Below are 54,115 nucleotides of genomic sequence, written 5' to 3'. Positions count from 1 at the left end.
CACCCTCTCGGGCTTTCCTCCGGGCGCTTCCCTTCGGTCTTGCGTTTCCGACTCTATCAGATCTTTCCGACCCGATTTCCTCGGTGCTTTCCAGGGTTCCGCTTCCGCGTTTCCCTTTCCGGCGGTTCCGACTTTATCAGAAGTTTTGGACCGGACTGACCGGCCGCTCATTTCCGATTCATCGGGAGAGGCTTCAATGAAATCAGTGTTCCAAGAAGCAGATAGATGTTCACTGTGGCTGGTCAGGAGCTAGAGCTCATCTCCAGGCAACTGTTCGAATCTACCTCCCCGCACTCGCCGTGTCAACGGCTCCTGTGGGGCGAAGAGGAGACTAGCAGCTGAACAGAGGTGGTCGCACATCCGGCGGTGGGCGGGACGATCAGGCTGCCGTGGGGACGGTCGCGCTGCGTTCCGCCCCCTCGACGTCACCTGTCTCTCCGGCACGGGCTGCACGGCCGCCCACGACGTAGACGTAGGCCAGGAAGGCCACTTCGGCGGCGATCCCGATGGCGATGCGAGCCCAGGTGGGGAGGCCGGACGGGGTGACGAAGCCTTCGATGGCGCCCGAGACGAAGAGGACCAGGGCCAGACCGATGGCCATGCCTATGGCGGCTCGGCCTTCTTCCGCGAGCGCCGTCCGCCGCGTCCGGGGGCCGGGGTCGATGAGGGTCCAGCCCAGACGCAGGCCGGTGCCGGCCGCGACGAAGACCGCGGTCAGTTCGAGGAGGCCGTGCGGGAGGACCAGGCCCAGGAACGTGTCGAGGCGGCCGGCCGAGGACATCAGGCCGACGCCGATGCCGAGGTTGAGCATGTTCTGGAAGAGGATCCAGAGGACCGGGAGTCCCAGGAAGACCCCGAGGATGAGGCACAGGGCGGCGGCCCAGGCGTTGTTCGTCCAGACCTGGGCGGCGAAGCTCGCGGCCGGATGGCTGGAGTAGTACGTCTCGTACTGACCTCCTGGGCGGGTCAGCTCCCGGAGTTCGCTGGGGGCCGCGATGGAGGCCTGCACTTCGGGGTGGGTACCGATCCACCAGCCCAGGAGAGCCGCGACGGCCGTGGACAGGAGCGCGGTGGGCACCCACCAGTGGCGCGACTTGTAGACGGCGGCCGGGAAACCGTGGGCCAGGAAGCGTGTGACATCGCGCCAGGAGGCGCGGCGGGTGCCTGTCACGGCATTACGCGCGCGTGCCACCAGCTGGCTGAGCCGACCGGTCAGCTGAGGATCGGGGGCGCTGGACTGGATCAGGGAGAGGTGCGTCGCCGTGCGCTGGTAGAGGGTGACGAGTTCGTCGGCTTCCGCGCCGTTGAGGCGGCGCTGGCGGCGGAGCAAGGCTTCGAGTCGGTCCCACTCCGCTCGGTGGGCGGAGACGAAGACGTCGAGGTCCATCGGGGTGCCTGCTCCTCGGCTGGTCGTCGGAGGCTCGTCGTGGATCAGCTTGTCGTACTACGGTGCGATGCGCCCTCAGCTTGGCAGACTGGCCCTGTCGGGGGCAGGGCAGGGGAAGGACGGCAGGCGTGAGTGAGCTGGTGACGGGCGAGGCTGTGGCGTTGGAGCTGCGCCCCGCGAGGCTGCCCAGCAGGGCGCTGGCCGTACTGCTCGACCTGGTGGCGGTCATGGCGGTCTACGTGGCGGTGACCATCGCGCTGGTCGTTTCCACGGCGTCGCTCGACGAGGCGGCGCAGACGGCGCTGTCGATCGCCACGTTCGTTCTCGTGCTGGTGGGCGGGCCGATCGCGGTGGAGACGCTCAGTCACGGGCGGTCGCTCGGGAAGATGGCGTGCGGGCTGCGGGTGGTGCGGGACGACGGCGGGCCGATCCGGTTCCGGCATGCGCTGGTGAGGGGCTTGATCGGCGTGGTCGAGATCCTCATGACCTTTGGGATCGTCGCCTGCATCGCCTCGTTCGTGTCGGCGCGCGGGCGGCGGCTGGGGGATGTGTTCGCCGGGACGCTCGTCGTGCGGGAACGGCTTCCGGTCACGCGGACCGGCTTTGTGCCGCCTCCTCCGCCCTGGCTGGCGGGGCGGTTCTCGGGGCTCGATCTGTCCGCGGTGCCCGACGGGCTGTGGCTCGCCGTCCGGCAGTACCTGACGCGCATGCAGCAGCTGGATCCGCAGGTGGGCTGGTCGATGGCGGAGCGGCTCGCGTCGGATCTCGCCGAGCGGACGGGTGCTCCCGTGCCGCGGGATGTGCCGCCGGCGGCGTATCTGGCCGCGGTCGTGCAGGAACGGCAGGCGCGGGAGGCCCGGCGGGCCTTCGGGAACGACGCGGCCCAGGCGACCGCATCCGCATCCGCATCCGCTGCGCCTCCGGCTCCTGCTCCTGCTCCTGCTCCTGCTCCGGCGACTGGCGGCCCGGTGGGTACGGGCGGGACACCGGCAGCGGGCAACGCCCGGACTGCGGGCTCGACACCGGCTGCCTCTGCGCCGCCGGTCCGGGCGCCCGAGGTGGGGTCCGAGCCGTCCGGCGGGGAGCGGCGGTCCGCGGAGTCTCCGGCTGCCTCAGCCGGAGAGCGGCCCGGCACCGGGTTCGTGCCGCCGGCGTAGGGGAGGGTGGCGCCGGCCGGCCGGGGCCGGCGGCCTGCTCAGGTGAACACCGACGGCGGTGACTCCAGGTCTTCGAGCTCGATGCCGGGGGCTGCGAGCACCACGTCGCCGGCGATGTGCACGGTGTGCTGCTCGCCCGTGTCCAGGGCTGTGACCTGGTATTCGTCCACGGTCAGGGGGCCGTTGTCAGTGGCGTGTGCTTCGCTCTTCACCAAGGCCCAGGACTGGTCCACGGTGCGCGGGGCGAGGACCGGGTCCGTGAAGGCGACGAGGCGTACGCGGGTGGCGGTCGGGGAGGGGGTGAGGCGCAGGAGGCGGGCGGTGGCGACGAGGAACGCCGGGGACGTGCCGGTGAAGGCGTGGGCGCGCACATTGCCTTCGGTGGCCTCGGTACCGGTGGGATCGGTGCGGACCCAGGTCACGCCGTCGAGAGCGGCGCCGCGGACCTGCCAGGAGGCGGCGTGCAGTTCGAGGCGGAGGGGGCGGCCCAGTTCGTCGAGGGTGAGGTCGACGGAGCCGTGGTGGTCGCCTGCGGGGGTGGTCAGCTGGGAGACGTAGCGCCAGCCGGAGGGGCCGGGGGCGCACTGGAAGTGCTCTTCTGCGAGGGGGGTGTGATCGTGCGGATCATGGAGCGAATATCGGCCGCGGGGCATGGGGGTCCTGGGTCTTGACGGGCTGGGCCGGTCGCCGGTCCGTCAAACGGGGCAGGCCCCCGGCACGGGGGTGCGGGGGCCTGCCTCGGAGATCTGAACCGGGTGCCGGCTGACCGGCAGCGGTGCTGCTCGGCTCAGTAGCGGTAGTGGTCCGGCTTGAACGGGCCCTCGACCTTCACACCGATGTATTCGGCCTGCTCGGGGCGGAGCGTCGTGAGCTTCACGCCGAGCGCGTCGAGGTGGAGGCGGGCGACCTTCTCGTCGAGGTGCTTGGGCAGCACGTAGACGCCGGTCGGGTACTCGTCGGGCTTGGTGAACAGCTCGATCTGGGCCAGGGTCTGGTCCGCGAAGGAGTTGGACATCACGAACGACGGGTGGCCGGTGGCGTTGCCCAGGTTCAGCAGGCGGCCCTCGGACAGGACGATGATCACCTTGCCGTCGGGGAAGGTCCAGGTGTGGACCTGCGGCTTGACCTCGTCCTTGACGATGCCGGGGATCTTGGCGAGGCCGGCCATGTCGATCTCGTTGTCGAAGTGGCCGATGTTGCCGACGATGGCCTGGTGCTTCATCTTGGCCATGTCCGCGGCCATGATGATGTCCTTGTTGCCGGTCGTGGTGATGAAGATGTCGGCCTTGTCGACGACGTCCTCGAGGGTCGCGACCTGGTAGCCGTCCATCGCGGCCTGGAGGGCGCAGATCGGGTCGATCTCGGTGACGATCACGCGGGCGCCCTGCCCGCGCAGGGACTCCGCGCAGCCCTTGCCCACGTCGCCGTAGCCGAAGACGACCGCGGTCTTGCCGCCGATGAGGACGTCGGTGGCGCGGTTGATGCCGTCGATGAGGGAGTGGCGGCAGCCGTACTTGTTGTCGAACTTCGACTTGGTGACGGCGTCGTTGACGTTGATCGCCGGGAACAGGAGGGTGCCGTCGCGCTGCATCTCGTACAGGCGGTGGACGCCGGTCGTGGTCTCCTCGGTGACACCGCGGATCTCGGAGGACAGCTGGGTCCACTTCTGGGGGTTCTCGCCCAGGGTGCGGGTGAGCAGTTCGAGGATGACGCGGTGCTCGTCGGACTCGGCGGTGTCGGGCGAGGGGACCTTGCCGTCCTTCTCGTACTCGACGCCCTTGTGGACGAGGAGGGTGGCGTCGCCGCCGTCGTCCAGGATCATGTTGGGGCCGCCGGTGGGGCTGTCCGGCCAGGTCAGCGCCTGCTCGGTGCACCACCAGTACTCGTCCAGGGTCTCGCCCTTCCAGGCGAAGACCGGGACGCCCTGGGGGTTGTCCGCGGTGCCGTTCGGGCCGACGGCGATGGCCGCGGCCGCGTGGTCCTGGGTGGAGAAGATGTTGCAGGAGGCCCAGCGGACCTGCGCGCCGAGGGCGACCAGGGTCTCGATGAGCACGGCGGTCTGCACGGTCATGTGCAGGGAGCCGGTGACGCGGGCGCCGGCCAGGGGCTGCGCCTCGGCGTACTCCTTGCGGATCGCCATCAGGCCCGGCATCTCGTGCTCGGCGAGGGTGATCTCCTTGCGGCCGAACTCGGCCAGGGAGAGGTCGGCGACCTTGAAGTCCTGTCGGTTCTCGACAGTCGTCATTGCGAGCTGCTCCTCGGGGTTGGGTCGAGGGTGGGTACGGCTGGTCTGCACGGCGGCGGACACAGGAGTGCCCGAAAGAGGACACAGGCATGCCCGCGTACGCGCAGCGCAGTCCGTCGGAGGCCCTCTCTCCCTCGGCCGGTCCGCATCGGACCACCCGACCGCCATCAGCAGCGACGTCTGGCTCCGTCCCAAGCTACACCGGGGGCGGGGGCGAACCCCAGCCCGCCCGTGAATCCCCCGAGCGATCAGCGGCGGGTCCGGGGACGGCGACGGGGCCCGCCGGTTGGTCCGGCGGGCCCCGTGGGCGCAGGCGGGAGAGGTCAGTGGGCCGCGGGGGCCGGGCCTCCGGGGGAGGCCTCGGGGTCGGGGCCCTTGGCCGCCTCGGCCTCGCTGTAGACGTCCGGTTCGAGGTAGATGACGCGGGCGATCGGGACGGCGTCGCGGATGCGGGACTCGGCGGCGTCGATGGCGGAGGCGATCTCGGTCGCCGTGTCGTCGTGCTGGACGGCGATCTTGGCGGCGACGAGGAGCTCGTCGGGGCCGAGGTGGAGCGTGCGCATGTGGATGATGCGGGTGACCGTCTCCCCGTCCACGAGGGCGGCCTCGATCTTCTGGGTCTCCTCGGCGCCCGCGGACTCGCCGAGCAGCAGCGACTTGGTCTCGGCGGCGAGGACCAGGGCGATCAGGATGAGCAGGACGCCGATGCAGAGGGTGCCGATGCCGTCCCAGACGGCGTCGCCGGTGAGCAGGGCGAGGCCGACGCCGCCGAGGGCGAGGATGAGGCCGACCAGGGCGCCGAGGTCCTCCAGGAGGACGACCGGGAGCTCAGGGGCCTTGGCGTGGCGGACGAAGTCCTTCCAGGAGCGCTGGCCGCGCAGGGCGTTGGACTCCTTGATGGCCGTGCGGAAGGAGAAGGTCTCGGCGATGATCGCGAAGACCAGGACGCCGACGGGCCAGTACCAGTGCGTCAGCTCGTGCGGGTGCTTGATCTTCTCGTAGCCCTCGTACAGGGCGAACATGCCGCCGACCGAGAAGAGGACGATGGAGACGAGGAAGGCGTAGATGTAGCGCTCGCGGCCGTAGCCGAAGGGGTGTTGCGGGGTGGCCTCGCGCTTGGCCTTCTTGCCGCCGACCAGGAGCAGCGCCTGGTTGCCGGAGTCGGCGAGTGAGTGGACGGACTCGGCGAGCATCGACGACGAGTTGCTGAAGATGAACGCCACGAACTTCGCTACCGCGATCGCGAGGTTGGCGGCCAGTGCCGCCACGATCGCCTTGGTGCCGCCTGACGCGCTCATATGTTCGCGATGTCCCTTCGTACGCCGTTTTTCAGGGCCGGGACGCCGCCGTGTGCGGCGTCCGTGGCTTTGCCCGTGCTTGACGGTGGGCCATTGTTGCAGCCCGTTCCGGCCGCGGTGTCTCAGGTCACCGGCACGGGGGGCGTCGAAACGGTCAGGCGATGACGGTGGCCCGGAAAAGCGTTCCCGTTCCGGACACTTCGGCCTTTTCGTCGGCCGGGACGAAGACGGACGCGCCGGGGGTCAGCTCGTGCTCGCCGACGCGGACCGTACCGGCCGTGCAGAGCAGGATCTGGGGGGCCGGGCGCGTGAGGTCGTGGGCGGTACCGGCTTCGGGCAGGACGTAGCGGGAGAGGCGGAACTCGTCGATGGGGGTCTCGTAGACCTCCTCGCCGTCCGGGGCGGCCTCGGGGCGCAGGACGCCGGGGTCGCCGGGGAGGAAGCGGACGATGCGCAGGAGTTCGGGGACGTCGACGTGCTTGGGAGTCAGGCCGCAGCGCAGGACGTTGTCGGAGTTGGCCATGATCTCCACGCCGAGGCCGTTCAGGTAGGCGTGCGGGATGCCCGCGCCGAGGTAGAGGGCCTCGCCGGGCTGGAGCCGGACGTGGTTCAGCAGCATCGCGGCGATGACGCCGGGGTCGCCCGGGTAGTGGTGGGCGATGTCGGCGTAGGGGGCGTAGGCGCCGCCGAGGCGGTCGCAGGCGGCGGCTGCTTCCGCGACGGTCCGGGACATCTCGTCGGGGTCGGCGGTGAGGATCGCCGTGAGGACCTCGCGCAGGGCGGCGTCCTCGGGGTGGGCGTGCAGCAGGTCGACGTAGGGCTTGAGGGAGTCGACTGCGAGGTCGTCGAGGAGGGCCGCGGCCTCCAGCGGGGCGCGGAAGCCGCACAGGCCGTCGAACTCGGTGAGGGCGCAGATCAGTTCGGGTTTGTGGTTGGCGTCCTTGTAGTTGCGGTGCGGGACGTCCACGGGGATGCCGCGGCGTTCCTCGTCCGCGTAGCCCTCCTTCGCCTGGGCGAGGTCGGGGTGGACCTGGAGGGAGAGCGGGGCGCCCGCGGCGAGGAGCTTGAGCAGGAAGGGCAGCCGGGGGCCGAACTTGGCGACGGCGGCGGGTCCGAGTTCCTTCTCGGCGTCGGCGCCGACGATCTCGACGAGTGTGCCCCGGTCGGTGCGCGAGGGCGCGCCGGGATGGGCACCCATCCACATCTCCGCCTGCGGTTCGCCGGTCGGTTCGACGCCGAGCAGCTGCGGGATGGCGGTCGGGGAACCCCAGGCGTAGGGGCGGATGGTGTTGTCGAGGCGGTCCATGGCGTTCTCTCTGGGTGTGCGGGGGTGCGGGCGCTTCAGGGTGTCCCGGGCAAGATCAGGCCCTCGAAGCGAGCGCCAGGTAAACCGCGGCGAAATCCGTGATGGCGATCAGTTCCGCGAGGGTCTCCAGTTCGTCGCCGGCCTCCGGTTCCAGCTCGCTGATCGGTGTGTCGTGGCTGAGTGCGAGGTCCCGGGCGCCGGGGGCGGCGGTGAGGCCGCCGATGGGGCGGTCGCGGAGCAGGACCACGCGCGCGTGCAGGGCGGGTGGTTCCTCGACGCGGTCGCGGAAGAAGTCGTCGGGGTCGGCGCTGGCGGCCAGTGGTCCGGCGAGCAGGGCGCCGTGGGCGGCTAGTGCCTCGGGGAGTTCGGCGACGACCGCGGGGGTTCCGGACAGTTCGGCCAGGGCGGCGGCGAAGCGGCGGCCGGCCGGGCCGGCCGAGATGCCCTCGGTCCAGACGACCGGGAGTGCGTCGGCCAGTTCGGCCGCGAGGGTCTTGGCGGCGTTGCTGTACGTGGCGATGGCCGGGCCGCAGCGTTCGGCGACGCGGTCGAGGCGGTCGGCGACCTTGCCGAGGGCGTCCGGCGGGGCGGCGAGCACGCCGGTGCGGTCCAGGAGCGCCAGCAGCGGGGTGAGCAGGGCCCACAGGACGCCGGGGGCGGACGCGGCGAGGGGCTCGTCCTGGTCGTACGGGGCGGTGGCCATGGGGACGAACAGGCCGTGCACGCCGGCGACGGCATCGGCGAGCGGGGTGCGGGCGGGTGCCACGGCGACGACGGTGCAGCCCCGGCGGTAGGCCTGCTCGGCGAGGAGGGAGAGGCCGGGTTCGGTGCCGTCGGGGGTGGTGATCAGCAGGAGGTCCACGGAGCCGACCCAGCCGGGCAGTTCCCACCGCAGGGCGCCCGCGGCGGGGGCGACGCCGGTGGGGGCGAGGCGGGTGACCGGGCTGCCGGCGCCGGCGAGCGTGCCGATGAGGTCGGCGGCGTGGGTGGCGGCGGCACCCGGGCCGGCGATGAGGACCGCGCGGGGGCGGCCGTCCGGCTTGAGGTCCCCCACGCCCGCCTCGGCGGCGTGGCGGGCGGCGGTGCGGACGCGGGCGCCGGCTTCTGCGGCGCCGCGGAGCAGTCCGCGGTGGTCGGCCTCGGCGAGGCCCTCCGGGGAGTCGAGCAGCGATTCGTCGAGCATGGGCGGCAGCTTCCCATCGCCGGGGTCCGTTGTCGGGTGTCCTGGATCGTGCCCGCTGTGCCGGGGGCTATGTGCACCGTGGTTTCGCGGGGGTGCGTGCGCCCCCGCCGGTCACGCGGGGCGGCGGGCCTCGTCGACGAGCAGGACGGGGATGCCGTCGCGGACGGGGTAGGCCAGGCCGCAGCTGCTGTCGGTGCAGATCAGTTCGGCTTCCTGCTCCTTGAGGGGGGCGTGGCAGGCCGGGCAGGCGAGGATGTCGAGGAGGCCGGATTCGAGGGGCATGAGGGGTTCCTCCGAGGTGCGGGCGCGTGGGGTCGTGCCTGGTCAGGTTACCGCCGGTGGGGGTGGGGCCTCAGCTCCTGATGATCCCGAGCACCTCGTCGCGCACCCGGGCCATCGTCGCGGCGTCCCTCGCCTCCGCGTTCAGGCGCAGGAGCGGTTCCGTGTTGGACGGGCGGACGTTGAACCACCAGTCGGCGGAGGAGACCGTGAGGCCGTCGAGCTCGTCGAGGGTGATGCCCTCGCGGGTGCCGTACGCGGAGCGGATCGCGGCGAGGCTGGCCTGCTGGTCGGCGACGGTGGAGTTGATCTCGCCGGAGCCGGCGTAGCGGTCGTACTGGGCCACGAGGGCGGACAGGGGGCCGTCCTGGCCGCCGAGGGCCGCCAGGACGTGGAGGGCGGCCAGCATGCCCGTGTCGGCGTTCCAGAAGTCGCGGAAGTAGTAGTGCGCGGAGTGTTCGCCGCCGAAGATCGCGCCGGTGCGGGCCATCTCGGCCTTGATGAAGGAGTGGCCGACGCGGGTGCGGACCGGGCTGCCGCCGTTCTCCTCGACGACCTCGGGGACCGACCAGGACGTGATCAGGTTGTGGATGATCGTGCCCTTGCCGCCGTGGCGGGCCAGTTCGCGGGAGGCGACGAGGGCGGTGATCGCCGACGGGGAGACCGGTTCGCCGCGTTCGTCGACGACGAAGCAGCGGTCGGCGTCGCCGTCGAAGGCGAGGCCCAGGTCGGCGCCTTCCTCGCGGACCCGCTTCTGCAGGTCGACGAGGTTGGCCGGGTCGAGGGGGTTGGCCTCGTGGTTGGGGAAGGTGCCGTCGAGCTCGAAGTACATCGGGACCAGTGCCAGCGGCAGGCCGGCGAAGACCTCGGGGACGGTGTGCCCGCCCATGCCGTTGCCCGCGTCGACGACGACCTTCAGGGGGCGGATGGAGGTCAGGTCGACCAGGGAGCGCAGATGGGCCGCGTAGTCCGACAACGTGTCACGGCCGGTGATCGTGCCCGCCTTCGCGGCCGGCGCCGGGGCGCCCGACTCGCTCCAGCCCTCGACCAGTTCGCGGATCTGCGCGAGGCCGGTGTCCTGGCCGACCGGGGCGGCGCCCGAGCGGCACATCTTGATGCCGTTGTACTGGGCCGGGTTGTGGGAGGCGGTGAACATGGCGCCGGGCAGGTTCAGCGCGCCCGACGCGTAGTACAGCTGGTCGGTCGAGCAGAGGCCGATCTCCGTCACGTCGGCGCCCAGGGCGGCCGCCCCGCGTGCGAAGGCACGCGACAGGCCGGGTGAGGAGGGCCGCATGTCGTGCCCGGTCGTGATGGCGCTCGCGCCGGTGACCCGTACGAAGGCCGCTCCGAAGAGCTCGGCCAGGGACTCGTCCCACTGGTCGGGGACGACTCCGCGTACGTCGTACGCCTTCACGACCTGCGACAGATCAGCAGCCACGGCCAACCTTCCTGAAAAAGTACTGTCGGTCCGCCCAAACTACCCTCGCCCCCCGGCAGCGCGCCGGGCGGATGCCAAGAGGACCCCCAGCCGTAACCTCAGGTCAGGGCAGCACCTTGCGCAGCAGGTCGCCCTCGCGACCGGCGAGGACGGAATGGTCATGGCCGCGCCAAGCTCGGTCAATGGGCGCGTGTGTGGGGACCCGAGGTGGGGTCAGTTCTCGGGCGACCGCAGGACCCGCAGATGGCCGCGTCGCGCGACCTCCCTCGGGTCCGCCCCACGCCCTCCGCCGCCGGCCTCGGCCGCCCGCTCCTGGGGACGGGCCGCTTCGCGCACGGCGTTCGCGAGGGCTTCCAGGTCGTCGCCGCTGGGGCGGGCCGGGGCCGAACCGTCGAGGAGCCGGACGACCTCCCAGCCGCGCGGGGCGGTGAGGCGCTCGGAGTGCTCGGCGCACAGGTCGTAGCAGTGGGGTTCGGCGTAGGTGGCGAGCGGGCCGAGGACCGCGGTCGAGTCGGCGTAGACGTACGTCAGCGTCGCGACGGCGGGACGGCCGCAGGCGGTGCGCGAACAGCGACGTACAGGGCTCACGACGTTGGACGGTACCGCACTCTTGAGCGGGCCGCGACGACTCTCCACCAGGTCACCCCACCGTGTCGGGCTGTGAAACGCCCCACACACCCCTCTGGGCACACCGCGCTGACCTGCCGGGACGTAGCTGCCCGGAGTCCCGAACGGTGCCGCAAGCGGTCGACAGTCATCACAAAACCCTCAATTGCCGTGAGGTCGCCGGTCTCGGCGGGATACGGATTTGAGCCCAACCTTGGCTTGAATGGTCATGTAACGACATGCCGTGCGGCGCGGCCGGAAGCAGCCCGTGCCGCCGTGCGGTGCCGGGCGCGGGGGCTCGGCGGGGACTACCCTTCACCAGTGATGGACAAGCCCGTACCGCCCCGTGCCGCCGCCCCCGGGCCCCGCCGCCGTGATCGACACGGACGGGGCATGCGCGGCCCCATCGCACCGCCGCAGGTGCCACTCGCCGCGAGCCGCGCGGAGGCGTTCGCCGATCTGGTGCAGGACTCCGTGGAGCGCCTGGAGCGCCGGTGGCCCCAGCTCGCCGACATCGACTTCCTGGTCCTGGAGGTGCCGCGGCTCGACGGGTCCGGCCAGGCCTGGAACGACGAGGCGGTTCCGCTCGGCGGCACGATCAGCGCGCGCGAGGGCCGCCCCGCGCGCGTGGTCGTCTACCGGCGGCCGGTGGAGATCCGCACCAAGGGCCGCGACGAGCGGGCGGCGCTGGTGCACGAGGTCGTCGTCGAGCAGGTCGCCGAGCTCCTCGGACTGACGCCGGAGACGGTGGATCCGCGCTACGGCGAGGACCAGGGCTGAGCCGGCTTCCCGCGCGGCCGACCTACTTCTGGAGCACCGACAGGTCCTCGTCCGCCTCCGGGACGGCCACCGTGCCGCGGTCGTCCGGCAGTGTCTGCACGGTGAAGGCGGGGACGCCGCCCTCGCTCGCCGCCAGGGTGCGGGCCCCGTAGACCGGGCCGCCGGAGACCGGCTCGACCGTGAGCGCGTAGGTGCCCTTCAGGCCGCCGGGGACCGGGGGCTCGATGTCCTGGGTGGTGCCGGCCTTGATCGTGTACGTCTTCGACACCGGGGTCCCGCCCTCGCTGCCGGCCGAGGCGGTGACCTTGACCGTGGCGGCGGCGTTGGGGGCCGTCAGGGACAGGGTGCTGCCCTTGCCGCTGTTGTCCGCGGACGTCGCGCGCGTGCCCACGGGGCGGCTGGCGGGGATGAACGCCGTCTCCTGCTTGTCGCCCTTGCCGCGTACGACCCGCAGGGCCGCCACGACCGGCACGGACCGGTCCGTCGGCGTCAGGACCAGGGAGCCCGCCTCACCGCGGGTGACGTCGCCCAGGTCGACGGCGGTCGTCATGCCGCCCTTGACGTGCACGGTCTCGTGACCGGCCGGGGTGATCAGCCCGGAGGGGGAGGCCAGGCGCACCTTCAGGTCCGCGTCGGCGTCGGCGGGGGTGAAGGCGACCAGGCGCACGGAGGTGGCGTCCTTGGGGATGCCGGGCAGGACCAGGCTGCCCGAGGGGTCCGCGGACGCGGGCAGCCAGTCGCCGCCGAGCTTGTCGTCCAGGGCCTGCACGGCGGCGCCCACGCGTCCGCTGCGGACGTTGACGTGCACGGTGAGGTCGGTCTGCCGCTCGTCGGTGAGGGTGGACAGCAGGACCGGCTCGCTGGAGCGCGGCGGGACCGTGATGCCCTCCCCCACCGCGGACTTCAGCGCGCCGTCCTTGCCGTAGAGCTCGATGTCGACCACGGCGGCCGAGTCGTCGGGGTTGGTCAGGTGGACGTAGTCGGTTCGGTCGGCGTCCGTGCTGACCCCGGGGAACCAGAAGTCGGTGTCCGGAGCGGTGCAGTTGACGCCCTGGAGGCCCCGGCCCGTCCCCGCCGCGACCTCGGTCGTCTCCTGGACGGTCCAGCCGGGCGCGAACCTGCCGTCCGCGGTCCCGACGAGGGCTGGCGCGTCGCCGCCGGAGCTGTCGCCGGTGACCGGCTTGCCGGGCTCCTTGGGAGTCAGCACCGGTTTTGCAGGCTTGTCCTTGCCGGACTTCCCGTCGTCCTTGCCCGTGCCTTCGTCCTTGCCGTCGGCCGGGGCGTCCGCCGACTCCTCCGCGGCCGCCCGCAGTTCGGCCTTGCCGCCGCTCCCGGTGCCCTTCGTGACGGGCGTGAAGGACGTGTAGGACGTCTCGGCGAGGTCGGACGTGCTGGGCGCCGGGCACAGCAGGCTCGTGCGCTCCACGGGCAGTTGGGCGGCCGCCTTGGCGGCGGTGTCCGTGCCCGGGGCGTCCGGAGCGGACAACGCGGCGAAGCCGGTGACGGCGGCGAGCGCGGTCGTGCCGGCGATCAGGGACAGGGTGGTGCGGTTCACTGCTGGCTCCCGTCGGGACGCTCACTGCCCGTGCCGTGGGGGTGGTGCTGCTGCGCCGGGTCGTACGGCGTGCCGTAGCCCTGCTGGTAGGCCTGGTCGTAGCCCTGCTGGTCGTACGGCGGGTTCTGGCCCTGCCCCCCGTACGCGTACGGGTCGTACTGGCCGCCCTGATAGGGGTCCGGCTGGTACTGCTGCCCGTAGGCGTCCGCCGGGTACTGGGCGTTCTGGTACTGGTCGCCGTAGTCCGCGTACTGGCCGCCCTGGTAGGCGGCGTTGTCCCTCCCCCAGGCTCGAACATCCTCGCCCGGGGGGACCCCCACACCCTGGTTCTGCTGCTGGGGCACGGCCACCGGCGGCTGCTGCGGTTGCGGGGGCGGGAACTCCTCGGGTCCGGCGGGCCCGGCGGCCTCTTCGGTCCCGGATTCGGCCTGGGCGCGCAGGCGCCGGGCGCGGCGGCCCTCGCCGGCGACGGCCTGGGCCGGGACGGCCGGCTCGTCGGGGAGGTCGTCGTCGATGTCGCGGCGCCGGCCGGGCAGGGCGAGCACCACCAGGACGACGGCGAGCAGGCCCTGGGCCCACAGCCAGGCCGTGTGGCCGATCGGGTCGTCGTAGGTGACGTCCAGCCTGCCGCCGGCGGCGGGGAGTTCGAAGCCCTGGGCCCAGCCGTCGACCGTCGTGGGGGTCAGCGGCTTGCCGTCGAGCGTGGCGGACCAGCCGTCGGAGGCGGAGTCGGCGAGGCGCAGCACGCGTCCGTCCGCGCCGGTCGGGATCGTCGTGCGGATGTCGACGGGGCCGGCGGCGACGGGCTGCGGGGTACCGGCGGATCCGGAGGCGGGGGCGATGGTGGCCCGGGCGACCTCACGGTTGACGCGCCACAGCGCGCCGCCGTCCTGCTGGCTGAGCCGGGTCAGGCCGGGCGTGGCGTCGAGGACCCGCGTGACCTCGCGGGGCGCGCCCTGGTGGACGAGGACGTAGCGCACGGCGAAGCCGCCGAGCTGGTCGGCCTGGTCGGCGCCGGAACCGGCGACCAGATGGGCGACGACCTTGTCGAGCCTGCTGTTCTCCCCGTCGGCGGCGGCGATCTCGCCGTCGCCGAGGCGGGCGCCCGAGCCGCGGACCAGCATGTAGCCGACATGGGCGCCGGAGTCGCTGTCGAGGACGAGCGTGCGGGCCTGGTCGCGGGTGCCGCTCTCCTCGGCCACGAAGGCCGGGACCTGGGTCGGGTCGCGCCGCTCCAGTGGGCCGTCGGCGCCCCGGATCATCCAGCCGGCGGCGATGAGCAGCGGGCCCGCGGCCGAGGCGAAGGCGATCAGCACGGCGACCGGCTGGCGCCAGCCGAAGCTCTGCTCGGCCACCCGCGCGCGTGCCCCGTCGGCGCCGAGCGCGGCGGCGGCGAGCAGGGCGATGCCGTAGACCAGGGTCGCCGGGCCGGCCCAGGTGGAGCCGTTGGACAGGACCGCGAAGACGAAGCCGGTCAGGGCGACCGCCCAGGCCGTCCAGATGCCCGCCTGTCGTTCCGAGCGCACCAGGGCGGCGAGGGCGGCCAGGACGATGCCGATGAGCATGAGGCCGCTGACGGTGCCGGGGCCGCCCGGGCTGGCGCCGAGCAGGTCGAGCGCGGAGGCGGCCGAGGCGCCGTAGTCCAGGCCCGCTTCCTTGAGGAAGCCGAACGGGAGCAGCGTCAGCGACCAGGGCGCGAGGAGCAGCAGGGGGGTGCCGAGCTGGGCGAGGAACCGCAGCCCGTAGGCCGTGATGTCGCTCCGGCGCAGCACCAGCAGTCCGATGCCGAGGAGCAGGGCGATGGGCCACACGATCGGCGTGAAGGCGGTGGTGACGGTCAGCAGCAGCGCGTACGCCCAGGTGGCGCGCCAGCTGCCGCGGGCTCCGGCGGAGTTCGTCAGGCCGCCGGCCGCGATGCCCGCGCGGGCGATGAGGGGCAGCAGCACGGCCAGGACGGCGGTGCCGATGCGGCCGCCGGCGAGGGCGCCGGTGGCGGCGGGCAGGAAGGCGTAGACCACGGCCGCCCAGGCGCGCAGCAGCCGGGACTCGACGAGCGGGCGGGAGGCGAAGTAGGCGGCGACTCCGGCCAGGGGCACCGAGCCGACGAGCAGGACCGTGACGGCGAGGCCGGTCGAACCGAGCAGCAGGGACGCCAGCATCGCCACGAGCGCGATGTACGGCGGCGCGGACGACGTGCCGCCGGGGCCGACCGGATGCCAGGCGTCCAGGTAGCGCGACCACAGCTCGGCGGAGTCGGCGGGGGCGGGCAGCAGGGCGCCGCCGGCGAGCGCGCCGCCGCCCAGGAGCTGACGGCAGGCGACCAGGGAGACGAGCAGCAGCACCAGGAAGAGCACCGGGCCGGGCTTGCGTGCGATGCGCTTGAGCCGGGCGAACTGCTCGATCTCCAGGAAGTCGGCGTCGTCGCCGCCGGGGCCCGACTCCACGGCGCCGCCGTGCCGGCCCGCGCCGGCGGCGACCTCCGGGTCGGAGCGGCCCACCAGGCTGCTCGCGACCTGCTCGACGGTGACGCGGACGGTCGCGCCGGGCGGCGGGAACAGCGCCCGCAGCTCGCCCTTGTCGATGCGGGGTGCGCCTCTGCCGCGCCGCCCGGCGAGGATCCGCTCGGGCCGGAGCAGCGTGCCCAGCAGGCCGCGGATCTCGTCGACGGCCTGTCCGGGGACCTTGCCGACGAGGTAGGCGACGGTCCGCAGCAGGGTGCCGAGCACGATCCGCAGCATCACCCACGGGAGTACGGCCGTGCGCGAGTTGACGAGGAGGGTGTAGACGGCGCCGGCCTTGTCGACCTTGTGCGGGGAGGCGGCCGTACGGCCCATGCAGTCGACCGTGCGGCGCTCGCGGCTGGACGCCTCGGCGTGGCGGACGACCGCCTCGGGGGCGACCAGGACGCGGTAGCCGGCCGCGTGCGCGCGCCAGCACAGGTCGACGTCGTCGCGCATGAGGGGCAGGTGGCGGTCGAATCCGCCGAGCTGCTCGAAGACGTCGCGGCGCACGAGCATGCCGGCGGTGGACACCGAGAGCACGGTCCGGACGTGGTCGTGCTGGCCCTGGTCCTGCTCGCGGCGGTCGAGGCCGGTCCAGCGGCGGCCGGAGTTGGCGATGGAGACGCCGACCTCCAGCAGCTGCCGCCGGTCGTACCAGCCGCGGAGCTTGGGGCCCACCACGGCGACGTCCTCGCGGCCCAGCTCGTACTCGTTCTCCACGACCCGCAGCAGCTGGGCCAGGGCGTCCGGGTCCGGGGCGCAGTCGTCGTGCAGCAGCCACAGCCACTGCACCGGCTCGCCGTGCGGCAGCTCGGGAAGGTCGTAGGCGTCGTCGCGCCACGAGCGCGTGACGGGGTCCCAGCCGCTGGGGCGCTTCAGGTACGGCAGCTCGTCCGGGGTGAGGACCGGGGCGGTGCGGTCGCACTCCTCGACGGCCTGGCCGAAGCCGGTGCGGCGGGCGAGGTGCAGCACCCGGTCGGCGCCGAGGGCGTCGGTGACCAGCTGGGCGGAGGCGTCCGCGCTGCCGGTGTCGGCACCCATCGCGTACTGGACGGGGCGCTCCTGGCCGAGCAGCCCGGCGAGCGCGTCGGGCAGCCAGCGGGCACCGTCGTGGGAGACGAGGACCGCGGTCACCACATGGCGCGGGAACTCAGGTGTGGCAGCGGCGTCGTGATGAGCTGCCGAGTGGCTGTGCACGGACATCGAGGTACGGGCCCCGGTTCGGTGGACTGCGGTGGACGCCCGCGCCTTCAGGGGGCGGTGGGGCGTCTCGGACGAGCGACCACACTATCGGCTGCACGGAAGACGGCCCGCCGCCTGTGGATAACCCACGGACGACGGGCCGTTCACGCAGAGGGTGGGGCGTCAGACGGCCGCCTTCTTCAGCCGGCGGCGCTCCCGCTCGGACAGGCCGCCCCAGATGCCGAATCGCTCGTCGTTGGCGAGGGCGTACTCAAGGCACTCGGAGCGGACCTCACAGGCGAGGCAGACCTTCTTGGCCTCCCTGGTCGAGCCGCCCTTCTCGGGGAAGAAGGACTCGGGGTCGGTCTGGGCGCACAGCGCGCGCTCCTGCCAGCCGAGTTCCTCGTCCGCGTCGTCGACCAGCAGTTGCTGCACCGTCTCGGTCATGTGCGCCCCTCGTCTGTCTTCGCGTCCCCGTGATCTAGCCGTTACCGATTCCGGCTGAACGACACGAGTGAAATTACAAGTGTGCTGCTCCGGGCGAGTCAAGCCGAGATCTGCTATTGAGCCCCTTATTCACTCTGCGGAACCAAGCCCATGCGGAAAGTGTTCAAATCACCATAAAACCTGACACACGGGCGGAGCCCGCGTGGGCCCACGCCTTCCGCCGGACCCCTCGCAGACCTCTACAGGGAAGGACGCCCAGGAGTTCGATCTCGTTCCGACACGCACGTCGAAGCGAAACGGATCACAGTCGGATCACGACTACGCAACGGGGTTTGTGCGCCCGGTTGGACGCCATGTGTCCCGGGCGGGCCATGAACAAACCTTTCATCTGAGCGATCGACCGGATGAGGTGAACCACATCCCACATACCGGGTGTCGAGTTGACAGTGAAGGTGTGAACCGGTGTCCTTGTGGGCATGCTCGCGAACTTGGCACCCACCTCGACCCGCACCGCCGGGTCCCACGGTGCTGCCCGCGCTCGCTGTAGCTGTTGCTGTCCCAGCTGTTGAGCCCCACCCGCTCCAGCTGAAGGCCGAGCCACCCACAGCTCGGCTCCCGTTCCCTCTGACCTTCCTTCACTGAGGAACCACGCACCCCATGAACAGCGACAGCGACCTCCAGATCGCCGGCGACATCCTCGAAGTCACGCACCTCCTCCAGACCCCCCGCGAGCACCCGGCCACGGTGGCCGAGTTCGTCGGCCTGGCCCGCTCCCTCGCCGAGGACCGCTCCCAGTGGGAGCACCTCGTGCGCTACGACGCCACCACCCGCTGGTACCACCGGCTGCGCACCGGCCCCGGCTACGAGGTGTGGCTGCTGTCCTGGGTCCCCGGGCAGGGCAGCGGGCTGCACGACCACGGCCGCTCCTCCGGTGTGCTGACCGTGCTGGACGGCACGCTGACCGAGCGCACGGAGCGGGGCACGCGCGCCTTGCGGGCGGGCGCGCAGCGCGTGTTCGCGCCGGGGTACGTGCACGAAGTCGTCAATGACGCGCTGGAGCCGGCGGTGAGCCTGCACGTCTATTACCCGGGCCTCACCGAGATGCCGATGCACACGGCCCCGCACTGCGAGGCCCCGGCCGTCCCGGGTGCCCTGACTGCCTGACCCGGATGTCGTAGCCGCCTGCAAGACTGTCGCCCATGCGCATTGTGGTTCTGGCAGGCGGCATCGGCGGTGCCCGGTTCCTGCGTGGTCTGAAGCAGGCCGTCCCGGACGCGGACATCACGGTCATCGGCAACACCGGGGACGACATCCACCTCTTCGGGCTGAAGGTCTGCCCGGACCTCGACACGGTGATGTACACGCTCGGCGGCGGCATCAACGAGGAGCAGGGCTGGGGGCGCGCCGACGAGACCTTCCACCTGAAGGAGGAGCTCGCGGCGTACGGCGTCGGGCCCGAGTGGTTCGGTCTGGGCGACCGCGACTTCGCCACCCACATCGTGCGGACGCAGATGATCGGCGCCGGATACCCGCTGAGCGCGGTGACGCAGGCGCTGTGCGACCGCTGGAAGCCGGGCGTGCGGCTGATCCCCATGTCCGACGACCGCGTCGAGACGCACGTGGCCGTCGAGATCGACGGCGAGACCAAGGCGATCCACTTCCAGGAGTACTGGGTGCGGCTGCGCGCCTCGGTGCCCGCCCGGGCCGTCGTGCCGGTCGGCGCCGAGCAGGCGAAGCCCGCGCCGGGCGTCCTGGAGGCCATCGCCGAGGCGGACGTCATCCTCTTCCCGCCGTCCAACCCGGTCGTGTCGATCGGCACGATCCTCGCCGTGCCCGGCATCCGGGAGGCGATCGCCGACGCCGGGGTGCCGGTCGTCGGCCTCTCCCCCATCGTCGGCGACGCGCCCGTGCGGGGCATGGCCGACAAGGTGCTCGCCGCCGTGGGCGTCGAGTCGACCGCGACGGCGGTGGCCGAGCACTACGGGTCGGGCCTGCTGGACGGCTGGCTCGTGGACTCGGTGGACGCCGCAGCGGTGGAACAGGTCGAGGCGGCCGGGATCCGCTGCCGGGCCGTGCCGCTGATGATGAGCGACACCGACGCGACCGCGCGGATGGCCCGGGAGGCACTGGCCATGGCCGAGGAGGTGCGGGGGGCGTGAGCGGCGAGACGCAAGGAGCCGCCGGGTACCGGGTGTGGGCCCTGGGCGGGATACCGGAGGTCACGGCCGGGGACGACCTGGCCAAACTGATCGCGGCCGCCGAGCCCGGCCTGGCCGACGGGGACGTGCTGCTCGTCACCTCGAAGATCGTGTCCAAGGCGGAGGGCCGGATCGTGCGGGCCGCCGACCGGGAGGCCGCGATCGACGCGGAGACGGTCCGGGTGGTGGCCCGGCGCGGCGCCCTGCGGATCGTGGAGAACCGGCAGGGCCTGATCATGGCCGCGGCCGGTGTCGACGCGTCCAACACCCCGTCCGGCACGGTGCTGTTGCTGCCCGAGGACCCGGACGCGTCCGCCCGCGCCATCCGCGACGGACTGCGCGACGTCCTCGGTGTCGACGTCGGCGTCGTCGTCACCGACACCTTCGGCCGGCCCTGGCGCGCCGGGCTCACGGACGTCGCGATCGGCGCCGCCGGGGTGCGCGTGCTCGACGATCTGCGCGGCGGCACGGACGCGTACGGCAATCCGCTCAGCGCCACCGTCGTCGCCACGGGCGACGAACTCGCCGCCGCGGGCGACCTGGTCAAGGGCAAGGCGGCGGGGCGGCCCGTCGCCGTGGTGCGCGGGCTCGCGCACCTGGTCGCGCGGGAGGACGACGGCGAGGGAGCGCGGGCCATGGTCCGCGGCGCGCGTGACGACATGTTCCGCCTCGGCACCTCGGAGGCGGTGCGGCTGGCCGTGACCCAGCGGCGCACGGTCCGGTCCTTCACCGACGAGCCCGTCGACGCGGGTGCCGTCCGGCGGGCCGTGGCCGCGGCCGTGACGGCACCGGCGCCGCACCACACCACGCCGTGGCGGTTCGTCCTGCTGGAGTCGCAGGAGTCGCGGACACGGCTGCTCGACGCCATGAAGGACGCCTGGATCGCAGATCTGCGGCGGGACGGCAAGAGCGAGGAGTCCATCACCAAGCGGGTCCGGCGCGGTGACGTGCTGCGCAACGCGCCCTACCTCGTCGTCCCCTGCCTGGTCATGGACGGCTCCCACACGTACGGCGACCCGCGGCGGGACGGCGCCGAGCGGGAGATGTTCGTGGTCGCCGCCGGTGCCGGCGTGCAGAACTTCCTGGTCGCGCTGGCCGGGGAGCGGCTGGGATCGGCCTGGGTGTCGTCGACGATGTTCTGCCGGGACGTGGTGCGCGAGGTGCTGGAGCTGCCCGCGGACTGGGACCCGATGGGGGCGGTGGCGGTCGGGCATCCGGACGGGGAACCGCGGCCGCGGCCCGGGCGGGACGCGGGGGCGTTCATCGAGGTGCGGTGACAGGTGCCGCGCGGCGCCTACGCTCGTAGGGCTGCTCCTACTCCTCACGGATCCCAGGGACGTCATTCATGGCAGGTCGGTTCGCTCAGCGGCCCACCCTCCCCCACAGCCCGAAAGGCGTGGGAGGTACCCCCACGTCAGTGCGCGGTGGGCATGTCGCCGTGCCCCCGGGTGTGCCGCGGCAGGCGACGGGGCCCGGGCGGGTGCGCGCGTGGGTGCCGGACGGGCCGCTGGATCTCGGCCTGGTGCTCGGGCCGTTGCGGCGCGGGCCCGGCGACCCGACGTTCCGGGCGACGCCGGACGGGTCCGTGTGGCGCACCAGCCTCACTCCGGCCGGGCCGGGAACGCTCCGGGTGTGCGCGTACGGCGGTGGGGTGCGCGGGGAGGCCTGGGGGCCCGGGGCGGAGTGGCTGCTGGAAGGGCTGCCGGAGCTGCTCGGGGCCGCGGACGACCCGTCGGCGTTCGTGCCTCGGCACCGGCTGCTGGCGTCGGCCCGGCACCGCAGACCGGGGTTGCGGCTGACGCGGAGCGGACGCGTACTGGAGTCGTTGATCCCGTCGATCCTGGAGCAGAAGGTCACCACCGACGAGGCGTACCGGGCGTGGCGCCTGCTGGTGAGGAAGTTCGGGGAACCGGCGCCGGGGCCCGCGCCCGCGCGGATGTACGTGATGCCGGAGCCGCGGACGTGGGCGCTGATCCCGTCGTGGGAGTGGCACCGGGCCGGGGTCGACAACAAGCGGGCGTCGACGATCCTGCGTGCCGTGCGGGTCGCCGCGCGGCTGGAGCAGGCCGTGGGGATGGAGCCCGGGGCGGCCCGGGCGCGGCTGGAGCTGGTGCCGGGGATCGGGCCGTGGACCTCCGCGGAGACGGTGCAGCGCAGTCACGGGGCGGCGGACGAGGTGACGGTGGGGGACCTGCATCTGCCCGGGATCGTGGGGTGGGCGCTGGCCGGGGACCGGGACGCCGACGACGCGGCGATGCTGGAGTTGCTGGAGCCGTACGCGGGGCAGCGGCATCGGGCGGCCCGGTTGATTCTGCTGAGCGGGAGGGTGCCGGCGCGGCGGGCGCCGAAGATGCCTCGGTGGGATATCGGGCAGCTGTGAGCTCTTGGTTTCAGGTGCTCGGCGTTGGTGCCGGGGCGGGCGGGTTTCGCAGTCCGGCGTAGCGGGGTGCCTCCCCCAGGCTCTCGGCTTCGCTCGAGCAGGGGGGACCCCCACGCCCACCCGTGCCGCCCCCAGCAGCACGCATGCCCGCAGCGGGGGCGGCCTCGTATGCCCGCAGCGGAGCCCGTCCCGTCCTACTGGTCCGACGAGAAGCGGACCGCTCCCGCCGGGATGCGGGCGTCGCACCATATGCGGGCGCCCTCCAGGAGTTCGTTGTCGGAGCCGATCACGGCGCCGTCGCCGATGACCGTTCCCGTGAGGACCGAGCGCCGGCCCACACGGGCCCGGGTGCCGATGAGGGAGTCGGTGATGACCGCGCCCGGTTCGATGACCGCGCCGGGCAGGATCGTGCTGCCGAAGATCCGCGCGCCCTCCGCGACGAACGCGCCCTCGCCCACCACCGTGCCGCCCGCCAGCTTGGCGTCGGAGGCGACCTGGGCCGTCGGCAGGACCAGGCGGTCGCCGCAGCGGCCGGGGACGGCGGGCGACGGTGCCCGGCCCAGGACCAGGTCCGCCGAGCCCCGGACGAAGGCCGCCGGGGTGCCGAGGTCCAGCCAGTACGTCGAGTCGACCATGCCCTGGAGGTGGGCACCCGCGGACAGCAGGCCCGGGAAGGTCTCCCGTTCCACCGACACCGGCCTGCCGAGCGGGATGGAGTCGATGACCGAGCGGCGGAAGACGTACGCCCCCGCGTTGATCTGGTCGGTGACGATCTCCTCGGGGGTCTGCGGCTTCTCCAGGAACGCCAGCACCCTGCCCGTGTCGTCGGTGGGCACCAGCCCATAGGCCCGCGGGTCCGTGACCTTCGTCAGGTGCAGGGAGACGTCCGCGCCCGACGACTCGTGGGTGTCGACCAGGGCCCGGATGTCGAGGCCCGTCAGGATGTCCCCGTTGAAGATCAGGACCGGCTCGTCGGGGCCGGAGTGCAGCCGTGAGGCGACGTTGCGGATGGCGCCGCCCGTGCCGAGCGGCTCCTCCTCGGTGACGTATTCGAGGTGGAGCCCCAGCGCCGAGCCGTCACCGAAGTACGGCTCGAAGACCTCGGCCAGATAGGACGTGGCCAGGACGATGTGCTCGACACCGGCCGCTCTCGCTCTCGCCAGCTGGTGCGTGAGGAAGGGCACCCCGGCCGCCGGGACCATGGGCTTGGGCGTGTGCACCGTGAGCGGGCGCAGCCGCGTGCCCTTGCCGCCGACCAGGAGGATCGCTTCTGTCACGTGTCGTCTCTGCTTCCTGCCGGGACCGGCCGAACTGTCTTTCGGCCGGTCAGTGTATGCAGACCGTTCCGTGGCGCCTTCGCTGGCCGTGCGGCATTGCGTCCCCTGTCCCCGCATGCCCCCCGACGGCGGTCGAACGTGTACTCAGCGGCCCTGGTAGCGGGCCGCCTTGGAGCGGGCCGAGCCGAGCTTTCCGTACAGCTTGCGTCCCGGGCACTCGGTCGCGAAGCCGTCCCGGTGCCCCGAGATCACGTTCAGTCGTACCTTCTTACCCTTCCGGTGGAGATTGCTGCCGGCCGACTTCAGGTACGTCTTCCCCTTCGGGTTCATCCGGTACAGCCCCAGCTTCCAGGCGGTCAGCCGGGCGACGGCCTTGACCGCCGACTTCGACGGCTTCGTGGCACCGTACGACCCGAGGACGGCGATCCCCATGCTGTTGCTGTTGAAACCCAGGGTGTGCGCGCCGAGGACCGGTTTCGCCACTCCTCCGGCGCGGCCCTCGTAGATCTTTCCGCACTTGTCGATGAGGAAGTTGTAGCCGACGTCCCGCCATCCCATGCTCTTGACGTGGTAGCGGTAGATACTGCGGATGAGTGACGGGACCTGCGAGCAGCGGTAGTTGTTGCCGCTGGCTGTGTGGTGCACGAAGGCCGCCTTGACCTTCTTCGTGTACCGGAAGCCGCTCTCCCGCAATCCCTCGTCCGCCCCCCAGCCGCGCCGCGTGACGATACCCGGGCGGGGACCGACGTACGGCTTGGCCTGCCGCTGGTGCTCCGTCAGCCCGCCGGGGTTGAGGGCGAGGTACTCCTGCTCGGTCTCGGCGTGGCTCAGTGCGGCGATCTCGGTGGCGTCGAGGGGGGCGAGATCGGCGTTGGCGGCGGAGGCTTCGGTGAGGGCGGAGGTCTCGGCGTTCGGGGCGCCGGCGGCGCGGGGCACTTCCTCGGCGCCGGGGAACGCGGCGTCGTCCTCTCCGGGGTCGACCAGTTCGAGGCGGAGGCCGGAGGGCAGCGGGGGCGCCGCGGGCAGGCCCCGGGCGTCCGCGGTCTGCTCGGCGGAGCCGGGCTCGGAGCGGACCCGGAGTTCGACGCCGTCGGAGTCGCCCACCCAGAGCGGGGCCGTGGCACCGCGGACGCGGCCCGAGGCCCGCTCGGGGGTGTCCGGGTCGGCGGCGTGGTCGGCGTTGTGGGTCTCCACGTCCTGCCAGCCCGACCAGGTGCCGGTGCCGGCGGCGCGGGTGCGGACCTGGACGCGGCCGTGCAGTTCGGCGTCGGGGTCGTCCCAGACGACGCCCACGAGGGAGAAGTGGCGTACGGCCCGGCGGGGCAGGCCCTGCTCGGCGGAGGAGGCGGAGGGAGTGGCGCGGTCGCGGGTGAGGGGTTGGAGGGGGAGGGACTGGGTGCTGCCGGCGGCGTACGGTTCGGCCGCGCGGCGGCCGGCCGGGGTCGTGGCCGGGGTTCCCGCGTGGGGCGCGGGTCTCGCCGTCGTCGCGGCTTCCGTGGCCGGCACCGGTCTCGCCGTCGCCGCGAGGGCGGGAGGAGTGAGGGGAAGGGCCAGAGCGGCCGCACAGGTGACACCGATCGAGGAAGCTAGGAATCCACGCATGCCCCTGATCTTGGACATAGTCATATAAGTCTGTCCATTTGGGATGTGACGGGCTGTCGGCCCGGTTCGGCCGAACCGGTGGCGGATGCCCGGCGGGGCGGTGGCCGGGCCGCTGGGCGCAGGGGCGTGCGCCGCGTACGCTTGCGCGGATGAACGCCACCGATCGCACCCCCGCCGACCTGCTGGGTTCCGCGCTCGCCGCGGATCCGGGACGTCCCCTGGTGACCTTCTACGACGACGCCACGGGCGAACGTGTCGAACTGTCCGTGGCCACCTTCGCCAATTGGGTGGCCAAGACCGCCAACCTCCTCCAGGACGAGCTGTCCGTCGAGCCCGGCGACCGGGTGGCGCTGTTGCTGCCCGCGCACTGGCAGACGGCGGTGTGGCTGCTGGCGTGTGCGTCGGTGGGCGTCGTGGCGGACGTGTCCGGGGACGTCCGGGCGGCCGATGTCGTGGTGAGCGGGCCGGACCGGCTGGAGGAGGCCCGGGCCTGCTCCGGCGCACGGATCGCGATGGCGCTGCGGCCGCTCGGCGGGCGGTTCCCGCAGCCTCCCGAGGGGTTCACCGACTACGCGGTGGAAGTCCCGGGGCAGGGCGACCGGTTCGTGCCGTACGCACCCGTGGATCCGGAGGGACCCGCGCTGATCGTGGCCGGGCGGGAGTTCAGCGGCGCCCAGGTGGTCGAGCGGGCCCGGGCCGAGGCGACGGCACTGGGCCTGACCGGGCCGGGGTCACGGATCCTGTCGGGGCTGCCGTACGACACGTGGGACGGGCTGAACGCGGGGCTGTACGGACCCCTGGCCACGGGGGGTTCGGTGGTGCTGTGCCGGCATCTGGAGCAGGCCGGGGACGGGGTACTGGACAAGCGGGTGGAGAGCGAGCGGGTCACGACGATCGCCCGCGGCACCGCGGGCCGGTAGCCGGGCCCCCTCCCCCGTACGGCCCATCCCCACCCACCCCCCGCCCGCCATCCGCGCCATGGTCGTAGGAGCAGTGCGCGCGGGGCGTTCCTACGTCAGGAGGGGTGGTTGCTGCCGTGGGCTACAGGGTCGGTCCGGGCGCGGGGGCGTCCGCCAGCGGGCGGGGGCTCGTGCGGCGGCGCCGGCGGCGGTGGGTGCGGATCACGGCCTTCGGTGTCACGGCCCTCCTCGTGGCCGCCGGGGGGATCGGCTGGGCCGTGTACGCCAAGCTCAGCGGGAACATCACCCCCGACGAGGCGGCCGCCGCCGAGCTCGCGCGCTACGACCGGGAGCGCCCCACCTCCTTGGTCAAGGACGCCCGGAACATCCTGCTGATCGGGTCGGACTCGCGCGAGGGGAGCGACAACGCCCGCTACGGGCGGGACTCCGGCACCGAGCGGTCCGACACCGCGATCCTGCTGCATCTGTCCGCCGGCCGGGACAACGCCACCGCCGTCTCCATCCCCCGGGACCTGATGGTGAACCTGCCGGGCTGCCGGCGTCCGGACGGGTCCCGCAGCGCGCCCCGGTTCGCCATGTTCAACCAGGCCTTCCAGCTCGGCGGCTCGGCCTGCACCATCCGGACCGTGGAGAAGCTGACCGACATCCGCGTCGACCACCACGTCGTCGTCGACTTCCACGGCTTCAAGGAGATGGTCGACGCGGTCGACGGCGTCGAGGTGTGCCTGCGGCAGCCGATCGACGACCGGGCCGCCAAGCTGCGGCTGCCCGCCGGGCGCGTGACGCTGAACGGCGAGCAGGCCCTCGGCTACGTCCGCGCCCGCAAGACCCTGGGCGACGGCAGCGACACCGAGCGGATGGAACGGCAGCAGCGCTTCCTCGGGGCACTCGTCAACAAGGTGCGCAGCAATGACGTCCTGCTGAATCCGACGAAGCTGTATCCCGTGCTGGACGCCGCCACCTCGTCCCTCACCACGGACCCGGAACTGGCGAGCTTGCGTGGTTTGTACGCACTCGTGCGTGGCCTGCGCGACATCCCCATGGAACAAGTGCAATTCCTGACCGTCCCCCGGGAGTCGTACGCCTACGACGCCAATCGCGACCAACTCGTGGAGCCCGCGGCGAAGCGGCTGTTCGAGCGGCTGCGTACGGACACTCCGGTGGTGGTGGAGGGAAACGGCCCACGTGACGGGGCGTACGGCGATGCGTATCCGGGTCTCTTTCACGATGCCGCCGTCACTGTTTCTCCTCCACCGACGTTTCGGGGGAACACGGCAGCTGAGGACACCTGCGGGTAAAGCGGGCACCAAGGCCGCTCCAAGGCAATGAGCTCCTCACCCGGGAAATGGGCGAATTGCCCAGCTGTAGGGACGTGGAATGGGTCACCGTCGTCGCCCGGTACCGAAAGGGGCGGTTAGTGTGAGCGATCCGGTGCGTCCGGCCCTGAGGGAAGGTCCCGAGGTCGCGCACTGTGTGACCGAGACCCGAGCGCCTTGGAGGGGGAAGGCGCCGCGTGCCCCGACGGAGGAAACAGGCAACCGTGGACGCGCAAGGCCGTGGGCGGGCGGACGACATCGATCCCGCAGATCAGTGGGTGCTCAACCCGAACACCGGTGAATACGAACTGCGACTGGGGCCGTCCGCACCGCAGTCGGGCGTCCCCGCGCCGCGCAAACCACGGTCCTCCGAGGCGGCCCGGCCGGCCCGGAGCCGCACGGAGACGCCCGGCCGGCCGCGGCCCGAGACGCCCGGGCGGGCGGTGCCGCCGCCGCGCAGGCGCCGCGGGGCACCGGAGGAGCCGCTGCCGGGACGGCGCGGACGGCGCCCGGCGAAGAAGGCCTCCAAGGGCCGGAAGGTCCTGCTGTGGACCGGCGGCGCGATGGCGTTCGTCCTGGTCGCCGGCGCGGGTGCCGCGTACTTCTACATCGAGCACCTGAACGACAACATCGCCTCGGTCTCCGACGACGGCGCGAGCACGGGTGGCTTCAGCAAGGACAAGGCGATCAACATCCTGCTGATCGGCACCGACAAGCGCACCGGCAAGGGCAACGAGAAGTACGGCGACGCGGGCAGTGTCGGGCACGCCGACACCACGATCCTGCTGCACGTCTCCAAGGACCGTTCGAACGCGACCGCGCTGAGCATCCCGCGCGACCTGATCACCGACGTGCCGGACTGCCCGACGACGCAGGAGGACGGCACGCAGAAGATCATCCCCGGCACGCAGCAGGTCCGCTTCAACACGAGCCTCGGCCAGGACGGCCGTACGCCCAGCTGCACGATGCGCACCGTCACGGAGCTGACCGGGGTCAAGCCGGACAACTTCATGGTCGCGGACTTCAACGCGGTCAAGACGCTGACCAGCGCGGTGGGCGGGGTCGAGGTCTGTGTGGGCAAGGACCTCGACGACCCGGACTCGCACCTCAAGCTGTCCAAGGGCATGCACACCATCGAGGGCGAGCAGGCGCTGGCGTTCGTGCGCACCCGGCACGCCGTCGGCTTCGGCGGGGACCTGAGCCGGATCGGGTTGCAGCAGCAGTTCCTCAGCGCGCTGATGCGCAAGCTGAAGTCCAACGACACCCTCACCAGCCCGTCGAAGATGCTCGACCTGGCCGAGGCGGGGACGAAGGCGCTGACCGTCGACTCGCAGCTGGACAGCATCGGAAAGCTGAAGGACCTCGGCCTGGAGCTGGGCAAGCTCAACACCGAGAACCTGACCTTCACCACCATCCCGGTGATCGACAACCCGACGGAGAAGGTCAAGGCCACGGTCGTGCTCAACGAGTCGACGGCCCCGCAGGTCTTCGACATGATCAGGAACGACGTCTCCTTCACCGCCGTCAAGGAGCGGAAGAAGAAGGAGGCCGCCGCGGTCGCCGCCCGGCTGAAGGGCACCAAGGCCCCGGCCTCCGAGGTCCGGGTGCGGATCCTCAACGGCGGTGCCGTCGCCGGCAGCGCCCAGGAGACCCTCAGCTGGCTACAGAACGAAGAGGGCGTGACCAAGTCGGAGAACGCCGGCAACGCGCCCGCCCCGCTGGCGAAGACGACCCTGGAGTACGCCCCCGACCAGGCCGACCAGGCCCGCCGCCTCGCGGACCTCATGGGTCTGTCCGGGTCCGCGATGAAGCCCGGCGAAAGCGTGACCAACGACCAGGGGCTGCCCGCGATGACGCTGACCCTGGGCAAGGACTTCGAAGGGGCGGGCGTCTCCCTCACCGCGCCCACCAAGGCACCGGAGGGGGTGCAGAAGTCCACCGCCGACAAGGTGGAGTGCGCCAAGTGACGTGACGTACCTCCGCGTTCACCGAACTTCCTTCAAACAAATGGGCGGGATTGCCCAGTTGTGAGACGTGGAATTTCTCACCCACGTCGCTTGACGCCGAAGTGTGCGGATAGTGTGTGCGATCCAGTGCTCCACCCATGAGGTCCGTCCTGGGGCGTGCACTGGTCGACCAGCACCGTGCGCCTTCCGGGGGAGGGCGCCGCGTGGCCCGACGGAGGAATCAGGCACGTGGACGCGCAAGGCCGTGGGCGGGCGGACGACATCGACCCCGCAGACCAATGGGTGCTCAACCCGAACACCGGCGAATACGAACTGCGACTGGCCCCTTCCGCAGCGCAGTCGTCCGTTCCCGGTCCGCGCGGTTCCGGTGGCCGTGGCCGTGGCACGCCCGGATCGGCCGGATCGGCCGGTGCGGCAGGCGCCCGCCGGACCGCCCCCGCCCGGCGTCCCGGGGCCGCGGCACCCGGTGCTGACGCCCCCTCCCCGCGCAGACGCACCGGCGCCGCGCCCGAGGCGGCCGCGGGACGGCGCGGACGCCGCCCGGCCCCCAAGAAGACCAAGGGCAAGAAGGTCCTGATGTGGACCGGCGGTTCACTGGCCTTCGTACTGATCGCGGCGAGCGGGGCCGCCTACCTCTACTACGAGCACCTCAACAACAACATCACGTCCGTCTCCGACGACGGCGCCGGCACCGGCGGGTTCAGCAAGGACCGCGCGATCAACATCCTGCTGGTCGGCACCGACAAGCGCACCGGCAAGGGCAACGAGGGCTACGGCGACAAGAACAGCGCCGGGCACGCGGACACCACGCTCGTGCTGCACGTCTCCAAGGACCGTACGAACGCGACGGTGCTGAGCATCCCGCGCGACCTGATCACCGACATCCCGGACTGTCCGACGACGCAGGAGGACGGTTCGGAGAAGGTCATCCCGGGCACGCAGCGCACCCGCTTCAACAACAGCCTCGGGCAGGAGGAGCGCACCCCGAGCTGCACCATGCGCACGATCACCGAGCTCACCGGGCTGAAGATGGACCACTTCATGGTGGCCGACTTCAACGCGGTCAAGACGCTGACCAGCGCCGTGGGCGGGGTCGACGTGTGCCTGGCCAAGGACATCAAGGACAAGGACTCCAAGCTCGACCTGCCCAAGGGCGAGCACACGATCGAGGGCGAGGAGGCGCTGGCCTTCGTCCGGACCCGGCACTCCGTGGGCTTCGGCGGTGATCTGAGCCGCATCGAGCTGCAACAGCAGTTCCTGGGCTCGATGATGCGCAAGCTGAAGTCCAACGACACCCTCACCAGCCCGTCGAAAATGATCAAGCTGGCCGAGGCGGGCACCAAGGCGCTGACCGTCGACTCGCAGATCAGCACGATCAAGAAGCTGGCCGATCTCGGGGCGGAACTGGGCAAGTTCGACACGAAGAACCTCACGTTCGCCACCGTGCCCGTCGTCGACAACCCCGCGGAGAAGGTCAAGGCCACGGTGGTCCTGAAGGAGCCGCAGGCCCAGCAGCTGTTCGCGATGGTCCGCGACGACGTGTCGCTGACCGACGTGAAGCAGCAGAAGAAGAAGGAGAAGGCCGCCGAGGCCGCCCGGCTGAAGGGCACCAAGGCCCCGGCCTCCGAGGTCCGGGTCCGGATCCTCAACGGCGGTGCCGTCGCGGGCAGCGCCCAGGAGACCCTCAGCTGGCTACAGGTCCAGGAGGGCGTGACCAAGTCCGAGAACGCGGGCAACGCGGAGCAGCCGCTCGCCAGGACCACGCTGGAGTACGGGCCGGACGAGGCGGACCAGGCCCGCCGGCTCGCCGAGATCATGGGTCTGTCCGGGGCCGCGATGAAGCCGGGCAAGAGCGTGACCAACTCCCAGGGCGTGCCCGCGATGACGCTGACCCTCGGCAAGGACTTCGAGGGTGCGGGCGTGCCCCTCACCACTCCGGCGAAGGTTCCGGAGGACGTTCAGAAGGCCACGGCCGACAAGGTCGAGTGCGCGAAGTGACCTGACCGTCCCGTCCTGCGTCTAACAGGTCGACGGAGCATGCCCGGACGAATCGGCCGGGTGTACATCCGACCGGGCATGTCAGTGGTCCAACCAGTAGCGGGGACGGCCGTGCGCCGGCGGAACACCGGGGGAACCCGTGGTCCGGGCGGGCACGGGTCGCTCGCGATCCGAACACGACGCGGGGCGGACCCGTAGGTCGGCCGTAGGGGTGGGGAGGCAGGGGCATGGCGCAGAGTGACGTGCGCGGAGGCAGCACCCGGCGCGAGTCGGGCGGCGGCCTGGCCCAGGACGAACGTCCGGGGACGGCGGCGTCCGCCGCGGGCGGGGACGCGGGGGGCAGCGACGGCCAGGGCCGTCGGGGGCGCGGCCGGCGGCGCGGCGGCGGGCGCCGGATAGTGCGCTGGTTCGCGATCGTGCTGTCCGTACTGATACTCGGGACGGCCGGCGCCGGATACCTCTACTACCGCCACCTCAACGGCAACATAGACAAGGGCAAACGCAACAGCGGCGAGTCCGACGTCAAGAAGACCGGGCCCAATGCGGCGGGCCAGACCCCGCTGAACATCCTGCTGATCGGTTCGGACAGCCGGAACTCCGCGGAGAACGTCAAACTGGGCGGCAGCAGGGACAACGTCGGCAGCAAGCCCCTGGCGGACGTGCAGATGCTCCTGCACGTCTCGGCGGACCGCGAGAGCGCGTCCGTGGTGAGCATCCCGCGGGACACCCGGGTGGACATCCCCAAGTGCGTCGACCCCGACACCGGGGAGACCTACCCGGCCAAGAACACGATCATCAACGAGACGCTCCAGCGCGGTGGCCCGGGCTGCACCCTGGCCACCTGGCAGAACCTGACCGGCGTGTACATCAACCATTGGATGATGGTCGACTTCGCCGGAGTGGTGGACATGGCGGACGCCATCGGCGGTGTCCCGGTCTGCGTCAACCAGAACGTGTGGGACCGGCCGCTGCCCGGCCAGCGCGGCGGCTCCGGACTGAAGCTGAAGGCCGGCACGCACCAGGTGCAGGGCAAGGAGGCCCTGCAGTGGCTGCGCACCCGCCACGCCTGGGGCAGCGACCCGCTGCGCGCCAAGGCGCAGCACATGTACATGAACGCCATGATCCGGACGCTGAAGGAGCAGAACGTCTTCACCGACACCGGCCGACTGATGGGCCTGGCCGAGGCGGGCACGAAGGCGCTGAAGGTGTCCGAGGAGATCGGCACGGTCAAGGAGCTGTACGACGTCGGCATGCAGCTGAAGTCGGTCCCGACGAACCGCATCACGATGACGACGATGCCGTGGATCGAGGACCCCCTGAACCGCAACCACCTGGTGCCCAAGCCGGAGGACGCCGACAAGATGTGGGCGATGCTCCGCGACGACGTCTCCTTCGACAAGGCCGGAAAGGCCCGCGCGGACGCGGGCTCGGGTCAGTCCCCGGCATCGGCGAAGGCCACGGGGCCGGCCGCCGCGCCGGCCGCGGGGCTGTCGGTCACCGTCGTCAACGGGACGGCGAGCGACGAGCGGCCCGCCGTTGCGCAACGGGCCGCCGCGATCGTGGCGGCGCTCCAGCGGGAGGGCTTCACCCAGGCCGTCGCCGCGAGCCGGCAGGACCCGCACGCCCGCACGCAGGTGACGTACCCGAAGAGCACCGGGGAACAGGGCCGCGCCAACGCGCTGTCGGTGGCGAAGGCGGTCGGCATCCCGAGCAGCCAGGTACGGGCCACGGACGACGTCACCACCACGCTGACGATCGGCAGCGACTGGCGGGAGGGCACGGCCTACCCGAAGCAGAAGGCGCCCGAGGCGGGCGATCTGCCCGACTCCGCGGACGCGTTGAGCGCGGACAAGACGGAGTGCATGGACGTGTACAAGCCCTACCGGTGGTGAACACCTCCGCGGCATGAGAGAGCGGGGCCCGCCGTCCGGGAGGACGGCGGGCCCCGCTTCGTGTCCGGGGGCGGGTCAGCTCGCGGCGGCGTCGGCGCGCACCGCGGGCCGCCGGGAGGCGATGACCTTCTTCGCCAGCGCCCGGGGGCTGGTCAGGAAGCCCCAGCCCCACGACATGTGCATCGTGGCCAGCGCGACGGGGATCTGGAGCCGCGCCTTCAGCGGCAGGCCCTTGCCCGCCGGGACCGAGCCGAGCAGGATCGCCGCGAGGTAGCCGCCGGGCACCACGAAGCCCCACGGCGTCAGCAGGGCGCCCACCAGGAGGCCGGCGCCGATCGCGCACACGGCGGTCGGCGGGGCGAGGTAGCGCAGGTTGATCGAGCCCTCGTGGAAGCGGGCCACCACGTGCCGCCAGCGGCCGTAGTCCTTGTACTGCTTGGCCAGCGCCTTCACGCTCGGCCGCGGCCGGTACGACACCTTCAGCTCGGGCGAGAACCAGACCAGCCCGCCCGCCTCACGGATGCGGAAGTTCAGCTCCCAGTCCTGGGCGCGGATGAACTCCACGTTGTAGCCGCCCTGCTGCTCCAGCGCCTCGCGCCGGAACACACCCAGGTAGACGGTGTCGGCCGGGCCGGCCTGACCACCGGTGTGGAAGGCGGCGTTGCCGACCCCGATCTTCGAGGTCATCGCGGCGGCGACCGCGTGCTCCCAGTCGTTCTCGCCCTCGGCGTGCATGATGCCGCCGACGTTCTGCGCGCCGGTCTCCTCCAGGAGCCGTACGGCGGTCGCGATGTAGTTCGGCGAGAGCATGCCGTGCCCGTCGACGCGGACGACGATCGGATGCCGGGAGGCGTTGATCGCCGCGTTCAGCGCCGCGGGCGTACGGCCGGTGGGGTTGGGGACGGTGTGGACACGCGCGTCTTCGGCCACGAGCTCGGCGGCGATCTCGTCCGTGCGGTCCGTGGACGGACCGAGGGCGATCACGACCTCCATCTCGCCGGCGTACTCCTGCGCGAGGATCGCTTGGACTGCTCCCCGCAGATGCCGCTCCTCGTTGAGGACGGGCATGATCACGGAAACGGCGGGGTGCCGCACGTCGGGATTGGCGTTCATAGGGGGCTCACGTTACCGCGAACGGGGGACACCGTTGCGCGCCGCCGGGGCGGTGGCGCGGGCCGCAGATCGTATCGGCCTACGGTTTCACGGATCCCACGCACGGCCGTCGTCCGGAGGTGCCCCATGCCCACGCCGCCGCGGTCCCCTCGGTCCACCGCCGCTCCCCACCGCCGCCCCCGGCCCCCCGCCCCCCGCCGGGCGCGCAAACCGGCACCACCCGCGCGGCGGCCCCGCTGGGGCATGCGGGCGGTCACCACGCTGTCCGTGGTGGTCCTCGCCTCCGCCGGCATCGGGCACGCCGTGATGACCAGCCTGGACGCGGACATCACCCGGGTCGACCCCTTCAAGGACATGAAGAACCGCCCGCAGGCGGGCCACGGCATGAACATCCTGCTGGTCGGCACCGACGGCCGCGAGAAGATCAGCAAGGAGGAGCGCCAGAAGTACCGGCTGGGCGGCGCCCCCTGCCACTGCACCGACACGATCATGATCGTGCACATCTCCGAGGACCGGGAACGGGCGAGCGTGGTGAGCCTGCCGCGCGACTCGTACGCGGTGACGCCGGGGCACGTCGACCGGGTCTCGGGCAAGCGGCACAACGGGCACCCCGTCAAGCTCAACGCCGCGTACGCCGAGGGCGGGCCGCAGCTGACCGTGCGCACGGTCGAGAGCATGACGAAGGTGAAGATCGACCACTACCTGGAGGTCGACTTCACCAGCTTCATGAAGACGGTTGACGTGGTCGGGGGCGTGCCGATCTGCACCGCGGAACCGCTGAAGGACAGCCACACCGGGCTGAACCTGCCGGCCGGGCGGCACACGCTCGCCGGCGGGCAGGCGCTCCAGTTCGTCCGCGCCCGCCATGTCGACGGGGCGTCCGATCTCGGCCGCATGAAGCGGCAGCAGCGCTTCATGGCGGCTCTCGTGGAACGGCTCACCTCGTCCGGGATCCTCCTCAACCCGATGAAGTTCCGGGACGTGACGCGGGCGGTGCTCGGCTCGGTCCGGGCCGACAAGGGCTTCGGCACGGACGAGATGCTGGACCTGGGCCGCGCCATGCGGAACTTCTCCCCCTCCTCCTCCGAGTTCACGACCGTCCCGATCGGGCGGATGGGGTTCGCCGTGAAGGGCGTCGGCTCCACGCTGAAGTGGGACGCCGAGAAGTCCGAGCGGCTCTTCCACGCCCTGCGCCAGGACCAGCCGCTGTCGGTGCACCGGTCGCGCGGTGCGGCCCGGATCGTCCCGGTCGCCCCGCAGCAGATCCGCGTCCAGGTGGAGAACGGCACCCGCACGGCCGGCCTGGGCCGCCGGGTGGACGCGGCCCTGGCGTCGACGGGCTTCCGCACGACCAAGGCCCCGGTGAACTCCGCCGCCCGTGACGTCAGGCGCACGGTCGTCGCTCACGACCCCCGCTGGGACCGCTCCGCCAAGTCCCTGGCGGCGGCTCTGCCGGGCAGTGAGCTCCGGGCGGTCAAGGGCCTGGGCCCGACGCTGAAGGTGATCGCCGGAGCGGACTTCGAACGCGTGCGGAAGGTGCGGGCCGAGGACCCGGGTCAGGGTGAGTTCGGGGTGGTGCGGGGCGACGAGGTGGCGTGCTCGTAGGGGCGCGTCAGTCCTCGAAGCCCTCGGCCGCCCGCTTCTCCCGCAGGTCCATGATCGCCCGGCGGCGGGCCAGGCGGTGGGTGCGGCGGATCTGGGCCTCCTGGTAGCGGCGCTTGTCGCGCTCGGTCTCCGGGAGGACCTGCGGGACCCGGCGGGGCTTGCCGTCGGCGTCGACCGCGGCGAAGACGAGGTACGCCGAGCCGACCTGCGTGGGCGGGGCGGACTCGTTCCAGCGTTCGGCCAGGACCCGGACGCCGACCTCCATGGACGTCCGGCCGGTCCAGTTCACCTGCGCCTTGACGTGCACCAGGTCACCGACGCGGACCGGCTCCAGGAACGCCATCTCGTCCATGGACGCGGTGACCGCCGGCCCGCCGGAGTGCCGTCCGGCCACGGCTCCCGCCGCGTCGTCGACCAGCTTCATGATCACCCCGCCGTGCACGGTCCCCAGAAGGTTCGTGTCGTTGTGGGTCATGATGTGGCTGAGGGTGGTGCGGGACGCCGAAGTCGGCTTGCCCGGGATATCCGGACTGCCGGAATCCGCAGCTGGGGCCTGGTCTGTCATGGCCTCTACCTTAAGCCGAGGCCGCACGTGGGGGATTTGTGTCAGCTTCGCCACAGCCGTGCTCTGATTTTCCGACGACTCTTGTATGGCGCACTACGGGGACCTGCACACTGGGGCGCATGAATGACTGGCCCGAGGGATTTTCCGGCGACAACCGCGGCAGCCGATACGGACGCGGCAGCTCGAGCGCGCAGCCCGAGAGCGCCCGTGTCATGCGGCAGGTCCGCCGCGGTCCGGCGGCATCACCCGGGCAGGCGGGATACGGCGGCGCCCCGGCGTACGGCGGCGGAGTGCCCCCGCAGCCGTCCTACGTCGACGGCGGCGGCCACGGCCCCGACGGATATGACAGCGGCTACAACACCGGCCAGGTCTACGGCTCCCCCGGCGGCAGGGGCCCCGGCGGCCCGGGGGACGGCCTGTACGAGCCGCGCCCCGCGCCGAACTGGCGCCGCCGCATCAAGGTAACGGCCATCACGCTGGTGACACTGCTGGTCGTGACGAGCGTCGGCACGTACTTCTGGGCCGACTCCAAGCTCAACCGCGAGGTCGACCTGTCGAAGGTCATCGACCGTCCGGAGGCGGGCGAGGGCACGAACTACCTGATCGTCGGCTCCGACAGCCGCAAGGGCATGTCGGCCGAGGAGAAGAAGAAGCTGCACACCGGGTCCGCCGAGGGCAAGCGCACGGACTCGATGATGATCCTGCACACCGGCGGCGGCGCCCCGACCCTGATCTCGCTGCCGCGCGACTCGAACGTCACCATCCCGTCGTTCAAGGGCTCCGACTCCGGCAAGTTCTACCCCTCCACCGGCCGCCAGACGAAGCTGAACGCGGCCTACGCCGAGGACGGGCCCGAGCTGCTGGTCCGCACCGTGGAGGCCAACACGGGCCTGCACATCGACCACTACGTGGAGATCGGCTTCGCCGGCTTCGCGAACATCGTGGACGCGGTCGGCGGTGTCGAGATGAACATCCCGCAGGACATCAAGGACACCAAGTCCGGCGCGGACCTGAAGAAGGGCACGCAGACCCTCGACGGCGAGCAGGCCCTCGCCTTCGTCCGTACCCGCTACGCCCTCAGGGGCTCCGACCTGGACCGCACGAAGAACCAGCAGAAGTTCCTGTCTGCGCTGGCCAACCAGGTCGCCACTCCGGGCACGGTGCTGAACCCGTTCAAGCTGTACCCGACCATGAGCGCCGGCCTGGACACCCTCGTCGTCGACAAGGACATGAGCCTGTTCGACCTGGCGTCCATGTTCTGGGCGATGAAGGGCGTCAGCGGCGGCGAGGGCAAGTCGATGAACATGCCGATCGCGGGCAACAGCCCCAACGGCAACCTCCAGTGGAACACCGCGAAGGTGAAGACCCTGGTGAACGAGCTGAAGAACGACGACCCGGTCACCGTCTCGGGCAACTGAGCGGGCGGGCGGCGCGAAGGGGGCACCCGGGCGGGTGCCCCCTTCGTCGTGAGGCGGTGCTCACATCGAGGCGGCCGACATCGAGCGGCACATCTCGGCGCAGCGGCGACACGCCTCGGCGCAGCGCATCATCTGCGCGTCCTCCGGCATGGACATACACGCCTCGGCGCACATGTCACAGGCCCGGGCGCACATCGCGCACATCTCGGCCATGAGGGGCGAGCGGCGCATCATCATGTCGGCGCACATACGCGTCATCTCGGCACAGTCCATGACCGTGCGCATGATCTGCATCTGGGCCGGGCCGCCCATCTGCAGACAGGAGCTCATGGTCTCCTCGCACACGCTGTGGCAGGTCATGCACGCCTGGACGCAGTCCTGCATCTCCTTGCTCAGCGGGGTGACGGTGGCGGGTTGCTGGGTCATGACGTCCTCCCAGGGGCGGCGGGAGCCGCGGATCGGCGCCCGCTTCTCTCGTCCTACGCCTCCGGCCCCATGAGCACCACAGGGCGGAGCCGCCCGAGTGTGATCCGCTCCGTTTGTGAGGCACGACTCAGCGGGCTCTGCGTGAAAGCCCCGGCAGCGGCAAAAAGGGGTTGCAGGCGCGCCGGGGGCCCGGCGCGGCGAGGGCGGGGCGGCCGGAAACCGTGCAGGGGGGAGACCCAGACATGACACAGCAGATGTACGACGGACCGCGGACCGCGGGTCCGAGGGACCCGGAGGCGCAGAAGCAGCGGCTGCGCAGACGGCTGGAGCGGCTGATCGGCATCGCCGCGACCGAGGGCAACGAGCTGCTGCCGCTGCGGAACGGGGACGAGATCTTCCCCGCGATGCTGGCCGCGATCCGGGCCGCCGAGCACACCGTCGACATGATGACGTTCGTGTACTGGCGCGGCGAGGTCGCCCACGAGTTCGCCGCGGCCCTGGCCGAGCGGGCCCGCGCGGGCGTCCGGGTGCGGCTGCTGCTGGACGGCTTCGGGGCCAAGGAGATAGAGCGGGACCTGCTGGACGCCATGGACGAGGCGGGCGTCGAGGTGGCCTGGTTCCGCAGACCCACGCGCCTGTCACCGATGCGGCAGAACCACCGCTGCCACCGCAAGGTGCTGGTCACGGACGAGCACACGGCGTTCACCGGAGGCGTGGGCATCGCGCAGGAGTGGTGCGGCTCCGCCCGGAATCCGGACGAGTGGCGCGACACCCACGTACAGGTCCGCGGCCCCGCCGTGGACGGCATCGCCGCGGCCTTCGCGCAGAACTGGGCCGAGTGCCACGACGACCTCTACGACGACCACGACCGCTTCACCGCCCAGGCCCAGCCGGGGCGGGCCACGGTCCAGGTCGTACGGGGGTCGGCTTCCTTCGGCTGGCAGGACATGCAGACGGTCCTGCGGGTCCTGATCACCTCGGCGCAGGAACGCCTGCGGCTGGCCACCGCGTACTTCGCCCCCGACACCTACTTCATCGGTCTGCTGGCCGCGGCGGCCCGCCGCGGGGTCCGGGTCGAGATCCTGCTGCCCGGCCCGCACACCGACCAGCGGGCGTGCCTGCTGGCCGGTCGGCAGCATTACCAGACGCTCGTGGACGCCGGTGTGGAGGTGCGGGAGTACCAGCCGACGATGCTCCACACGAAGATCATGACCGTGGACGGGGTCTGCTCCCTCATCGGCTCCACCAACTTCAACCGCCGTTCCCTGGAGCACGACGAGGAGGTCGTCCTGGCCGTCCTGGACGAGGACTTCACGGCGGAGCTCGACGCGGACTTCGAGGCCGACCGGCAGCGGAGCGAGCCGATCGACCCCCGCCGCTGGGAGCGGCGGCCCCTGCCCATGCGCCTCGCCGAGGCCGCGGTGACCCCGATCCGGCGCTTCCTGTGAGCGCGCCGGGGGCCGGACGTCCGGCCCCCGGGAGACGGGGCTACGGCAGGTTGCGCGCCATGACGATGCGCTGAACCTGGTTCGTGCCCTCGTAGATCTGCGTGATCTTGGCGTCGCGCATCATGCGCTCCACCGGGTAGTCGCGGGTGTAGCCGTACCCGCCGAGGAGCTGGACGGCGTCCGTCGTGACCTCCATCGCCACGTCCGAGGCGAAGCACTTGGCGGCGGCGCCCAGGTAGGTGAGGTCGGCGTCGACGCGCTGGGAGGCGGCGGCGGCCTGGTAGGTCAGGGCGCGGGCGGCCGAGATCTTCATGGCCATGTCGGCGAGCATGAACTGGATGCCCTGGAAGTCGGCGATCGGCTTGCCGAACTGCTTGCGCTCCTGGACGTAGCCCTTGGCGTAGTCGAGGGCGCCCTGGGCGATGCCGAGGGCCTGGGCGGCGATGGTGATGCGGGTGTGGTCGAGGGTCTTCATCGCCGTGGCGAAGCCGGTGCCCTCCTCGCCGATCATGCGGTCGGCGGGGATGCGGACGTTGTCGAGGTAGACCTCGCGGGTCGGGGAGCCCTTGATGCCGAGCTTCTTCTCGGGGGCGCCGAAGGAGACGCCCTCGTCGGACTTCTCGACGACGAAGGCGGAGATGCCCTTGGAGCGCTTGGTGGGGTCGGTGACGGCCATCACCGTGTAGTACTCCGACTCACCCGCGTTGGTGATCCAGCGCTTCACGCCGTTGAGGACCCAGAAGTCGCCGTCGCGGACGGCCTTGGTCTTCATGCCGGCGGCGTCGGAGCCGGCGTCCGGCTCGGAGAGGCAGTAGGAGAACATGCCGTCGCCCTTGGCGAGCGGGGTCATGTACTTCTTCTTCAGGTCCTCGGAGCCGGAGAGGATCACCGGCAGGGAGCCCAGCTTGTTCACGGCCGGGATGAGGGAGGAGGAGGCGCAGACCCGGGCGACCTCCTCGATCACTATGACGGTGGCCAGCGCGTCGGCGCCGGAGCCGCCGTACTCCTCGGGTACGTGCACGGCGTGCAGGTCGTTCGCGACCAGCGCCTGGAGGGCCTCGCGGGGGAAGCGGGCCTCCTCGTCCACCGCGGCGGCGTGCGGCGCGATCTTCGCCTCGGCCAGCGAGCGGACGGCGTCACGGAGCATGTCGTGCTCCTCGGACGGGCGGTACAGGTCGAAGTCAGCCGATCCGGCCAAGGTCTCTCACGCTCCAAAACGCTGCGATGCTGACGCTAACTACCGTTAAGTAATCAAAAGTTTATGGGGTCGCCCACCCGAGTGATACGTGAGCTAGGCGACAGCGGAAAAGTTGCCCAGTGAAGCGCGCCGTCATGCCCCGGCTATGCTCGGGCGCGCACCGCATGCCGTAGACCCCTGGAGCACCCATGGCCCTGAAGATCACCGTGATCGGCACCGGTTATCTCGGCGCGACACACGCGGCGGCCATGGCCGAGCTGGGCTTCGAGGTGCTCGCCCTCGACGTCGTGCGCGAGAAGATCGAGAAGCTGGAGCGCGCCGAGGCCCCGATGTACGAGCCGGGCCTGGAGGAGTTGCTGCGCAAGCACGTCGCCGGCATCGACGGCTCCAGCGGCCGGCTGCGCTTCACCCAGGACTGGGCCGAGGTCGGCGCCTTCGGCGATGTGCACTTCGTCTGTGTGAACACCCCGCAGCGGCACGGCGAGTACGCCTGCGACATGAGCTACGTCGACTCCGCGATCGCCTCGCTGGCGCCGCATCTGCACGGTCCGGCACTGGTCGTCGGCAAGTCGACCGTGCCGGTCGGCTCCGCGGACCGCCTCGCGTCCTACCTGGCCGCGCACGCGCCCGCCGGTGAGGACGCCGAGCTGGCGTGGAACCCGGAGTTCCTGCGCGAGGGCTTCGCCGTCGACGACACGCTGCACCCCGACCGTCTCGTGGTGGGCGTGCGCAGCGAGCGGGCCGAGAAGCTGCTGCGGGAGGTGTACGCCACGCCGATCGCCGAGGGCTCGCCGTTCGTGGTCACGGACTTCCCGACCTCGGAGCTGGTGAAGACCTCCGCGAACTCCTTCCTCGCCACGAAGATCTCGTTCATCAACGCGATGGCGGAGGTGTGCGAGGCCGCGGGCGGTGACGTCGCGAAACTGGCGGAGGCCATCGGCTACGACGACCGGATCGGGAAGAAGTTCCTGAGGGCCGGGATCGGCTTCGGCGGCGGGTGTCTGCCGAAGGACATCCGGGCGTTCATGGCGCGCGCCGGCGAGCTGGGCGCGGACCAGGCGCTGACCTTCCTGCGGGAGATCGACTCGATCAACATGCGCCAGCGCGGGCAGATGGTGGAGCTGGCCCGGCAGGCGCTGGGCGGCGGGCCGTTCCTGGGCAAGCGCGTGGCGGTACTGGGCGCGACGTTCAAGCCCGACTCGGACGACGTGCGGGACTCCCCCGCGCTGAACGTCGCCGGGCAGATCCACCTCCAGGGCGGCCAGGTCACCGTGTACGACCCGAAGGGCATGGACAACGCCCGCGGGGTGTTCCCGACCCTCGGCTACGCCGACTCGGCACTGGAGGCCGTGCGCGGCGCCGACATCGTGCTGCATCTGACGGAGTGGCGGGAGTTCCGCGAGCTGGACGCCGAGGCGCTCGGCGAGGTCGCGGCGGTCCGCCTCATCCTGGACGGTCGCAACGCCCTGGACCCGGCGCTGTGGCGCAAGGCCGGCTGGACGTACCGGGCGATGGGGCGTCCGAAGGCCTGAGGGCGCGAGCGGACGCGGAGACAGGTGACGCCGGTTCGGCCGAGGCTCAGTCGGCCGAACCGGCGCCTTCGTGCATTCTGCACCACCCGGCAGTGCGGCGGGGCCGCTATCCCTCTGCCTCCTTGGCCCGGTAGCGGCGCATCTTGGCGCGGGCTCCGCAGACCTGCATGGAGCACCAGCGGCCGCGGCCTGCCGGGCTGCGGTCGTAGTACGCCCAGTGGCAGTCGGCGGCCTCGCAGGCCTTGAGGCGGATCCAGGTGCCGGCGACCAGGGCCTCCGCGACGGCGGCGGCCACACGCGCGTGCAGGGAACGGTCGTCGGCGGGGGTGAGGGCGGCCGAGCCGTCCACCGCGTCGACCGTGACGAGGAGCGGGGCTTCGGCCAGAAGCGTGCCGAGGGGGATGACCTCGCGGTGCGGCACGTGGCCGGCGTGGGCGAGGAGGGTCGCGCGCAGGGATTCGCGCAGGGCGCGGGCCCGCTCCGTCCCGTCCGCGGTGACGCCGAGGCGCGCGCGGCCCTCGGGGGTGTCCAGCGCGTCGGCGCCGGACTCGATGTCCAGCGTGTTCACCAGGGCCTCGACCAAGGCCAGGCCGCCGGGCGCGGGCGATCTCTCCGTCATGGCTGGACCGTACCTCTCGCGATTCCCCTTGCGATGTTACCGCCCATGGGGGAGCATGCAGTAACGGTTACTGGTTGCCCGCCTTTGCGGGTAACGGCGGCTTCAAGGAGGAAGTCATGACTCTCGCCAAGCTGGGCGTCGTCGTCCTGGACTGTCCCGACCCGCGCGCGCTGGCCGGTTTCTACGCGGAGGTGCTGGGCGGCACGCCGACGGTGGAGAGCGACGGGGAGGAGGAGTGGGTCGACCTGAAGGTGCCGGGCGGTACACCGCTGGCCTTCCAGGCATCCCCCGCGTACGTGCCTCCGACGTGGCCGTCTCCCGACGGCGCGCAGCAGTTCCACCTCGACCTCGTGGTGGACGACCTGGACGCGGCCGAGAAGGGCGTGCTGGCCCTCGGGGCGAAGCCGCTGGACGCCGAGGACCGGGAGCGGACCTTCCGGGTTTACGCCGACCCGGCCGGGCACCCGTTCTGCCTCTGCGCCTGCTGACCCCGGAGGCCCCATGTCCGCCGTGGCACGTTTCCGTTCCGTCGTCGTCGACTGCCCCGACCCCCGTGCGCTGGCCCGCTTCTACGCGCAGGTCGTCGGCGGTACGCCGGAGCAGGAGGACGACGACCCCGACTGGCTTGTGCTGCGCGTTCCCGGCGGGCCCCGGCTCGCCTTCCAGCGCTCTCCCGGCCACACCCCGCCGGAGTGGCCGCGGGAGGACCGCAACGCCCAGCAGTTCCACCTCGACTTCGACGCCGGGTCCACCTGGGACGAGATCGACGCGGCCGAGGAGCGGGTGCTGGCGCTGGGCGCGCGGGTGCTGGACAAGGAGGACGACGTGAAGAAGGACTTCCGCGTCTACGCCGACCCGGCGGGGCACCCGTTCTGCCTGTGCCGGATCGAGTCCGGCTGATCACAAGCCGCTCAGGCGTCCAGCTCCGAGATCGTCGCCGTCGACGGTTCGCGGCGCTGCTGTGCGGCGCGGGCCGTGAAGTCGGCGCCGCGCAGCACGCGCTGCACGTTGCCCCAGGTCAGCAGGGCCACATCGGCTTCCTCCCAGCCGCGTCGCAGCAGCTCGGCGATCAGCCGCGGATAGCAGGAGGTGTCACCCAGCTCCTGCGGGTGGGCGGCCCCGGAGTCGTAGGTGCCGGACAGCCCGACGCACTGCGCCCCTGCCACGGCGCGGATGTGGTCGAGATGGTCGGCGACATCGCGGACGGTCGGGCCGGTCTGCTCGGCGGTCAGCGGCACCAGACACAGCCCCTTGGCCGCGCCCAGCTCCGCCAGCAGGTCGTCGGGGAGGTTGGCCGGGTGGGGGCGCAGGGTGCGGGCGGCCGAGCGGCTGCACAGCACGGGCGCCCGGGACAGGCTCAGGACACGGCGCAGGGTCTGGGCGGAGGCGCCGGAGAGGTCCGCGATCACGCCGAGGCGGTTCATCTCACGCACGACCTCCTCACCGAACCGGGTCAGGCCGGCCTCGCTCGCCCAGGACACCCCGGTCAGCGTGAGGACGCGCAGGCCGAGCAGGTGCAGCTGGCGCAGGATGCCGAGCGAGTCGCCCAGGGCAGGGGCCCCGGCGGGGCCCAGGAGCACGGCCACACGGCCGCAGTTGCGGGCGTCCGCGACCTGCCCGGCCGTGCAGGCCGGCCGCAGGCCCTCCTCACAGGTCCGGACGACGGTCTTGGCCAGGTCCAGCTGCTCCAGCGTGGCGCCGACGGCCCGGTCGCCGTCGAGGCCCTCGGGCAGGTGCAACGACCAGAAGAGGGCGCCCACATGGCCGCTGCGCAGCCGGGGCACATCCGTGTCGACGGTGCTCTCGCCGTCCTCCAGGTCGTACCAGGACAGGCGCTTGAGCGCCCAGGGCAGTCCGTTGTAGCCGTCGGCGACGGGGTGTGCGGTGAGGATGGCGCGGGCCCGGGTCATGGGCGCGTCGTCCGGGTCGGAGACGGGCTCGTAGGACTCCGCCGTGACGATGCCCTCGTCCGGGTACGGTTCGGCCAGCTCGTCGAACTCGCCGGCGGCCGCGGCGGTGGGGCGCAGGTCGTCCTGGAGGTCTGCCATGGCGGCTCCGTACGGTCGTTCGTGAGGTACGGTCACCGTCGCACGGCGCGGGGAGCGGTTCCTGGTGGGCGGGGCGTTCGGAGTACGGCTCCGGTCCGGCGCGCGGGTGCCCTCAGGGCAGCCGGGCCGCCTCGATGACCTCGTCCAGGGTGTCCCGGGAGCGCAGCAGGTCGTCGATCATCCGGTCGATGCGGGCGCGCTCGGCGGTGAGTTCCGCGACCAGCTTCGGCGTGGCGGCGGCGGAGGGGCCGCCGTCGGTGTCCCGCATGCAGGGCAGCAGCCGGCCGATCTTCTCGCTGCACAGTCCCGCCGCGAACAGCTCCTGGATCCGGATGACCCGGTCCACGGCCGCCTCCGGGTACTCCCGGTGCCCGCCCGGGGTCCGCTCGGCGTAGAGCATGCCCTGCTTCTCGTAGTAGCGCAGCGACCGCTCGCTCACGCCGGTGCGCCGGGCCAGTTCACCGATCCGCACGTGGCACCCCCGGACTTGAATCTGACATTGGTGTCAGGTTCTAGCGTACCGGCATGACGCATTCGACAGCACTCTTCGCACCGGCCCGGCTCGGCGCCCTGGACCTGCCCAACCGTCTGGTGATGGCACCGCTCACCCGTAACCGGGCCGAGGCCGACGGCACCCCGACCCCGCTCATGGCCGAGTACTACGCGCAGCGCGCCTCGGCCGGGCTGATCATCGCCGAGGCCGCCACACCGAACGCGGTCGGGCAGACGTACCCGAACATCACCGCCGTCCACAGCCCGGCACACGTGACCGGCTGGCGGCGGGTGACGGACGCGGTACGGGACGCGGGCGGCCGGATGTTCCTGCAACTCCAGCACGGCGGCCGGGTCGGCCACCCCGCGACCAGCGGTCTCACCCCGGTCGCCCCCTCGCCCGTCGCGCTGCCGGAGACGATCTTCACGCCGGAGGGGCACCGGCCGGCCGTCGTGCCCAGGGAGATGACCGCCGAGGACATCCGCACCACCGTCGCGGACTTCGCGAAGGCCGCCCGCAACGCACGGGACGCCGGGTTCGAGGGAGTGGAGGTGCACTCCGCCAACGGCCATCTGCTGCACCAGTTCCTGGCCCGCAACACCAACCTCCGCACCGACGGCTACGGCGGTTCGCCCGCCGCCCGGATCCGGTTCACGTCCGAGGTGACCGAGGCCGTGGCCGCCGAGATCGGCGCCGAACGGGTGGGACTCAGGGTCTCCCCCGGGAACACCGTCAACGGCATCGCGGAGGGCGAGACGGACGAGCTCTACCCGGCGCTCGCCGAACGGCTCGGCGGACTCGGGCTCTCCTATCTGCACCTGGGGTACGCCGACCCGGAGACCACGGTGTTCCGGACGGTGCGCGCCGCATGGCCCGGCGTGATCGTCGCCAACCCGGTACTGGACGAGGTCTCCACCGCGTCCGTGCACCGGGCGTCGGAGGCGCTGCTGGCCGCCGGGGCCGACCTGATCGCCCTCGGCAGGCCCTTCCTGGCCAACCCCGACCTGGTGACCCGGCTGCGGCTCGGAGCGCCGCTCAACGAGCCGCGCGACCGGTACTTCATGTACGTCGGCGGGGCGGCCGGCTACACCGACTACCCCGCCCTCGACGATCAGCCGGCGGGCGCGTCCAGCGACTCGATCGTGGCGTTGGACGGCGGCCGCGTCGCCTGAAGCCCCCGGGCCACGTCCTGGGCGGCGTCCAGGACCCGGACCGCGTTCTTCCAGGTCAGCTTGGCCAGGTCGGCCTTGGACCAGCCGCGGTCGAGCAGTTCCGCGAGGAGGTTCGGGTAGCCGGCGACGTCGGCGAGACCCTCGGGGGTGAAGGCGGTGCCGTCGTAGTCGCCGCCGATGCCGATGTGGTCGATGCCGGCCGCCTCGCGCATGTGGTCCAGGTGGTCGGCGACCGTCGCCACCGTCGCGACCGGCCGCGGGTGCCGCTCCTCGAAGGCGCGGTGGACCTTCATGGCTTCCGCGGTGGTGTCGAGGTGGTGGAAGCCGTGGGCGCGCATGTTCTCGTCCGCCGCGGCCGTCCAGTCGACCGCCGCCTGGAGCACGAACTTCGGTACGAACGTCACCATCGCCATGCCGCCGTTGGCGGGCAGCCGTTCCAGGACGTCGTCCGGGACGTTGCGCGGGTGGTCGCACACGGCCCGTGCGGAGGAGTGGGAGAAGATCACCGGGGCCGAGCTCGCGTCGAGCGCGTCCCGCATGGTCGTCGCCGCCACGTGCGAGAGGTCGACGAGCATGCCGAGCCGGTTCATCTCCCGGACGACCTCGCGGCCGAACGCGGTGAGACCGCCGGCCTTCGGCTCGTCGGTCGCGGAGTCCGCCCAGTCCACGTTGTCGTTGTGGGTGAGGGTCATGTACCGCACACCGAGGCCGTACAGACCGCGCAGGGTGCCCAGGGAATTGGCGATGGAGTGGCCGCCCTCCGCCCCCATGAGCGAGGCGATGCGGCCCTCCCCACGCGCGGCCTCCATGTCGGCGGCGGTGAGCGCGGGGCGCAGGTCGCCGGGGTGGCGGGCCATCAACTGGCGTACGCAGTCGATCTGTTCGAGCGTGGCGGCGACCGGGTCGGGCGCATCCGTGCGGACGTACACCGACCAGTACTGCGCGCCGACCCCGCCCGCGCGCAGCCGGGGGATGTCGGTGTGCAGGTGGGCGCTCTGGTCGGCGGCGATGTCCCGCGCGTCGAGGTCGTAGCGGACCTGCGCGCGCAGCGCCCAGGGCAGGTCGTTGTGGCCGTCGACGACCGGGAACTCGCCGAGGAGTTCCCGGGCCGCCTCCAGGGAGGTCATCGTCGTCACTTCCCGGCGCCGAAGCCGAACCCGGCCGCGCCCTCGACCTTGGAGCGCAGGCGCTTGCCCTTCTCGGTGGCCTGGTCGTTGAGCTCCTGCTGGAACTCGCGCATGCGGGAGCGCAGTTCCTCGTCGTGCGCGGCGAGGATGCGGGCCGCGAGCAGACCGGCGTTGCGGGCCCCGGCGACGGAGACGGTGGCGACGGGGACACCGGCCGGCATCTGCACGATGGACAGGAGGCTGTCCATGCCGTCGAGGTACTTCAGCGGCACGGGCACACCGATGACGGGCAGCGGGGTCACGGAGGCGAGCATGCCGGGCAGGTGGGCGGCGCCACCCGCCCCGGCGATGATCACCTTGAGCCCGCGGGCGTCGGCCTGCTCGCCGTAGGCGACCATCTCGCGCGGCATGCGGTGCGCGGAGACGACGTCGACCTCGTAGGCGATCTCGAACTCGTCGAGGGCCTTGGCGGCGGCCTCCATGACGGGCCAGTCGGAGTCCGACCCCATGACGATGCCAACAACAGGGCTCATTCGGTGATGGTGCCTCTCAGGTAGCCGGCAGCGTGACGGGCGCGCTCCAGCACGTCGTCGAGGTCGTCGCCGTAGGTGTTGACGTGGCCGACCTTGCGGCCGGGCTTCACGTCCTTGCCGTACATGTGGATCTTGAGCTGGGGATCGCGGGCCATGCAGTGCAGGTACGCGGAGTACATGTCCGGGTAGTCGCCGCCGAGGACGTTGACCATGACCGTCCACCCGGCGCGCGGTCGCGGGTCGCCGAGGGGCAGGTCCAGGACCGCGCGGACGTGGTTGGCGAACTGGCTGGTGACGGCGCCGTCCATCGACCAGTGGCCGGAGTTGTGCGGGCGCATCGCTAGCTCGTTGACGAGGATCCGGCCGTCGCGGGTCTGGAACAGCTCGACGGCGAGGTGCCCGACGACGCCGAGTTCCTTGGCGATGTTCAGGGCCATCTCCGAGGCCCGGACGGCGAGACCCTCGTCGAGGTCGGGCGCCGGGGCGATGACCGTGTCGCAGACGCCGCCCACCTGGCGGGACTCCACGACCGGGTAGGCGACGGCCTGGCCGTGCGGGGAGCGGACGACGTTGGCGGCGAGCTCGCGCAGGAAGTCGACCTTCTCCTCGGCGAGCACCGGGACTCCGGCCTTGAACGGGTCGGCGGCCTCCTCTACGGAGTCGACGACCCACACGCCCTTGCCGTCGTAGCCGCCGCGGACGGTCTTGAGGACGACCGGGAATCCCTCGCCCTCGGCCGCGAAGGCGGCCACGTCCTGCGGATCGGAGACGATCCGGTGCCGGGGGCAGGGGACGCCGATCGCGTCGAGCTTCGCGCGCATCACCCCCTTGTCCTGGGCGTGCACGAGCGCGTCGGGGCCGGGGCGCACGGGGATGCCGTCCGCCTCCAGGGCCCGGAGGTGCTCGGTGGGCACGTGTTCGTGATCGAAGGTGATCACATCGCACCCACGGGCGAACTCGCGCAGCGTGTCGAGGTCGCGATAGTCGCCGATGACGACATCGCTCACGACCTGCGCAGCGGAGTCCTGCGGGGTGTCACTGAGAAGCTTGAACCTGATGCCCAGCGGGATGCCCGCCTCGTGTGTCATACGAGCGAGCTGGCCACCGCCGACCATGCCGACTACCGGGAACGTCACTCCCCCAGGGTAATGGCCGAGCCGGAGTGGCCGGTTTCCCGCCCTCCCCCACCCCGTCCGGACCATCTCCGGCCGTCCACGGGCATCCACAGGAAGATCGCGCGGGAGGGTGGTTAGCATGGCTGGGTTGACGCCGACACACGGACGGGGGCCTGCACGGCCATGGGACATGGTGCCTCTCGGCTCCGGCGGCTCGTTCACGAGGTCGCCAAGTTCGGCGCGGTGGGCGGTGCCGGGGTGCTGGTCAACCTCGTCGTCTTCAACCTGGTGCGGCACACCACCGACCTCCAGGTGGTGCGCGCGAGCGTCATCGCGACCGTCGTCGCGATCGTCTTCAACTACATCGGCTTCCGTTACTTCACGTACCGCGACCGCGACAAGAGCCGCCGCACCCGTGAGATGACCCTGTTCCTGCTGTTCAGCGCGATCGGCCTGGTCATCGAGAACGGCGTCCTGTACGCGGCCACGTACGGCTTCGGCTGGAACACCCCGCTCCAGAACAACGTCTTCAAGTTCCTCGGCATCGGCGTCGCGACCCTGTTCCGCTTCTGGTCCTACCGCTCCTGGGTCTTCCGCGCGCTGCCCGCCCGGGAGACACCGGCGGCGACGGGCCCGGCCCCGGTCCCGCAGAACGACCCGGCCGGCCCTCGCAAGGCGAGGCAGCAGGTCCCCTAGCCCCGGCCGCCTAGCGGACCATCGGCTCGTCGTCCTGGGGCTTGGACAGGGCCGTGCGGGACAGGAAGAGGCCGAAGACCGGGGGCTTGGTCTGGAGCATCTCCAGGCGGCCGCCGTCGGCCTCCGCCAGGTCACGGGCCACCGCCAGGCCGATGCCCGTGGAGTTGCGGCCGCTGATCGCCCGTTCGAAGATGCGGGCGCCGAGGTCGGCGGGGACGCCGGGGCCCTCGTCCGTGACCTCGATGACCGCCTGGTTGCCGATGACGCGGGTGCGCAGGGCGACCGTGCCGCCGCCGTGCATGAGGGAGTTCTCGATCAGCGCGGCCAGGACCTGCGCGACCGCGCCGGGCGTGCCCACGGCGCGCAGGTGCCGTTTGCCGGAGCTGACGATCGCCCGCCCCGCGCTGCGGTACGCCGGGCGCCACTCGGCGAGCTGCTGCTGGATGACCTCGTCGAGGTCGAAGGAGACGGCGGAGCCGGTGCGCGGGTCGCGGGAGTTCGTCAGCAGCCGCTCCACGACGTCCGTCAGCCGCTCGACCTGCGTCAGCGCGATCGTCGCCTCCTCCTTCACCGTGTCCGGGTCGTCGGTGAGGGTGATCTCCTCCAGCCGCATCGACAGCGCCGTGAGCGGGGTGCGCAGCTGGTGGGAGGCGTCCGCGGCAAGCCGGCGTTCGGCGGTCAGCATGCGGGCGATGCGCTCGGCGGAGCCGTCCAGCACGTCGGCCACCCGGTCCAGCTCGGGCACCCCGTACCGCTTGTGCCGGGGGCGCGGATCACCCGAGCCGAGTCGCTCGGCGGTCTCCGCGAGGTCGGTCAGCGGCGACGCCAGCCGGTTCGCCTGGCGGACCGCCAGCAGCACCGCGGCGATCACCGCGAGCAGCGCCACCAGCGCGATGATCAGCAGCGTCCGGCCGACCTCCCGGGTCACCGAGGAGCGCGGCTCCTGGACGGTGACCGTCTCGCCCTCCTCACCGGGCGCGGTCGCGCTGATGACGTCGCCGGCGGGCTTCGTGCCGACCTCGATCGGCGCCTCACCGGGGAGGCGGATCACCGCGTAGTAGTGGTCCTGGGTGACCTGCTCGCGCAGCACGTCCGCGTCGACCTGCTGCGCCCCGAAGAGCCGGCTGTCGACGATGCTGGCCAGCCGCACCGCCTCGGACTCCACCCGCTCCTGGGCGCTGTTGCTGATCGTCCGGGTCTCGACGATGACGAGCGAGACGCCGAAGACGGCGATCACGACGAGCACCACGGCGAGCGTGGACTGGATCAGTCGGCGGCGCATGTCCTGTTACCCGATCGCCCGTGCCTCGCCCCGCGGCTCAGCTCTTCTCGAAACGGAAACCCACACCGCGCACGGTGGCGATGTAGCGGGGGTTGGCCGCGTCGTCGCCGAGCTTCTTGCGCAGCCAGGAGATGTGCATGTCCAGGGTCTTGGTCGACGACCACCAGGTGGTGTCCCAGACCTCCCGCATCAGCTGGTCGCGGGTGACGACCCGGCCCGCGTCGCGCACCAGCACCCGCAGCAGGTCGAACTCCTTCGCGGTGAGCTGGAGCTCGTCCTCGCCCATCCAGGCGCGGTGGGACTCGACGTCGATGCGCACGCCGTGCGTGGCGGGCGGCTGCTGCGGCTCGCTGGCGCCGCGCCGGAGCAGGGCCCGCACGCGCGCGAGCAGCTCGGCGAGCCGGAACGGCTTGGTGACGTAGTCGTCGGCGCCCGCGTCGAGCCCGACGACGGTGTCCACCTCGTCGGCACGCGCGGTCAGGATGAGGATCGGGATGGCGTGGCCTTCGCCCCGCAGGCGGCGGGCCACCTCCAGACCGTCCATGCCGGGCAGGCCGAGGTCGAGCACGACCAGGTCGATGCCGCCCTGCAGTCCGGCGTCGAGAGCGGTGGGTCCGTCCTCGCGGACCTCGACCTCGTAGCCCTCCCGGCGCAGAGCGCGGGCCAGCGGCTCCGAGATGGACGCATCGTCCTCGGCGAGCAGTACACGGGTCATGAGGTGATGGTAGACCTGCGACGCCCTGAGCTGGGGTGTGACCGGAAGCCTTGATTCTTACCGTTGGCATACCCGTTTCTTACGTTGTCGGGGTAAGCCTACGGACCTCTGTCCTTGAGGTGCGATTTCAGTAAGGACCTTGGATTCGGTGTGTACGGTTCCCCCTGCACCTGTGATCCGAGTCTCAAGTCCTTCCATATGCGGCAGTGTCCTGCCGTATGGTGAATCGACGCCTGTAGCACCACGGCGACCTTCGGAGGCCAAGTGCCCTGAAGGTCTCTTTTGTGTGCGGGCCGGTTCCCGCCGGCCCCCGAGAGAAACGACCTGTGGCCGGGCCTCCTCGTGCGGCGACGCGCGTAGAGGCGTGGATCCCGGTGGCGACCGCCCACCGCTCCGTGGACCCGGAGCGGACCCCCGTAGGCGTCGGGCGGACGGCCGTACCCACCGGTGCCGGCAGCCCCCCACCGGGCGCACCACCGCTGTCGCGGGGCGCGTCCCGAGCAGCAAGGAACGACCATGGCGTCCAGCCTGACGAAGGACTCGGCCCGACCGGGCACCCCCGGTTCCGAGAAGACCTTCTTCGGCCACCCCCGCGGACTGGCCACTCTGTTCATGACCGAGATGTGGGAGCGTTTCTCCTACTACGGCATGAGGGCCCTGCTCCCGCTGTACCTGGTCGCCCCGGGTGGCCTGCACCTCAGCGCGGGCACGGCGACGGCGATCTACGCCGTGTACCTGTCGCTGGTGTACCTGCTCACTCTGCCCGGCGGCTGGTTCGCCGACCGGGTGCTCGGCCCCCGCAAGACGGTCGCCGTCGCGGGTGTGGTCATCATGCTCGGCCACCTGTGCCTGGCGCTGCCCGCCGCCGCGAGCTTCTACGTCGGCCTGGGCCTGGTCGCCATCGGTTCCGGCCTGCTGAAGGCCAACATCTCCACGATGGTCGGCCACCTCTACGACGGTCCGGAGGACCCGCGCCGCGACGGTGGCTTCACGGTCTTCTACATCGGCATCAACCTCGGCGCCTTCATCGCGCCGCTGGTCATCGGCACCGTCGGTGAGAACGTCAACTGGCACCTGGGCTTCGCCCTGGCCGCGCTCGGCATGGCGCTGGGCCTCGTGCAGTTCCTGCTCGGCAGCCGCCACCTGGACGCGAAGAGCAGCGTGGTCCCGACCCCGCTGACGCCCGCCGAGAAGGCGTCCACCCTGCGCAAGGGCCTGATCTGGCTGGCCGTCGCGGTGGTCTTCTACGGCCTGGTCGGCGGTACCGGCCACTTCACCCTGAACTGGGCGCTCATCCCGCTGACGCTGCTCGGCCTGATCGTGCCGATCCTGGTCATCACCCGCATCCTGCGCGACAAGGACCTGGACTCCGGCGAGCGCTCGAAGGTGTCGGCCTACATCTGGTTCTTCGTCGCCGCCGCCGTGTTCTGGATGATCTACGACCAGGGCGGCTCGACCCTGTCGCTGTTCGCCGAGAAGAGCGCCGACAACACGATCTTCGGCTGGGAGTTCCCGGTCTCCTGGTACCAGTCGGTCAACCCGGTCCTGATCATGGCGCTGGCGCCCGTCTTCGCCTGGCTGTGGCTGTGGCTGAACCGGCGCGGCAAGGAGCCGAGCACCATCGTGAAGTTCGCCTCCGGCCTGGTGCTGGTGGGTGCGTCCTTCTTCCTGTTCCTCGCCCCGCTGTCGATCGCGGAGGGTGGCCACAAGGCCGCGGCGATGTGGCTGGTCGCGATCTACTTCGTGCAGACCGTCGGTGAGCTGACCCTGTCGCCGGTGGGCCTGTCCGTGACGACGAAGATGGCGCCGGCGAAGTACGCCTCGCAGATGATGGGCGTCTGGTTCCTGGCGGTCACCGCGGGCGACTCCGTCACCGCGCTGCTGTCGAACCCGGCCGTCGGCGGGGTCAACCTCGACAGGACGGGCTTCGTGGCGCTGGAGGCGGCGCTCGCCGTGGTCGCGGGCTTCGCGGTGTACATGTACCGCAAGAAGGTCAAGGCCATGATGGGCGACGTCCGCTGACACCGGTCACCGGATTGCTACGAAGGGCCGCCGCACCCCCGGGGGCGGGGGCCCGTCGGATCAAACCCGTGGCC

Annotated in this window: 46 protein-coding genes; 20 read left to right on the top strand and 26 right to left on the bottom strand. The window is 71.8% G+C overall.

The window, feature by feature from the left end; all coding sequences use genetic code 11:
* Nucleotides 1–379: 379 nt before the first annotated feature.
* Nucleotides 380–1,387 (bottom strand): stage II sporulation protein M, encoded by a 1,008-nt coding sequence (locus AB0E85_RS30275; RefSeq protein ID WP_361933721.1) that lies wholly within the window; start codon nucleotides 1,385–1,387, stop codon nucleotides 380–382.
* Nucleotides 1,388–1,515: 128 nt separating this feature from the next.
* Between AB0E85_RS30275 and AB0E85_RS30270 the strand changes: the two genes are divergently transcribed.
* Nucleotides 1,516–2,544, top strand: a complete 1,029-nt coding sequence (locus AB0E85_RS30270) for an RDD family protein (RefSeq protein WP_361933718.1) — start codon at nucleotides 1,516–1,518, stop codon at nucleotides 2,542–2,544.
* A gap of 38 nt (nucleotides 2,545–2,582) precedes the next feature.
* Here the strand turns inward: AB0E85_RS30270 and AB0E85_RS30265 are convergent, their stop codons facing one another.
* From AB0E85_RS30265 to AB0E85_RS30230, 8 genes are all read right to left on the bottom strand, one after another.
* Nucleotides 2,583–3,197, bottom strand: coding sequence for a hypothetical protein (locus AB0E85_RS30265; RefSeq protein WP_361933716.1), 615 nt, complete (start codon nucleotides 3,195–3,197; stop codon nucleotides 2,583–2,585).
* Between the two features lie 134 nt (nucleotides 3,198–3,331).
* Nucleotides 3,332–4,789: an adenosylhomocysteinase gene (ahcY, locus tag AB0E85_RS30260; RefSeq protein WP_361933714.1), complete on the bottom strand. Its 1,458-nt coding sequence runs from the start codon at nucleotides 4,787–4,789 to the stop codon at nucleotides 3,332–3,334.
* A 323-nt stretch (nucleotides 4,790–5,112) separates the two neighbouring features.
* Nucleotides 5,113–6,087, bottom strand: a complete 975-nt coding sequence (locus AB0E85_RS30255; RefSeq protein ID WP_361933712.1) for a cation diffusion facilitator family transporter — start codon at nucleotides 6,085–6,087, stop codon at nucleotides 5,113–5,115.
* A gap of 154 nt (nucleotides 6,088–6,241) precedes the next feature.
* A complete protein-coding gene (manA, locus tag AB0E85_RS30250; RefSeq protein WP_361933709.1) occupies nucleotides 6,242–7,393 on the bottom strand; it encodes a mannose-6-phosphate isomerase, class I in 1,152 nt (383 codons plus the stop codon).
* Nucleotides 7,394–7,448: 55 nt separating this feature from the next.
* Nucleotides 7,449–8,576 (bottom strand): SIS domain-containing protein, encoded by a 1,128-nt coding sequence (locus tag AB0E85_RS30245; protein WP_107457155.1) that lies wholly within the window; start codon nucleotides 8,574–8,576, stop codon nucleotides 7,449–7,451.
* A 111-nt stretch (nucleotides 8,577–8,687) separates the two neighbouring features.
* Complete coding sequence (locus AB0E85_RS30240) at nucleotides 8,688–8,858, bottom strand: Trm112 family protein (RefSeq protein WP_361933706.1); 171 nt, start codon at nucleotides 8,856–8,858, stop codon at nucleotides 8,688–8,690.
* Between the two features lie 70 nt (nucleotides 8,859–8,928).
* The gene (locus AB0E85_RS30235) at nucleotides 8,929–10,293 is read right to left on the bottom strand and encodes a phosphomannomutase/phosphoglucomutase (RefSeq protein WP_361933703.1); all 1,365 of its coding nucleotides are present in this window, start codon (nucleotides 10,291–10,293) and stop codon (nucleotides 8,929–8,931) included.
* Nucleotides 10,294–10,506: 213 nt separating this feature from the next.
* Nucleotides 10,507–10,929, bottom strand: a complete 423-nt coding sequence (locus AB0E85_RS30230; RefSeq protein WP_361933700.1) for a DUF3499 domain-containing protein — start codon at nucleotides 10,927–10,929, stop codon at nucleotides 10,507–10,509.
* A gap of 294 nt (nucleotides 10,930–11,223) precedes the next feature.
* On the opposite strand from AB0E85_RS30230, the gene AB0E85_RS30225 reads away from it, so the two are divergent.
* The gene (locus AB0E85_RS30225) at nucleotides 11,224–11,679 is read left to right on the top strand and encodes a metallopeptidase family protein (protein WP_361933727.1); all 456 of its coding nucleotides are present in this window, start codon (nucleotides 11,224–11,226) and stop codon (nucleotides 11,677–11,679) included.
* A 22-nt stretch (nucleotides 11,680–11,701) separates the two neighbouring features.
* Here AB0E85_RS30225 and AB0E85_RS30220 read toward each other — a convergent pair whose 3' ends face one another.
* The 3 genes from AB0E85_RS30220 to AB0E85_RS30210 form a co-directional block, all read right to left on the bottom strand.
* The gene (locus AB0E85_RS30220) at nucleotides 11,702–13,234 is read right to left on the bottom strand and encodes a DUF5719 family protein (protein WP_361933698.1); all 1,533 of its coding nucleotides are present in this window, start codon (nucleotides 13,232–13,234) and stop codon (nucleotides 11,702–11,704) included.
* The gene (locus AB0E85_RS30215) at nucleotides 13,231–16,938 is read right to left on the bottom strand and encodes a glycosyltransferase family 2 protein (protein WP_361933695.1); all 3,708 of its coding nucleotides are present in this window, start codon (nucleotides 16,936–16,938) and stop codon (nucleotides 13,231–13,233) included. The genes AB0E85_RS30220 and AB0E85_RS30215 overlap by 4 nt, the downstream gene beginning before the upstream one ends.
* A 162-nt stretch (nucleotides 16,939–17,100) precedes the next feature.
* Nucleotides 17,101–17,364: a WhiB family transcriptional regulator gene (locus tag AB0E85_RS30210; RefSeq protein WP_010034659.1), complete on the bottom strand. Its 264-nt coding sequence runs from the start codon at nucleotides 17,362–17,364 to the stop codon at nucleotides 17,101–17,103.
* A gap of 657 nt (nucleotides 17,365–18,021) precedes the next feature.
* Here AB0E85_RS30210 and AB0E85_RS30205 point away from each other — a divergent pair.
* The 4 genes from AB0E85_RS30205 to AB0E85_RS30190 all read left to right on the top strand — a co-directional run bounded on the left by AB0E85_RS30205 (nucleotide 18,022) and on the right by AB0E85_RS30190 (nucleotide 21,942).
* Entirely contained in the window at nucleotides 18,022–18,528 is a 507-nt protein-coding gene (locus AB0E85_RS30205) for a cysteine dioxygenase family protein (RefSeq protein ID WP_361933692.1), read from the top strand.
* 35 nt (nucleotides 18,529–18,563) lie between these two features.
* Nucleotides 18,564–19,523: a 2-phospho-L-lactate transferase gene (cofD, locus tag AB0E85_RS30200; protein ID WP_361933689.1), complete on the top strand. Its 960-nt coding sequence runs from the start codon at nucleotides 18,564–18,566 to the stop codon at nucleotides 19,521–19,523.
* Entirely contained in the window at nucleotides 19,520–20,839 is a 1,320-nt protein-coding gene (locus AB0E85_RS30195) for a coenzyme F420-0:L-glutamate ligase (protein WP_361933686.1), read from the top strand. Before cofD ends, AB0E85_RS30195 begins: the two co-directional genes overlap by 4 nt.
* A 68-nt stretch (nucleotides 20,840–20,907) precedes the next feature.
* On the top strand, nucleotides 20,908–21,942 hold the full coding sequence (locus AB0E85_RS30190; RefSeq protein ID WP_361933683.1) for a DNA-3-methyladenine glycosylase 2 family protein: 1,035 nt from the start codon (nucleotides 20,908–20,910) through the stop codon (nucleotides 21,940–21,942).
* 194 nt (nucleotides 21,943–22,136) lie between these two features.
* Here AB0E85_RS30190 and AB0E85_RS30185 read toward each other — a convergent pair whose 3' ends face one another.
* Together AB0E85_RS30185 and AB0E85_RS30180 are read right to left on the bottom strand one after the other, a co-directional pair.
* Nucleotides 22,137–23,219 carry an NDP-sugar synthase gene (locus AB0E85_RS30185; protein ID WP_361933680.1) on the bottom strand — a complete coding sequence of 361 codons (1,083 nt, stop codon included), beginning with the start codon at nucleotides 23,217–23,219 and terminating at the stop codon, nucleotides 22,137–22,139.
* A gap of 144 nt (nucleotides 23,220–23,363) precedes the next feature.
* On the bottom strand, nucleotides 23,364–24,821 hold the full coding sequence (locus tag AB0E85_RS30180) for an N-acetylmuramoyl-L-alanine amidase (RefSeq protein WP_361933677.1): 1,458 nt from the start codon (nucleotides 24,819–24,821) through the stop codon (nucleotides 23,364–23,366).
* A gap of 149 nt (nucleotides 24,822–24,970) precedes the next feature.
* On the opposite strand from AB0E85_RS30180, the gene AB0E85_RS30175 reads away from it, so the two are divergent.
* The 5 genes from AB0E85_RS30175 to AB0E85_RS30155 all read left to right on the top strand — a co-directional run bounded on the left by AB0E85_RS30175 (nucleotide 24,971) and on the right by AB0E85_RS30155 (nucleotide 32,914).
* Complete coding sequence (locus AB0E85_RS30175; protein ID WP_361933674.1) at nucleotides 24,971–25,741, top strand: TIGR03089 family protein; 771 nt, start codon at nucleotides 24,971–24,973, stop codon at nucleotides 25,739–25,741.
* A gap of 116 nt (nucleotides 25,742–25,857) precedes the next feature.
* Nucleotides 25,858–27,039: an LCP family protein gene (locus tag AB0E85_RS30170; RefSeq protein WP_361933671.1), complete on the top strand. Its 1,182-nt coding sequence runs from the start codon at nucleotides 25,858–25,860 to the stop codon at nucleotides 27,037–27,039.
* Nucleotides 27,040–27,281: 242 nt separating this feature from the next.
* Complete coding sequence (locus tag AB0E85_RS30165) at nucleotides 27,282–29,024, top strand: LCP family protein (protein WP_361933668.1); 1,743 nt, start codon at nucleotides 27,282–27,284, stop codon at nucleotides 29,022–29,024.
* 228 nt (nucleotides 29,025–29,252) lie between these two features.
* A complete protein-coding gene (locus AB0E85_RS30160; RefSeq protein WP_361933665.1) occupies nucleotides 29,253–31,022 on the top strand; it encodes an LCP family protein in 1,770 nt (589 codons plus the stop codon).
* 227 nt (nucleotides 31,023–31,249) lie between these two features.
* Nucleotides 31,250–32,914, top strand: a complete 1,665-nt coding sequence (locus tag AB0E85_RS30155) for an LCP family protein (protein ID WP_361933662.1) — start codon at nucleotides 31,250–31,252, stop codon at nucleotides 32,912–32,914.
* Between the two features lie 75 nt (nucleotides 32,915–32,989).
* On the opposite strand, the gene AB0E85_RS30150 is transcribed toward AB0E85_RS30155, so the two are convergent.
* Nucleotides 32,990–34,027, bottom strand: coding sequence for a glycosyltransferase family 2 protein (locus tag AB0E85_RS30150; protein ID WP_361933659.1), 1,038 nt, complete (start codon nucleotides 34,025–34,027; stop codon nucleotides 32,990–32,992).
* Between the two features lie 126 nt (nucleotides 34,028–34,153).
* Here AB0E85_RS30150 and AB0E85_RS30145 point away from each other — a divergent pair, with 126 nt between their 5' ends.
* Nucleotides 34,154–35,632 carry an LCP family protein gene (locus AB0E85_RS30145; protein WP_361933656.1) on the top strand — a complete coding sequence of 493 codons (1,479 nt, stop codon included), beginning with the start codon at nucleotides 34,154–34,156 and terminating at the stop codon, nucleotides 35,630–35,632.
* A 7-nt stretch (nucleotides 35,633–35,639) separates the two neighbouring features.
* Here AB0E85_RS30145 and AB0E85_RS30140 read toward each other — a convergent pair whose 3' ends face one another.
* Nucleotides 35,640–36,197 (bottom strand): acyl-CoA thioesterase, encoded by a 558-nt coding sequence (locus AB0E85_RS30140; protein WP_202509943.1) that lies wholly within the window; start codon nucleotides 36,195–36,197, stop codon nucleotides 35,640–35,642.
* Between the two features lie 119 nt (nucleotides 36,198–36,316).
* On the opposite strand from AB0E85_RS30140, the gene AB0E85_RS30135 reads away from it, so the two are divergent.
* Nucleotides 36,317–37,615 carry an LCP family protein gene (locus tag AB0E85_RS30135; protein ID WP_361933652.1) on the top strand — a complete coding sequence of 433 codons (1,299 nt, stop codon included), beginning with the start codon at nucleotides 36,317–36,319 and terminating at the stop codon, nucleotides 37,613–37,615.
* Between the two features lie 60 nt (nucleotides 37,616–37,675).
* Here AB0E85_RS30135 and AB0E85_RS30130 read toward each other — a convergent pair whose 3' ends face one another.
* A complete protein-coding gene (locus tag AB0E85_RS30130) occupies nucleotides 37,676–38,041 on the bottom strand; it encodes a four-helix bundle copper-binding protein (protein ID WP_361933649.1) in 366 nt (121 codons plus the stop codon).
* Between the two features lie 254 nt (nucleotides 38,042–38,295).
* Here AB0E85_RS30130 and AB0E85_RS30125 point away from each other — a divergent pair, with 254 nt between their 5' ends.
* Entirely contained in the window at nucleotides 38,296–39,489 is a 1,194-nt protein-coding gene (locus AB0E85_RS30125) for a phospholipase D-like domain-containing protein (RefSeq protein ID WP_361933724.1), read from the top strand.
* 40 nt (nucleotides 39,490–39,529) lie between these two features.
* Here AB0E85_RS30125 and AB0E85_RS30120 read toward each other — a convergent pair whose 3' ends face one another.
* Nucleotides 39,530–40,687 carry an acyl-CoA dehydrogenase gene (locus AB0E85_RS30120; RefSeq protein WP_107457134.1) on the bottom strand — a complete coding sequence of 386 codons (1,158 nt, stop codon included), beginning with the start codon at nucleotides 40,685–40,687 and terminating at the stop codon, nucleotides 39,530–39,532.
* 188 nt (nucleotides 40,688–40,875) lie between these two features.
* Here AB0E85_RS30120 and AB0E85_RS30115 point away from each other — a divergent pair, with 188 nt between their 5' ends.
* A complete protein-coding gene (locus AB0E85_RS30115; protein WP_361933646.1) occupies nucleotides 40,876–42,219 on the top strand; it encodes a UDP-glucose/GDP-mannose dehydrogenase family protein in 1,344 nt (447 codons plus the stop codon).
* A gap of 106 nt (nucleotides 42,220–42,325) precedes the next feature.
* On the opposite strand, the gene AB0E85_RS30110 is transcribed toward AB0E85_RS30115, so the two are convergent.
* Nucleotides 42,326–42,838 (bottom strand): CGNR zinc finger domain-containing protein, encoded by a 513-nt coding sequence (locus AB0E85_RS30110; protein WP_361933643.1) that lies wholly within the window; start codon nucleotides 42,836–42,838, stop codon nucleotides 42,326–42,328.
* A 116-nt stretch (nucleotides 42,839–42,954) separates the two neighbouring features.
* On the opposite strand from AB0E85_RS30110, the gene AB0E85_RS30105 reads away from it, so the two are divergent.
* The gene (locus AB0E85_RS30105) at nucleotides 42,955–43,326 is read left to right on the top strand and encodes a VOC family protein (protein ID WP_361933640.1); all 372 of its coding nucleotides are present in this window, start codon (nucleotides 42,955–42,957) and stop codon (nucleotides 43,324–43,326) included.
* Nucleotides 43,327–43,339: 13 nt separating this feature from the next.
* The gene (locus AB0E85_RS30100) at nucleotides 43,340–43,738 is read left to right on the top strand and encodes a VOC family protein (protein WP_361933637.1); all 399 of its coding nucleotides are present in this window, start codon (nucleotides 43,340–43,342) and stop codon (nucleotides 43,736–43,738) included.
* A gap of 11 nt (nucleotides 43,739–43,749) precedes the next feature.
* On the opposite strand, the gene AB0E85_RS30095 is transcribed toward AB0E85_RS30100, so the two are convergent.
* Both AB0E85_RS30095 and AB0E85_RS30090 read right to left on the bottom strand, forming a co-directional pair.
* A complete protein-coding gene (locus AB0E85_RS30095; protein ID WP_361933635.1) occupies nucleotides 43,750–44,886 on the bottom strand; it encodes a dipeptidase in 1,137 nt (378 codons plus the stop codon).
* Nucleotides 44,887–44,998: 112 nt separating this feature from the next.
* The gene (locus AB0E85_RS30090; protein ID WP_361933632.1) at nucleotides 44,999–45,358 is read right to left on the bottom strand and encodes a MerR family transcriptional regulator; all 360 of its coding nucleotides are present in this window, start codon (nucleotides 45,356–45,358) and stop codon (nucleotides 44,999–45,001) included.
* 53 nt (nucleotides 45,359–45,411) lie between these two features.
* On the opposite strand from AB0E85_RS30090, the gene AB0E85_RS30085 reads away from it, so the two are divergent.
* Nucleotides 45,412–46,551: an alkene reductase gene (locus tag AB0E85_RS30085; RefSeq protein WP_361933629.1), complete on the top strand. Its 1,140-nt coding sequence runs from the start codon at nucleotides 45,412–45,414 to the stop codon at nucleotides 46,549–46,551.
* Here AB0E85_RS30085 and AB0E85_RS30080 read toward each other — a convergent pair.
* The 3 genes from AB0E85_RS30080 to AB0E85_RS30070 are packed head-to-tail and all read right to left on the bottom strand — an operon-like array spanning nucleotide 46,491 to nucleotide 49,347.
* The gene (locus AB0E85_RS30080) at nucleotides 46,491–47,678 is read right to left on the bottom strand and encodes a dipeptidase (protein WP_361933626.1); all 1,188 of its coding nucleotides are present in this window, start codon (nucleotides 47,676–47,678) and stop codon (nucleotides 46,491–46,493) included. The genes AB0E85_RS30085 and AB0E85_RS30080 overlap by 61 nt on opposite strands.
* Nucleotides 47,679–47,683: 5 nt before the next feature.
* Nucleotides 47,684–48,211 (bottom strand): 5-(carboxyamino)imidazole ribonucleotide mutase, encoded by a 528-nt coding sequence (gene purE / locus AB0E85_RS30075; RefSeq protein ID WP_361933623.1) that lies wholly within the window; start codon nucleotides 48,209–48,211, stop codon nucleotides 47,684–47,686.
* The gene (locus AB0E85_RS30070; RefSeq protein ID WP_361933621.1) at nucleotides 48,208–49,347 is read right to left on the bottom strand and encodes a 5-(carboxyamino)imidazole ribonucleotide synthase; all 1,140 of its coding nucleotides are present in this window, start codon (nucleotides 49,345–49,347) and stop codon (nucleotides 48,208–48,210) included. Before AB0E85_RS30070 ends, purE begins: the two co-directional genes overlap by 4 nt.
* A 162-nt stretch (nucleotides 49,348–49,509) precedes the next feature.
* On the opposite strand from AB0E85_RS30070, the gene AB0E85_RS30065 reads away from it, so the two are divergent.
* Nucleotides 49,510–50,022 carry a GtrA family protein gene (locus tag AB0E85_RS30065; RefSeq protein ID WP_361933619.1) on the top strand — a complete coding sequence of 171 codons (513 nt, stop codon included), beginning with the start codon at nucleotides 49,510–49,512 and terminating at the stop codon, nucleotides 50,020–50,022.
* A gap of 10 nt (nucleotides 50,023–50,032) precedes the next feature.
* Here the strand turns inward: AB0E85_RS30065 and AB0E85_RS30060 are convergent, their stop codons facing one another.
* On the bottom strand, nucleotides 50,033–51,304 hold the full coding sequence (locus AB0E85_RS30060; RefSeq protein ID WP_361933617.1) for an ATP-binding protein: 1,272 nt from the start codon (nucleotides 51,302–51,304) through the stop codon (nucleotides 50,033–50,035).
* A gap of 37 nt (nucleotides 51,305–51,341) precedes the next feature.
* Nucleotides 51,342–52,019 (bottom strand): response regulator transcription factor, encoded by a 678-nt coding sequence (locus AB0E85_RS30055; protein ID WP_361933614.1) that lies wholly within the window; start codon nucleotides 52,017–52,019, stop codon nucleotides 51,342–51,344.
* Nucleotides 52,020–52,535: 516 nt separating this feature from the next.
* On the opposite strand from AB0E85_RS30055, the gene AB0E85_RS30050 reads away from it, so the two are divergent.
* Entirely contained in the window at nucleotides 52,536–54,041 is a 1,506-nt protein-coding gene (locus AB0E85_RS30050) for an oligopeptide:H+ symporter (protein ID WP_361933611.1), read from the top strand.
* Nucleotides 54,042–54,115 lie beyond the last annotated feature (74 nt).

This window comes from Streptomyces sp. NPDC029044 (assembly GCF_040637495.1).
Taxonomy (GTDB): Bacteria; Actinomycetota; Actinomycetes; order Streptomycetales; family Streptomycetaceae; genus Streptomyces.
This window is presented reverse-complemented; position numbering and strand designations above follow the sequence as displayed.

Bases quoted from the DNA above. Each gene is read 5' to 3' on its own strand.
- AB0E85_RS30275 (WP_361933721.1), bottom strand. From the start codon at position 1,387: ATGGACCTCGACGTCTTCGTCTCCGCCCACCGAGCGGAGTGGGACCGA.
- AB0E85_RS30265 (WP_361933716.1), bottom strand. From the start codon at position 3,197: ATGCCCCGCGGCCGATATTCGCTCCATGATCCGCACGATCACACCCCC.
- ahcY (WP_361933714.1), bottom strand. From the start codon at position 4,789: ATGACGACTGTCGAGAACCGACAGGACTTCAAGGTCGCCGACCTCTCC.
- AB0E85_RS30255 (WP_361933712.1), bottom strand. From the start codon at position 6,087: ATGAGCGCGTCAGGCGGCACCAAGGCGATCGTGGCGGCACTGGCCGCC.
- manA (WP_361933709.1), bottom strand. From the start codon at position 7,393: ATGGACCGCCTCGACAACACCATCCGCCCCTACGCCTGGGGTTCCCCG.
- AB0E85_RS30245 (WP_107457155.1), bottom strand. From the start codon at position 8,576: ATGCTCGACGAATCGCTGCTCGACTCCCCGGAGGGCCTCGCCGAGGCC.
- AB0E85_RS30240 (WP_361933706.1), bottom strand. From the start codon at position 8,858: ATGCCCCTCGAATCCGGCCTCCTCGACATCCTCGCCTGCCCGGCCTGC.
- AB0E85_RS30225 (WP_361933727.1), top strand. From the start codon at position 11,224: ATGGACAAGCCCGTACCGCCCCGTGCCGCCGCCCCCGGGCCCCGCCGC.
- AB0E85_RS30215 (WP_361933695.1), bottom strand. From the start codon at position 16,938: ATGTCCGTGCACAGCCACTCGGCAGCTCATCACGACGCCGCTGCCACA.
- AB0E85_RS30210 (WP_010034659.1), bottom strand. From the start codon at position 17,364: ATGACCGAGACGGTGCAGCAACTGCTGGTCGACGACGCGGACGAGGAA.
- AB0E85_RS30205 (WP_361933692.1), top strand. From the start codon at position 18,022: ATGAACAGCGACAGCGACCTCCAGATCGCCGGCGACATCCTCGAAGTC.
- cofD (WP_361933689.1), top strand. From the start codon at position 18,564: ATGCGCATTGTGGTTCTGGCAGGCGGCATCGGCGGTGCCCGGTTCCTG.
- AB0E85_RS30190 (WP_361933683.1), top strand. From the start codon at position 20,908: ATGGCAGGTCGGTTCGCTCAGCGGCCCACCCTCCCCCACAGCCCGAAA.
- AB0E85_RS30180 (WP_361933677.1), bottom strand. From the start codon at position 24,821: ATGCGTGGATTCCTAGCTTCCTCGATCGGTGTCACCTGTGCGGCCGCT.
- AB0E85_RS30175 (WP_361933674.1), top strand. From the start codon at position 24,971: ATGAACGCCACCGATCGCACCCCCGCCGACCTGCTGGGTTCCGCGCTC.
- AB0E85_RS30155 (WP_361933662.1), top strand. From the start codon at position 31,250: ATGGCGCAGAGTGACGTGCGCGGAGGCAGCACCCGGCGCGAGTCGGGC.
- AB0E85_RS30150 (WP_361933659.1), bottom strand. From the start codon at position 34,027: ATGAACGCCAATCCCGACGTGCGGCACCCCGCCGTTTCCGTGATCATG.
- AB0E85_RS30145 (WP_361933656.1), top strand. From the start codon at position 34,154: ATGCCCACGCCGCCGCGGTCCCCTCGGTCCACCGCCGCTCCCCACCGC.
- AB0E85_RS30140 (WP_202509943.1), bottom strand. From the start codon at position 36,197: ATGACAGACCAGGCCCCAGCTGCGGATTCCGGCAGTCCGGATATCCCG.
- AB0E85_RS30135 (WP_361933652.1), top strand. From the start codon at position 36,317: ATGAATGACTGGCCCGAGGGATTTTCCGGCGACAACCGCGGCAGCCGA.
- AB0E85_RS30130 (WP_361933649.1), bottom strand. From the start codon at position 38,041: ATGACCCAGCAACCCGCCACCGTCACCCCGCTGAGCAAGGAGATGCAG.
- AB0E85_RS30125 (WP_361933724.1), top strand. From the start codon at position 38,296: ATGTACGACGGACCGCGGACCGCGGGTCCGAGGGACCCGGAGGCGCAG.
- AB0E85_RS30115 (WP_361933646.1), top strand. From the start codon at position 40,876: ATGGCCCTGAAGATCACCGTGATCGGCACCGGTTATCTCGGCGCGACA.
- AB0E85_RS30110 (WP_361933643.1), bottom strand. From the start codon at position 42,838: ATGACGGAGAGATCGCCCGCGCCCGGCGGCCTGGCCTTGGTCGAGGCC.
- AB0E85_RS30105 (WP_361933640.1), top strand. From the start codon at position 42,955: ATGACTCTCGCCAAGCTGGGCGTCGTCGTCCTGGACTGTCCCGACCCG.
- AB0E85_RS30100 (WP_361933637.1), top strand. From the start codon at position 43,340: ATGTCCGCCGTGGCACGTTTCCGTTCCGTCGTCGTCGACTGCCCCGAC.
- AB0E85_RS30095 (WP_361933635.1), bottom strand. From the start codon at position 44,886: ATGGCAGACCTCCAGGACGACCTGCGCCCCACCGCCGCGGCCGCCGGC.
- AB0E85_RS30085 (WP_361933629.1), top strand. From the start codon at position 45,412: ATGACGCATTCGACAGCACTCTTCGCACCGGCCCGGCTCGGCGCCCTG.
- AB0E85_RS30080 (WP_361933626.1), bottom strand. From the start codon at position 47,678: ATGACCTCCCTGGAGGCGGCCCGGGAACTCCTCGGCGAGTTCCCGGTC.
- purE (WP_361933623.1), bottom strand. From the start codon at position 48,211: ATGAGCCCTGTTGTTGGCATCGTCATGGGGTCGGACTCCGACTGGCCC.
- AB0E85_RS30065 (WP_361933619.1), top strand. From the start codon at position 49,510: ATGGGACATGGTGCCTCTCGGCTCCGGCGGCTCGTTCACGAGGTCGCC.
- AB0E85_RS30060 (WP_361933617.1), bottom strand. From the start codon at position 51,304: ATGCGCCGCCGACTGATCCAGTCCACGCTCGCCGTGGTGCTCGTCGTG.
- AB0E85_RS30055 (WP_361933614.1), bottom strand. From the start codon at position 52,019: ATGACCCGTGTACTGCTCGCCGAGGACGATGCGTCCATCTCGGAGCCG.
- AB0E85_RS30050 (WP_361933611.1), top strand. From the start codon at position 52,536: ATGGCGTCCAGCCTGACGAAGGACTCGGCCCGACCGGGCACCCCCGGT.